A 57,671-nucleotide genomic window follows, 5' to 3' on the forward strand; every position below is an offset into this window, starting at 1 on the left:
CCCCGCCGATCCGGCGCCGGCCGATGCGCCGGCCACCGACGCGCCACCTGCCGATGCGGCGCCCCCTGCCGCCGACGCAAAACCCGCCGACGCCAAGCCCAAGACCCCCGAGGAGATCGAGCGGATCAAGGCCGAGAACAAGCGCAAGCAGGACGAGTACGACGCCAAGGTGAAGAAGGGACAGGAGAAGGTCAAGGAACTCAACGACCGCTTCGCCGACTGGTATTACGTCATCTCCGACGACATCTACAAGAAGGTGCATCTAACGCGCGCCGACATCATGAAAAAGGTCGATCCGGCCAATGTCCCCGATGGCGCCGGCGCCCTCGACGCGCTGAAACAAGGCATCGACGCCGTGCCGGCGGCCCCCGCCGTTCCAGCGCAGCCATAATCGAGCGTTTGTACAAAAAGTTTGCTTGTTCCGTTTCTGTGCCCGACCTATCTTGAGGTTGGTTCAGCGCAGGACGGAGCCCCATGTCGTACGTCGTTCGTCACTCAGTTTGTTGCGCGCTGTGGTGGTTCGCCGCGGCGGCCGTTTTGGCGCAGGACGCGCCGCCAACAGGCGCCGGCACGTCCAATGCGAGCGACCCTTTCGATCCGTCGCCGTTCGAGCGCGCGGTGGCGCGAGCCAGTTCGCCCGCCTACGCCTACCAGCGCTGGCGGCCGGCGCGGCGCCTGGCCATCGCCGATCAACAGGCCCTGTTGCCGCAACTGGCCTGGCGCAGCGGCCTTGTCGCGCCAGGGGCGCCCTTTTCGCGACTTGGCTCCGTTCCGCTCGGTCCGCGCTGGTGGCCCGGCTCGCAAAACCTTTACTCCGCCTACTACTTGGGACCGTTCGAGCCAACTCCGTTCTGGCCCGGCCATATCCTGGGCTACCCCTATCTCAATGCCATCGAGCAGCCGATCGGGCATCGCATCACGCCCAAGGATGGCGACATCGCCGGTGGCTACGTCTACGAACCGGTGTACGCCCAGACGCAGCCCATCCCAAGCGCTGTCGGCGTCGCTCCCACATTCGAGCTGGTGGAGCCGCGACCGCTCGCCAATCCGCCGGGCGGCGGCGCAGGTCTGGCGCCGGCACGCGCCGCGCTAGCGCGCGCCGACTACGCGGCCGCGCTCGCCGAAATCGAGCGTCTTCCCCAGCCCGAACAAGACGCCGGCGACGCCTGGCTCTTCCGCTCGCTTGCGCACACGGCGCTGGGCGACTATCGCGCCGCCTCGCACGCCTTGCACCGGGCGCTGGTCCGCGTGCCAGAGCGCCATTGGGCGGCGGCGATCGACGATGCCGCCGTCGTTTTGCCAGCCGGCGAATACGAGCGGCTCATCGCGGCACTGGCGCAATCGTCCCAGCTTCGGCCACGCGACCCGGAGCCGTGGTTTCTCTTGGGTTTTCACGAAGGTTTTCAAGGCAATATCAATCAGGCGATAATCGACCTTCGCGAAGCGCTCGATCTCGGCGTGCGTTTCCGCGACGACGAGCCCGGCCAAGACCCGCTCGCCGTCCGCCTGTTGAATCGGTTCCTCGCCGAGCAATCGCCCACTGCCACCACCGGACCGAGGGAGTTTTGACAATCGAATTTAATCCCTATCGTGCCCCGGATACTTTACTACCCGAGTCGCCGACAAGTGCGGCAGACGTCCATTCGGTGGAGTTCGACCGTCTGCCGGAGCATATCGTTGATCTCAACTACTACTTTTTCAGAAACTCCCCAACTTGGCGTGGGCAGATCAGCTACGCGAGAAACACGCTGCTGCTGACGGCGGCGCTTATCATTGGATTGGGCGTCTACTTTCGAGTGAATTGGGCGATTGCGATCGGCGTGTTCGTTGGTTTTTGCGCGTTTCTCGTGCCGCTGCTTACACGGCGCAATATGCGTCGACAGATCAAAGGGCTGCTGAACGAGTCCAAGGGCGCGGGGCGCGCGAATCATCGGCGCGTCACCGTCGCGCTGGATGGAGTCGTGGAGCAGACGCAATTGGCGGAACTAAAAGTGCGTTGGCCCGGCGTGGATCGAATCGACGCGGACCCGAACTACGTGTATTTCGTCTATACATCGGTCAGCGCGACGATCATCCCGAGGCACGCATTCCACGATACGGCCCATGTGTCGGCGTTCTTGGATGCCGCTCGTCGCTGGCACGCCGCGGCGCTGGGCGGTTCCCCCTTCGCGCCGGCGAGCTAAGCTCCAAATGGCCAGCCAACACGACGCGCGTTGGCCCTTGAAGTCCTACGAAGACATGGCGCCCCGCGCCAACGATACAAAACAGGTAGAAAATCGCGCGACCGGACGAGTTTGGTTACTTTTCTGTTAGCTTGAACCTTGGCCGCTCGGCGGTGACCGGCGGGCGGCATTGCGAGTCGCATCGTTTTGTGTTGAGATTGATTGTATGAATCTGCTCGTCGTCGAAGACGACCCAGCGATCGGCAAAGCGCTGCACATTGGCTTCTGCGAAGCCGGACACGAATGCGCCTGGATCAAAGACGGGGCGCGTGGGCTGGCGCAGGCGCGCACGCGCCAGTTCGACGCCGTGGTGCTCGATGTCATGCTGCCCGGCTGCGATGGCATGGAGGTGCTCCGGGCGCTGCGCGAAGACGGCATCCAAACACCCGTGATCTTGCTGACGGCGCTGGGCGCGGTCGGCGAACGGGTCGATGGCCTGCAAGCCGGCGCCGACGACTATGTGGTCAAGCCGTTCGAATTCGCCGAGCTCATGGCCCGCGTCGAAGCAGTATGTCGCCGCGCGGCGTCGCGCCCGGCGCCCACGCTGACGGTCGGCGATGTGACCCTTGATCTCACCACTCGCCGCGTGCGACGGAACGATCGCGAAATCGACCTCACGCCCACCGAGTTCAGCCTCCTGGAAATGCTGATGCGTTACGCCGGCCAGGTCGTTACGCGCAAGATGCTCTGCCAGCATCTGTGGGACGCCGATTGGGAAGGCGAGACCAACGTCATCGAGGTGCATATCAATCGCCTGCGAGGCAAGGTCGACCGAGGCGACGACGCGCCGCTGATTCAAACGGTGCGAGGCCGTGGCTATGCGTTTCGCGCTGCCTAGCTTCTTTTGGCGCCGCTCGATCCGGTTTCGGCTGTTGGCCTGGAATTCCGGCGTGGTGCTGCTGCTGGCCGCCTCGGCCCTGGTGGCCGTGCGCGAAGGCTCGCGCTACACCCTCATCGCCGAGCTCGACGAACGTCTCCACGAAGACGCGCTCGAAGTGCGACTGGCGGTGCAGCAGTTCTATCCGCGCATCGAAGCGATTCGCGCCGAACTCGATCGCAAGGCGATCGGCCACGCGCATTACTCCATGTTCATCGAGATCTTCGATGCGCGTGGACAGCTCTTGGCTTCCAGCGTGCAAACGCCCAACGGCACGCCGGCGTTGCCCGGCCGGCCGCAAGAGTTTTCTAATTGGGGCGCCTACCGCCTGGCGACCGAGCGTTTTGAGGCCGCGTCATTGCCCCCATTGGCCATTCGCGTGGGCGCGTCGCGCGCGCCGATTCAAACCGAGGTCGCCAAGCTCAGCCGTCTGATCTTGCTGGTTGGCCTGGCCCTCTTGCCGCTGGCGATCGGCGGCGGGTATCTCCTGACCAATCGGGCGCTGGCGCCGATTGCGCGCATCATCTACACCGCCAATCGGCTGCGCCCCACGCAAATGGAAGAACGCCTGCCGCTCCGCGGCACGCGCGACGAGTTGGACAAGCTATCGCTCACGATCAATCGCCTGCTCGACCGCATCGCCGAATATCTGCTTAAGCATCGCGAGTTTGTGGCCAACGCCGCGCACGAACTGCGCACGCCGTTGGCCGCGATTCAAGCGACCGTCGAGGTGGGGCTGGGAGTCGATCGCGACGCCGAGGAATACCGCGAACTGCTCTACTCCACCGTCGACCAGTGCCGGCAGCTTGGCATACTGGTCAATCAATTGCTGCTGCTCGCCGAGAGCGACTCGGGCCGCCCCATCACGCGTCACGAACAGGCCCGCTTGGATCAAATCGCCGAGAAGGCGGTCGACATGTTCCGCGCGGCCGCCGAGGAGCGCGAGGTGCGCTTGGAGTTCGCATCGCCGGGCGAGCTGACGGTTCCCGGCGATACGCTGCGACTGCGGCAGGTGGTGAACAACTTGCTGGACAACGCCCTCAAATTCACGCCCGCCGGAGGCGAGGTTCGTGTCGAACTAGGGCGCGACGTGGCCCGCCGCGCCGTTGTGCTGCGCGTGTCCGACACCGGCATCGGCATTCCCGGCGCCGATTTGCCGCACATCTTCGACCGGTTCTATCAGGTCGACAAGTCGCGGCAACGAGAGCGCGAAATTCATGGCAATGGCCTGGGACTGAGCATCTGCCACGCGATCGCCGCCGCTCACCATGGGACCATCGAGATCAGCAGCCAACTCGGCCAGGGAACGACCGTCACGGTCACATTGCCAATGCGGCGAGGCGACGAATCCGCGGCCCACAGCGTGGCAGCCGCCGCGAATGGCTGAACGCTTCGCCGATCGCTACACGGTCTCGGGCACGATCCACGGCGAGCGATACTCGCGCTTCAATAAGGCGTTGGCCTTGTCGCTTCCTTTGCAGGTCTCCGTGGCCGGGTCGAAGTACAACTTCTCTCCCCCTAGCCGATAGCTGATGTTCGCCAGTTGGCACAACAGCGTGCTCTTGTGTCCTTCTTCGATGTCGGCGCTTGGCAAATCGCGGCTGCGAATCGCCTGGCAGAAGTTTTCCTTGTGCTCAGGATCGGGGAACGGCCCATTGTCTTGCTCCGCGACTACCGGTTGGCGCGATTTCGGACGATCGAACACCTGCCAGCCGCCGCCATGCCGCCCCACGTACATCAATCCTTCGCTGCCGTAGATTTCGATCCGAGCGGCATTCTGCGGCCAATAAGGGTACATCTCCTGATTGTTGCGCAGCTCCATGTCGGTCTTGAGCATATACGGCGTGTAGAGCGTCAACTCGAATGTCATCACCAGGTTGTCGAACTCATAAACCGCGATCTGCGTGTCGGGCGTCTCGAACACTCCTTCCTCGTTGAAGCGACCGCCGACGGAATAAACCGTCTTGGGGTAGTCTTGACCAATCAGCCAACGAGCCAGGTCGATCTGGTGGACTCCGTCGTTGATGATGTCTCCGCCCGAGTAGTTCCAAAAATGATTCCAGCCGCGATGATGATTGACGTTGTACTTGCCGAGCGCGGCCGGTCCGCTCCACATGTCAAAATCGAGCCCGGCCGGCGTCTCGGCGTCAGGGACCGCCTTGGCGTTGGGCCAACCCTTCTGGTTGTAGACTCGCACCATGTGGATGCGGCCCAGTTTCCCGTCGGCAATGTATTTCTTGGCGCTTTGGTTGTACGGCGCGCTGCGATTTTGCGTGCCGACCTGCACGATGCGATTGTAGCGCCGCGCCGCCTCCACCATCTTTCGCCCTTCCCACGGCGAGTGGCTGATCGGCTTTTCCACATACACGTCTTTGCCCGCCTGACACCCCCAGATGGTGGCCAGCGCGTGCCAATGATCGGGCGTGGCGACCACGATGGCGTCGACCGCCTTGTCGTCGAGCGCTCGGCGAAAGTCTTGCACATTCTTCGGCGCGCGTCCCTGCGCCGCCTCGATCGGCTTGGCGCGATCGCCAAAGAGGCTCTCGTCCACATCGCAGAGATATGCGATTTCGCAATCGGGCCGCTTGGCGAAGTCAGCCGCCAACATCGCGCCGCGGCCGTGAATCCCCACCACCGCCAACGCGATCTTGTCGTTGGGCCCTGCCGCGCGCGCGACTCGTTGATTGACTAGCGCTGCCCCGGCGCCCAGCGCCGCGCCGGCCTGAGCGGTGCGAGCCAAAAACTGCCGGCGATCGATTGCGCTCATGGTGTGATCTCCCGATGGAACTATTGCGCCGCGGACTATGTGGCTCACTATCGAACGCCGGCGCGCACGAGTCAAGCGCGGCGATTGAACACGGCCGATTGGGCTTAACCGGCCAACGGCACCAGAAAGTCCCGCAGCGCCCCCTCGGGATAAAGGCAAAACGCGTACTCGCGCGACGACAGCACGCTCTCGCCGCGCAGCGCCTCGACCAGCCGCGACTGCTGTTCTTCCAGAATCAATCGCTCGCCGGCCACGCGCGACTGCAACGCCTCGTTCACCTGTCGAATGGCGCGGCAGCGCTCGCGAGCGTTGGCGCGAGTCTGTGGTGTGGTGATCCATTGACGCTTGCGCGAAATCAGTTCCCGCGCTTCGTCGTCCTGTTCGGTCTTGGTCGTCAAGAACGACTCCGGATGGTACGTCAAATCGCGCAATCGCTGGGTGACGGCCCGCAGGTCGTCGTCGGTCACGCGCTGGTGGCGGATCGGCAATAGCAGCGTGCCCGAGAGCATCATGTAGCGCGGCGGCGTCACGCCGAAAAAGCGCTCTATGATCCAATCGGTCAACTCGTCGTACTTGGCGCCGCCGATGCCGTGGATGAACACGTCTCCCAAAGCTAGCCGGGCGAACATCGTGGTCACTAGCGCTCGCGAGCGAATCTTGATCTCGTGCGACAACTCGCCCAGCGAATGAGCCGTGGCTTCCAATTCGCCGCGATACGGCAACAACTGCCGCCATGCGCGGCGATTGGTGAGCTCCAACCCCTCGCCGGTCCGGCGCGCGTAAAGCCGGCGTCGCCGCGGATCGGCCGCCGACCAGACCCATAGCGGCGTTTCGAGCCAATCGGCTTCGCGTCCCAGGTCGGGCACCGGATGATTGTCGCTGCGCACATGATTCGCCCGGCGATATTCGGCCAGGCCGGCGTTGTATGCGTCGTGAAACCGTGGCAACTCCGCCAGCAAGTGAGCGACAAACCAATGAAACGACGGCAAGCCGCAAACCTGGCTCTGCGGCAACTCCAGAGTGTCGAGGCCCCACTCCCCTTCCAGTTGATGCCGCGACTGAGAAAGCGCGGCGCCAACCAGGCCCGTGGCGCGTGCGCGTTCAACCACTCGCGGCCAAAAGCCTTCGACCATAGAACTGGCCACCAGTGTTCCCATCTGCTCGCAAGCCCGCCCGCCAAAGCTGGCGAATAGCTCCGCATCGGCGATCCGCCGTTCTTCGAACGGAATTTCAGCGCCGGGCTGGTCGTATGCGACTTCAGCCATTTGCGGCCGGCCGATCGTCCCCCCCGGCACGCGCAGGCTGGTCCGCTTCATGCTATCGCTATCGATGACCAGATTCACGGCGACCGCGCCGTACCGTTTGGCCAGCCCCGATAACGCAAAGTTCTTGCACCATACGCCCGGGTGAAATAACTCGGGCTGGTGCCCGGCCAGCAAAATGCGTTCACTCGCCCGACGGCTCACGTCGCGATAGCCGGTGGTGTAATCCAGCGCCGCGGCCAGTAACTCGCGGCGTGCAGCTTCACCGAGCGCGCGCAGTGAGCGGCCATGCAAATCGCAGGCATCCGCGCCGCGCAATTGCTCGTTGTCGGCCAACATGCCGGCGAAATCCGCCAGCGGCGGATCGGCCAAAAGCGTGCGATCCTCGCGTGGCGCCCGCACTCGGCGATATTCGAGCGCGTGGCCTGTCACCTTCACGTAGCCGCCCCCGTACACAAGGTTCCGGTCCAGATGCCGCCGGTCGGTACGCCGATCCGCGCAAGGCTGCGGTCGAGAACCAAGTGGTAATAAAACAGCCGCGTGGCGCCATCGTCGAGCGCGCCGCCAAACGATCGCTTTTCATCTAGATAAATCAGCGGCACGGGCAATTCGATGATCGACAAGCCGGCCCGCGCTGCCTGCACCCACACCTCCAGCGGCATGGCGTAACCTGGTTCGTCGATCTGGAGTTGAGCCAGCGCCTCGACGCGATATGCCTTGAACCCGCAAAAGGCGTCGGTCAATTGCAAACAAAGGCGGCGGTTCAACTCGGCGGTGATCTGCTCATTGATACGGCGTCGCTCGGCCGGTGGCTCGGTGTCGCCGGGAAACATTTGCAGATAGCGGCTGCCAGAAACCAGGTCCGCATGCTGCTTACGGCACGCCTCGACGAATTCCGGAATGCGCTGCGGCTCGTGCTGGCCGTCGCAATCGATCGTCACCAGGATGTCGTAGTTGTGCTGCCGCGCATAGCGAAAGGCGCTAATCAGCGCGGCCCCGTAACCTTGGTTCTCCGCATGCGTCAGCACCTGCACGTCCGCGCGCTGAGCCAACAATTCCGCAGTGCCGTCGGTTGAGCCATCGTCCACCACCAGCACGTGCTCGCTGTAGCGCCGCACCTCGTCGAGCACTGCCGAGACATGCGCGCGCTCATTGAAAACGGGCAAGGCGGTGAGAAATTTCGCTGTCATTGGGCCTCCCTCCGTCGCGGAACATCGGTTGTCGCGCTCGCTGGATGCTTCGTGCTGGCGGGAGGCGACAAGACATACCATTCTAGACGCACGATTGGCCGGATCAACGAACCCAACAGTGCGTACACGCCAGAACGGCGTGAGTTGCTTGCAATGCCTATCTCATGCTCTAAGATGCCTCTCTCTTGGGGCTAGAAAATCGCAAATTCAGCGCCATTTGGCCGCTCGCTCCATCCCCTTTTGGATCATCGACATGGGTCATCATCAAACGGCTGTTCATCGACCCGGCAAGCAATCGCACCACCAGATCGGTTTGGTCCGTGGGCAGTTTGGCAATGTGCCGGAAGACCAGTGGCTCGACTTTATCGCTCAAACCGGATTCGACGGCTGGGAAGAGGCTACCTGGGAGCTTGATCTGGCGCGCTGCGACAACGACGACGGCGCCAAAAAGTACGCCGAAGAGCGCGTGAAGAAAGCCCGCAAGCGCGGTTTAGAAATCTTTTCGCTCGCAGCGCACTTGCAGGGGCAGGCGTTAGGAGATGAGCCGAGCGCCAAGACGTTGCAGTTTTTAGGCGGCGAAGCAGTGGAGGCCTATAGCCGTTGGCGCGCCGCGGGCAATAAGCCCCCCAGAACCGATCCCTACTTTGTGCCAGACGATGTGGCTGAGATCGCGCGTCGGCAGGCCGCCGAAGCCTTGGTGCGCATTGTGCGACTCGCGCACCACATCGGCCAACTGGAGGACCGGGTGATTCCGGTGTCGGGCTTTGTCGGCTCGCCGGCGCACTGTTGGAGTCATTGGTTTCTGTTCCCGCCGTTGCCGCGCTCGCTCGGCGGACACGATATCCCCGATGTTTATCAAGTCAGCCTCGATTTATTGGTCGAGCGCTTTGCGCCGGTCTTCAACGCCTGCCTGAAATACGGCACAACCTTCGATCTGGAATGTCACCCCAGCGAGCGCGCCATGGGCGATATCGCCAGTGCCGGTCAATACCTGGCCGCGGTCGATAAGGCGGGCTTTGCCAAGGCGACCGGCTTCAATTTCGACTGCTCGCACATGGAGTGGCAAGGCGTGTCGGGCGTCGATTTCATCCGCGAGTTTGGCGATCGCATCCACTGTGCCCACATTAAAGGAGTTCAGGTGATTGGCCATTACACTCGCAATGGCCGCTTGGGCGGCCACCAGCCAATGGGTGACAAGCACAACGGCTGGAACTTCGTCACCGCCGGCACGGCGCGCGACTCGGCGCCGCTCGAAGAGCTATTCGTCGAACTCAATCGGGCCGGCTACTCGGGCGCGGTTTCCATCGAATGGGAAGACAACGACGTGGAGCAGCACGCCGGCGCGCGAGCCGCCTTGGCTAATGTGCATCGCGCCGACCAACCCCCAAGCGGCATGCGCCATGACGAGCAACTTAAGGCGTAGCCGCTGCATCAGCCGCCAGCGGCTTACCATACGTCGGCCGCGGCCACGCGCCGCGCCGCCACGACTTCGTCGCCTAGCGGGCGGCATTCCAGCCCGACGAAATCGGTATATCCCAAATCAATCGCTTCCTTGAGCACGCGATTGAAATAGACCTCGCCGGTGCCCGGTTCGTTGCGTCCCGGATTGTCGGCCACTTGCAGGTAGCCCACTTGGTCAAAACTTTCCTTCAGGCGTCGGCACAGATCGCCTTCGCTGATCTGCATGTGGTAGAGATCCCAGTTGATCTTCACCATCGGCGAGTTCACTTCGCGGCAAATTCGCACAGGCGCCGGGCTGCCGTAAAGGCAGTGTCCTTTGTGATCCACACGAATGTTCATTGGCTCTAGAATCAGCATGATCTGATTCGCCTCGGCGATTGGCGCGGCTTTCTTGAGTCCGTCGATGATGTTCTGGTGCATCTGCTCCTGCGTCATGCCGCGTTGATCGTTGCCGCCGACCACGGTCATTTTGCGGCAGCGGAGCTTTTTGGCCACCTCGCAACCCGCCTCCACCTCGCGCAAAAACTTGTCGTGGTTCTTCGGATCGTTCAGTCCCGGCGTAAAGCCCCAGACGGTGAATTGCGCGATCTCGACTCCTAGTTTTTCCGACAAGTCGGCGAGCTGGTCGATATCCTTGCCGCGCCACGGCCAAAACTCGACCGCCGGAAAGCCCAACTCCGCCGTCTTCTTGAATCGTTCCAGAAATGGCAGCTTGGTCCACCACATCTCGATGTTGACCGCGAACTTGGTGTGCGGCGTCTTGCCAATTTGGCTGATGTCCACCGCTTCCTCTGCGCCGCGTGCGTCAGGCGCCGCCAGGGCTGCGCCCGCCAATACCGATGAAGAGGCTAAAAACGCGCGGCGATCAATTGGCGACATGACGTGATTCTCGTGGGTACCGTACGGGTCAATGCGTGATGGCGATCATTATAGTTGCCGGCATACCGAGAACTCAATTTCTCGACATCCGGGCCTCAGCCCCCTCGTTCGGCCGCACAGCGCACTAATCGCTCGGCAAAGTCTTCATAGGCAATGCCCCCCACGCGCAGCGCGCGGGCAAATCCAGCCTCGGGATCCAGATCGGGATTGGCGTTCACCTCCAACACGAATACCTCATCGCCACGAACGCGCAAATCGATGCGGGCGTAATCGCGGCAGCCAGTCACCGCGAACGCGGCCAGCGCGACAGCGCGGATGCGTTCGGCCAGGCTCGCTTCCACCTCGGCAGGACAGTTCACCGGCGTCGAACGCCACCCACCCGAGCCGGGAGTCCATTTGGCATCGTACGTGACAATCCGATGCGCGCAGTTCGGGTCGTGCCCAAAGTTCACCTCGGCCAACGGCAGCAACCGCGGATCAGGTAGCGCCACGACCCCCACATTGAACTCGCGTCCATCGATATACTCTTCGACCAGCACGTCGCCGTAGCGATTTCGCAGTTCGTCGATCTTGGCCAGTGCCGGCGCCAACTGAGTAACGACGTTTTCGCCAGAAATACCGAGGCTGGCATCCTCACTTGCTGGCTTAACGAATTGCGGGCCGCGCGCCAAAGCGCGCTCCAGTCTATCGCGCGGCGCTGGTTCGCTTCGGCGCACCAGGAAGAACTCCGCGGTCGGCACGCCCGCCCCGCGCAGTTGCCACTTGGTGCGGGCCTTGTCGCGCGCCAGAGCCAGTGTCTCGGGCGTGTTGCCCGTATAAGGAATGCCAGTCAACTCCAAGAGCGCGGCAAAGTGCGCCTCGGCGGCAGAACTACCGGCGAAGCTCTCGCAAAGATTGACAATCACCTCGGGGCGCGTCGGCCGCGCGGCAAGCTCGACGAGCGGCGTGTAGTCGCGCCCAATGCCAATCCGTTCTACCACATGGCCATGACCTTCGAGCGCTTCCGCAACGGCTTCAAGCGACGCGAATACGCCCGCTTCTGAGGCGTAATCGGGATGTGCTGGATCAAGCGTAGGCAGGTTGTAAACGACGGCCACCCGCATGGAATCAATGCCGATGTGCGGCTGGCTGCTCGCGCCCTGCCGCCAAGGGGCCGTCGAATCGGCCAAAAATCATGCGTCCCGCGCTGGTCTGCAGCACGCTAGTCACTGCGATTTTGACGGTCCGCCCAATTTGGTCGCGGCCCGCTTCAACCACCACCATGGTGCCATCGTCGAGGTAACCCACTCCTTGGCCCGCTTCTTCACCCGGCTTGACGATCCGCACTTCCATCGATTCGCCGGGCAAGAAGATCGGCTTCAACGCATTGGCCAGATCGTTGAGGTTAATGACCCCTACGCCGTGCAATTGCGCCACCTTGTTCAGGTTGTAATCGTTGGTAATCACTTTGCCTTCGAGGTGCTTGGCCAGCAGCACCAGCTTCATATCCACGGGCTGACCCACGAACTCGGGCAGTTCGCGGTCGTACATCTGAAAGTCAACGTCCTTGTTGGCGGAGAGACGATTGAGAATGTCCAGTCCGCGCCGTCCCCGTCCGCGCTTTAAGCGATCTGAACTGTCGGCGACTGCCTGCAATTCGGCCAGTACAAAGCGCGGCATGATGAGCTGACTGTCGAAGATCTTCGTGTCGACGATGTCGGCAATACGTCCATCGATGATTACGCTGGTGTCCAAGATGAACGGCTTAAAGCCTTTGACTTCCTTGGAGAATTCCACGTACGGAATGATGAAACGAAAGTCGTTGCGCGTTTGCAGCAACAGACTGATGCAGGCGTAACAGAGCACCATGCCGATGACTAGCGACAGCGCGTTCCGCACGTCGTCTTGCAGCGGCAGCGGCGTCAGCGCCAGAAACGCCACATAGGTGAGCAACAAGCCGACGATCAGCCCGAAGTAGACCGCCGACACTGTGTCGAGCCGTTTACGGCGCACAAACACGTCGGCGGCGATCACGAATCCGGCGATCAGCAGCACCCCCGTCAAAACGGCGTAGGGATGCTCCTGCAGATCGAAACGAAAGGGCTCGTTCCCGCCGTTGACTAGCCAAACGCCCAGTCCGGCGGCCACAGCCACGAATACGATCCGCAATATAAGGAGTGGCATGGGGCCTTGCCCGGTAGGTAGCACGCCCGGGCGCGCGAAAGCGCGCCATCGGCATATGTTATTTTACCCGCGCGGGGGGTGTCAGCTAGCCCCGTGCCACAACCCGCAGGTGCTCCGACTCGGCGAAACGATCGGTCATGCCGGCCAAGTAGTCTCCTACGGTTTGCAACACTCCCGCCGTCTCTGCCCGCGCCTGAAAATGAGGTGGTAGTTCATCGGGCCGCCGAGCAAAATGCTCGAACAATTCCGCCAAAATTGCCTCCACGGTCTGCCGCATCGCCAACACACGGGGATGGCGATAAACGCGCTCGTAAAGAAACCGCTGCAATTCTCGCTTCTGTTCGCCGATGTCCTGACCAGCGCGCACCAGGCGACCCAACGAGCGGGTGTCGTCGCTCGCGCGGACGTCGTGTTCTTCCAGTAGTCGCTGGGTGTGTTCGACCAGGTCGGCCAATTGCAGGTCGATCAGTTCTTGCAACACTGCGCCGCGCAGTTCCGCCGCGTCCAAACCAGCGCAGTGCCGCTCGACTCGCTTCCGCGCATCTCGCCAGAGCGCGAGTTGGTCCAGATCGCTCGGGTCGAGCAACCCGAGCTTCAGCGCGTCATCCACGTCGTGCGTGTTGTAGGCCATGCTGTCCGCTGCATCGACAGCTTGCACCTCAAGCAGCACCAAATCGCTCTTCTGCGCCCGCGACCGCTGGCCTTCCAATGTCTCCAGCGTCAGATTCAAGCCTGGGAACTGCGGCGAGCAGTGTTCCAATTCCTCGACAATCCGCAGCGCGTGACGATTGTGGCAAAAGCCGCCCACGCCCTTTAGGCATTGATTCAACACCGCCTCGCCGGCATGCCCGAACGGTGGATGTCCCAGGTCGTGCGCCAGCGCCAAGACCTCGATCAGATCTTCGTTCAGCCGCAGCGATCGGCCGATCGAACGAGCGACCAGCGCCACTTCCAGTGTGTGCGTGAGCCGAGTGCGATGATAGTCGCCCATCATCCCGGTGAAGACCTGCATCTTGTGGCTCAGGCGTCGAAAGGCCGCGCTGCGAATGACGCGCTGGCGGTCGATCTCCCAAGGCCCCCACTCGGGTGAATCGTGTTCCGGGTAGCGCCGGCCGCGCGATTGCGCCGCCGACAGGGCGTAGGGGGCCAACAGCGCGTTGTCGCGATCCGCCACCTGAGCGCCCTGCTCGAAAGGAAAAGAGCGATCCATACTCTGTTTATTGTTTTCGGCGCGGTTCGTCTTGTGTGAGCAATTCCCACAGCGCATCGAGCGATTGGGGGATCACTTTCGCGCCCGCCAACACCGGCATGAAGTTTGTGTCGCCGCTCCATCGCGGCACAATGTGCCAATGCAAATGTCCCGGCAGCCCGGCGCCAGCGACGCGCCCCAGATTGAGCCCCACGTTGAACCCATCGGGCCGCATCAACCGCTGCAAGCGTTCGTTCTGCCGCGCGATCACCTGCATCAAGTCGAGCTGTTCTTCTGGTGTGAGTTGAGCAAGCTCCCCTTGATGGCGGCGCGGCGCGATCAAGAGATGGCCGTTATTATAAGGAAATCGGTTAAGAATCACGATCGACAGTTCGGTGCGATCGACCACCAGGTTCTCGCGATCGGCGTCGTCGACGACCGCGCGACAAACAAAGCACTCGGCGTCGGCGCCAGGTAGCAGGACGTGCGACTTCGGTTCTGGCGCGGTGACCGCTTCGGCCTGGATGTAGGCCAGCCGCCACGGCGCCCAAAGTGGATCCATACTGTCTTGTCCCCCGTTGAATGGCGCTGAAATGTAGAATCGCCGGCGATTGCCGACAAGATCAAGGCGCGCCGCTGGCGAGCGGCATGCTAGCTGGGGCCGCGCCGTTGGGGCTCTCGCCGTTTTAGCAAACGCACCTCATTTCCGGTCGCGCTGAAGCTGACTTCGTCCATAAAGGTGCGCATCAGCATCAGCCCACGCCCACCCTCGCGCTCCACCTTGACCAGATCGGTGGGCTCGTCGGGCAAGTCGGGCTCAAAACCTGGTCCCTGGTCGCGAATGACATACTCGATCTCGTCGGCGTTGAATCGCACCTGCACAAAAATTTTGCGTTCGCGATAGGGCGACATGCCACGGCGCTGCGTCACCAGATCGTCGCCATCGGCCTCAAGCAGGCTGCCTCCTGACTCGCGCAATTGTTCGTTCGTCAGTTCCAGATTCCCATGCACTAGCGCGTTGTTGAGCGCCTCCTCGAGCGCGATGCCGACGCGAACGCGACCCGTCTCGTCGCAAAGCTCAAGCCAAACGACATACTCTTGCAAATAATCCACTAGCGCCGGAATCAACTGGGGGTCGCTGGGCAACTCAAAAACTGTTTCGCTCGACACCAGACAATCGCGTAATTGTTCACTACGCCGATCGGCCCTGGCCACGGCCAGCACGTTCTCGACGGTGTCAAGCAAATCGCGCGACAAGCTGGACTTCGGCACATAACTCGCTGCTCCGCGCTTCAGCGCCTGAACGGCGATCTCCTCGCTGCCGTGGGCCGTCATCAAGATGACCGGCACCAGCGACCACCGATTGCGAATCTCCTCGACCAGTTCCAAGCCATCCATTTCCGGCATTTGCAAGTCGCACACCACGACATCCGGTAGCCGGCGCGACATTTGAATGAGCGCGGCCTGACCGTGCTCCGCGTACTCGACCCGCAAGCCAGGGTTCTTTTCGAGCAGTCCACCGGCCAAGCGCCGATCGATGGCCGCATCGTCCACAACCAAGACTACCGCTCTCGTTTCAGTTGCGGACATGGCGAGTTGTGGTTCGAAAGGTTGAGATGCGGCAGGCCGTACAGTGTACCACCAGCCGCGACGCTGATCGCCAGGGGGTGAATTTTTATTCAGCGGCTCGAAGAATGATTCGCCAGGCGGCGCATCGCAGGAAGTGACGCTCAAAATCGCGACAACTGCCGTTATTTTGCGATCCGCAATCGCGTTGTCAGGATCGCGGTGAGCGGCACGAAGTCTACCGTGATTTTTTCCGCGGGCAGGTAGTCGTGTTTTCCGTCCCGCAAGCGTTTATACTGCCAGCGACTCATCTAGGGGCGTTCGCTTGGCAATGACTCCACTCATCTAAATCCGGGAGCGTTGTGGCATGACTTACAGCGTGGCCGCTGCGGAAGTTGTCGCTCGCCCTTCGCCTGGCTTTGAGAATCCCGCAATGGTCGGGCGCTGGCGGTTCCTGCTGGTGGCCATGTGGCTCGCCTGGGCGGTGGTGTTGGCAGCCGCGCTGTGGCTGGGTAGCCGCAACGAGGAGCCCGCCGAGAGCCTTGCGCTCTGGGGACGCATGGGTTCGTCGGCCCTGTTGGTGCTGGCTGCCTTGGTATGGACTCTGGTCAGTCGCAATCAGCCCGCTTCACGCTACGCGACGCTCGTCGCGATGGGCATGACGTTGGGGCTGGTCGGCGATTTGTTCAACGCAAACCTATTGAAGATGGGGCTTAAAGAGCCCGTGCTGGGAGGTATTATCGCCTTTGGCTTGGGACACTTGTGTTACATCGGCGCCTGCTTCGAGGCGGCGCGCCGCGCCCAGTTGCGGTCCAAGCAAGCATTTTGGGGATCGCTTGCCGCTTGGTGGGCCATTGGCGTCGTGAGCTGGTACTTCGTCGCCTATCGTGGAACCGAGGCCGTCGATCTGCGCTGGCCAGGATTGGCATATACCTTGTTGCTGGCGGGCACAGCCGCAGTGGCCACTGCGCTGGCGATTCAAGACAAACGGTTTGTTTTGCTCGCGCTGGGTGCTACCCTGTTTTTGGTCAGCGATCTGGTGCTGGCGATCCGTATGTTTCATGGTCCGTTCAACAACGCCAGCGAGCTCGTCTGGTTGCTGTACGGTCCAGCGCAGATGTTGATCGTATACGCATTGGCGACATCGCTGGGCGCAATGCAAGCGACGCCTGCGTTGACTGTTTCCGACTGACTTTTCGCTCCTATCTGTTCGTGCCGCATTCGCGGGGAATCCATGCAACCGAAGCGCATTGCGTCGCTCTTGGCGAGCGGCACTGAGATCTTATACGCACTGGGACTCGGCGATCGAATTGTGGCCGTCAGTCACGAGTGCGATTGGCCTGGTGAGGTCGCCGACAAGCCACGCGTCACCTTCACTCGTGTCAGCCACGACACGGCTAGCCGCATCATCGATGAACAAGTTCGCGGTATGCTGGCGGGTGGCGCGTCGCTATACGCCGTCGATATGGAGCAGTTAGAGACGCTCAGGCCCGATCTGATCGTCACCCAAGCGCAGTGCGATGTCTGCGCGGTGCGGTACGACGACGTCGTGGAAGCGGTTGAACGATCGAAGCGACTGCACGGCACACGGGTGGTGGCGCTGAATCCCACTCGGCTGGAAGAGGTTTTCCGCGATATGCTCCTGGTCGGCGATGCCGCGGCGGTGTTCGACCAGGCCAAGCAGGCCGTGACTGGCTTGCGCGCCCGGGTCGAACGGATTCGTCATGCCGCATCGAAAATTGCGCACTCCGCTCGCCCGCGCGTCGTCTGCGTCGAATGGGTCGATCCGCTGATGATCGCCGCCAATTGGACTCCCGAACTGGTCGAACTGACGGGAGGGCGCCATGAATTGACCAAGACCGGCATGCATAGCCAATACGCTCGCTGGGAGGACGTGCTCGCGTATCAGCCCGAGGTGATCGTGGTGGCGCCGTGTGGCTTCGATTTGGCGCGCAGCCAGCGAGAATTGCCGTTGCTTGCCGACCGTCCCGGCTGGAACGCATTGCCCGCGGTGCGCGCCGGGCGAGTGTACATCTGCGATGGCAACGCGTACTTCAATCGCTCCGGTCCCAGGCTGGTCGACACTCTGGAATTGCTGGCCCACCTGATTCATCCAACGCGCTTCGCCGAGCCAGAGTGGTCGCGACAGCGCGAACCGGTATGGCGCATGGCTGGTGAGCGGGCTGAAGCCTTGGCTGCAAAGCCGTAGTCTCTCTCCCCGCGCTAGACCTTCGCCGTTTGTCGGCGATAGCCGTTGGTCGAACCGACTGCGGGACGTGTGTTTGCCTTCGGCGGCGCGGCGAGCAAGCGGAAGTTGCCGGGGCCGAGCAAGCTCTCCACGCGAGACCGCATCTCGGGACTGAGCTCCAGCCGCAGCGTGTCGCATTCGCAAGTCACTCGGCTGCCGTCGCTTAAATAGAACATAAGTTGCAAGGCGTACGCGCCGGGATAACCCCGCAGGATTTCGTAAAGCTGTTCCACATGTCGCTCGCTGTGCTGCGGCTCGGCGAGACGAATGATGACGCCGCGCGTAAAGCGTTCGTCCAACTCGCCAATCGGAATCAGCTCATTGACGATAAAGTTGGCCTCCTCGCTGCCGGGGCGCTTGTCGATCACTCCCCGCGCGCAAAGGATGGCATCGGCTTCGACCAAGTGGCCAAAACGGGCAAAGTCCTCGGGCCAAACGATCGTGCGCATGATGCCGGCGGCGTCTTCCAGGTCAAACATCGCGTATTTGGTGTTGGTGCTGCCCGGACGAGGATTCTTGGTGTGCGAAAACTTGATCGAGGCGATCATGCCGCCGAGCATCACCTCGGCGCGGTTGGGGAGCGCCGCGGCCTCGACCGTTGTATGCGAGCAATACGTGCGTAGCTTCTCCTCGTATTCGGCCAGTGGGTGGCTGGAGAGGTAAAACCCGAGCACTTCCTTTTCGCCCGCTAGTTGCTCGCGCGGGTCTTGCTCGGGCACGTCGGGCATGGCTGCGGCTGCCGCTTGTGGCTCGTCGTCGCCATCGTCGAACAGCCCCTTTTGACCGCTGGCGCGATCCGAGTGCTTGGCCGCTCCGGCCTGCAATGCTCGCTCGAGCACCGCGGCGCACTGGGCGCGGCGAAAGCCAAACGAATCGAAGGCGCCCGCCTTAATGAGCGATTCAATGGCGGCGCGGTTCACCTGGCTGGGATCAATGCGCTCGCAGAAGTCGAAGAGGTCGCGGTACGGGCCGTTTTGTTGGCGTTCGCTAAAGATCGCCGTGGCGGCGTCGCGCCCGCACCCCTTGATGGCGGCCAGGCCAAAGTGGATTTGCTCGTCGGCCACGCTGAACTCGGGCTGCGAACGGTTGACATCAGGCGGGTTAACGACGATCTCCATGCGGCGGCAGTCTTCGAGATGCTCGACGAGCGAGTCTTTCTTCTTGAAGTTGCGGCCATCCATGTCGCCGCAGAGCAAGGCCGCCATGAACTCGACGGAATAATGCGCCTTGAGGTAGGCGGTCATGTAGGCAATGAGCGCGTAGGCGGTAGAGTGACTCTTGTTGAAGCCGTAACCGGCGAACTTTTCGATCAGCTCAAAGACCTCGACCGCTTCCTTTTTGGAGAGTCCCTTGGCGGTGGCGCCGCTGACAAAGTCCTCGCGGAACTTGGCGATGAGCGGCAGCTTTTTCTTGCTGATCGCCTTGATGCAGGTGTAGGAACTGGAAAGCTCAATGTCCCCCAGGCGACTGAGTATCCGCATCACCTGCTCTTGATACACCATCACGCCGTGCGTCTCTTCGAGCACTTCGCGCATCACCGGATGCTTGTACTCCGGCTGTTGCCGGCCGTGCTTGACCTGGATGTAGTCGTCGACCATCCCCCCTTCTAGCGGGCCGGGGCGATACAGCGCGTTGGTGGCGATGATGTCGCGAAAATGGTCGGGTTTCATCCGCTGCAACAGATCACGGATGCCGCCGCTTTCGAGCTGAAAGATGCCCTTGGTTTCGCCGCGGCAAAGCACGCCAAAGCTTTTGGCGTCGTCGAGCGGAAAGCGATACGGGTCGACGCGCTCGCCGGTGGTTTGCTCGATCAAGTCGACCGCCTTGGCCAGGATGGTGAGGTTGCGCAGGCCGAGAAAGTCCATCTTCAACAGGCCGGCGCGCTCCACATCGCCCATGGCCCATTGGGTGATGATTTCGTCCTTGCCTGTCACTTGCTGTAGCGGCACGTATTCGACCAGCGGTTGATCGGCGATGACGACCGCCGCCGCGTGCGTGCCGACGTTGCGGGCGAGCCCCTCGATCGATTTTGCCAGATCGAGCAGTTCGCGGATCTCGCCGTCGCTGTCGTAGGCCTTCTTCAAGTCGTCGCTCTTTTGCAGCGCTTGTTTGAGCGTGATGCCGAGTTGGTCGGGCACCATGGCCACCACGGTGTCGACACGCGGAATCGGCAGCCCCAGGGCGCGGCCCACATCGCGAATCGCCGCGCGCGCCGCAAGTGTGCCAAAGGTGCCGATCTGCGCCACGTTGGCGGCGCCGTACTTTTCCTTGACGTAGTCGATGACCTCGCCGCGCCGATCCTTGCAGAAGTCGATGTCGATATCGGGCGCCTCTTTGCGGTTCTCGTCGAGGAATCGCTCAAACAGCAAATCGTAGCGCAGCGGACAGACGTGGCTCAGGTGCAGGCCATACGACACGAGCGAGCCAACCCCCGATCCGCGCGCCGTGCACGGGATGCCGCGCTCACGGGCGAAGCGGACAAAGTCCCAAACAATGAGAAAATAGTTGGCAAAGCCGAGCGTATTGATCACATATAACTCGCGCTCGAGCCGAGCGAGCACCTCTTGCTGCAACTCCCCCTCGGGTGTGAGGCGTTCGGCGTCTCCCTGATAGCTTTCCTTCAAACCGGTCACGACCAATTCGCGTAGAAAATCGGCGGCGGATGTTTCCGGCGGCAGTGTATAGGTGGGAAAGTGTCGCTTGCCAAGCTCCAAGTCGATGTCGACCGAATCGGCGATCTCCTGACTGCGGGCTACGGCGTCCGCGAGACCAGGAAATGCGCCGTACATCTCGTCCGGCGCGCGAAGATAAAATTGGTCGTTCTCCATCCGCATGCGGTTGGTGTCGGTGCGAAAGCGACCGGTGTTGATGCACAGCAGCACGTCTTGCGCCTCGGCGTCTTTTTGATAGACGTAGTGCGCGTCGCTGGTGGCCACCAGCGGAATGCCGAGTCGGCGGGCGACATCGACCGAGCCCTCCATCGCCAATCGCTGGATTTCCAGCCCGTTGTTTTGGATTTCGATAAAGTAGCGATCGCCAAAGACGCCGTGGAACCACTCGGCGATTTTGGCGGCTTCGTCGAGATTGAGATCGGGATTGCCGCCGCGTAGAAATGCCCGGCTGAACTCGCCCGAGACGCATCCGCTGAGGCAGATCAATCCGTCGCTGTGGTCGGCCAATAGCTCGCGATCAATGCGCGGCTTGCGATAGAATCCTTCGAGATAGCCGCGGCTGGCGAGCTTGACCAGGTTTTTGAAGCCGGCGCGGTTCTTCGCCAACAGTGTGAGGTGATAGCTCGCCTCGCCGTTGGTGTCGACGCTCTTGTTGAAGCGGCTACCGGGGGCGATGTAGGCCTCGTACCCAAGCACCGGATTGATGCCAGCGTCCTTGGCCTTGGTGTAAAACTCCAGCGCCCCGTGCAGGTTGCCGTGATCGGTCAGGGCCAAGGCGTTCATGCCCAACTCTTTGGCGCGATCGATCAACGTGCCGATGCGCGCGGCCCCGTCGAGCAGGCTGAAATGACTATGACAATGCAGATGGACAAAATTGCTCATACAATCCTTCGAGCGGTAAGACTCCGTATGGCCCTGCCGGCTGCCCGCGAGATCAACAGGCATTGTCGCGCTGGACGCGATGGCTAGCAAGCAGTGGCGCCGGCGATTGCCGGCCGCGTGATCCGGTCGTTCTTCAATCGCGCGGTTCGCCTGGTCCAGCGGCTTGCATTGTGCTGCTTAGTGGGTGTTTGTCTGTATCCGCGCTTGTCAGCACGTACCGCTTTGGCTCCTTCGGTTCGTAAAGGCTCAGCTTGCATTTGCTACACTGCCACATATAGTCGTCGCGCACTTGCCAGCGAATGAAGTGGCCCCAAAAGAACCGTCGTGAGCAGCGCGGACAACGAAGAAACTGCGCGCGAATTGCCGCCGCAAGCATCGTCGCCATACCGATTGCGAACAGCGCGAACCCCAGCAGTCCAAACACGGCCAGCGCCCAATCGGCGGCCATTCCGCTGCTTTCCAAGGCGGACAGCAAGATACCGATCAAAGCGCCACACAACAAAAAGCCGATTCCGCGCGTCAGTCGACGTCCATGGCGCCGAAACTTCGCCCAGTCGGCGTCGTAGGCGTCGGGCTGTTCGTATTCGATGCGCAGGCCCATGGCGTTTGTCGTTCCCCATTGTTGCCCCCAAACCGCTACCTTGTCAGTCAACTTCCGAATCTTATACTGAGGGGGCGCTTAGACTTGGGCGATCATCGCGGGCCGTTTTTAGCGCGAGACGCCTGCCGACGTGCCCTCAATAATTCAATGTTTCGCCAGTCGGCCTCGCTTCGTGCCGGCTGGCATCGTACACAGAAAGGCATCGAGTGGAGACCCTTCAGACGGGCGCCCTCTTCGGTCGCAACGACTTTCTGCTGCGGCGTTTGCATTCGCTCACCGGCTTGGTGCCGGTCGGCGCCTATATGGTGGTCCATCTGGCCACCAACGCCACCGTCATCGACGGCCCGCGCAGCTTCCAAAGCCGCGTCGACATGATCCACAGCCTCGGCTGGTTTCTACCGTTTGTCGAGTGGACCTTCATTTTTTTGCCACTGTTGTTCCACGCGTTTTTCGGCGTGATTCTGATTCGCTCGGGTCAGCAAAACGTCAGCAATTATCCGTACCAAGGCAATGTCCGCTACTTTTTGCAGCGACTTACCGCCTGGATCGCGCTGGCCTTTATTTTCTGGCATGTGTTTGAGATGCACGGCTGGATCAAGCCGGCGGCGGAACAGTTTGGCGGCGCCAGATTTCGCCATCTTTACGCAACTAGCTCAGCGGCCGGCGTGATTCAATCCAGTCCGGTGCTCGAAATCTTCTACCTTGTCGGCGTGCTCGCCTGTGTCTACCACCTGGCCAATGGAACCTGGACGGCCGGCATTACCTGGGGATTGTGGTCCACGGCTGCGGCCCAGCGCCGCGCCAATTGGGTTTGTCTGGCAATTGGTGTGCTGGTAGCTGGACTTGGGCTCTCGGCGCTAGTCGGCATCAAGCGGGTCAACGTCGAGCAGGCGTTCCAGGTCGAACAGCAGATCAACGCGCAGAAAGTCGCCAGCGGCGAGATCACGCAGCACGAAGCGGATGAAATCCCCGATCTGCCGCAGCTTAAATCGCAAAACGGCGCTGAGTCGCAGGCCGAGCAAGCGGCCAGCGCAACCCAAAGCGACGAGTCGTAACCGCACAAGCACGATTGCTCGCTGCGCAAGGGCCGCGAGCCTGACATAAGGATCGAGATCGCGATGGCAAAGCAGCGCGTGATGGTTGTGGGAGGGGGGCTGGCCGGGTTGGCCGCCGCCATGAAATTGGCCGAACTCGGCGTCGACGTCGATATCATGAGCCTCACCCCGGTGAAGCGCTCGCACAGCGTTTGTGCCCAAGGAGGCATCAACAGCGTCAACAGCTTGACTCGCCAGCAAGGCGACAACGAATGGCTGCATTTCGACGACACTGTCTACGGCGGCGACTTTCTCCAGCATCAGCCGCCGGTTAAGGAGATGTGCTATTCCGGTCCCAAGATCATCGATCTCATGGATCGGTTGGGTGTCCCCTTCAATCGCACGCCAGAAGGTTTTCGCGACCAGCGCCGCTTTGGCGGAACGCTTTACAAGCGCACCGCCTTCTCTGGCGCTACCACCGGACAGCAACTGCTCTACGCGCTCGATGAGCAGGTTCGCCGCTGGGAGACTGCTGGCGCCATTCGCAAGTTCGAGTTTTGGGACTTTCTGGGCCCCATCATCGACGATGCCGGCGTGTGCCGCGGTTGCGTCGGACAAGACTTGGTCACCATGGAGATCCGCGCGTTTCCGGCCGATGCCGTGATCGTCGGATCGGGCGGGGCGGGCTTGATCTTTGGTCGTTCCACCATGTCGATGGCGTGTAACGGTAGCGCGGCCAGTCGCTGTTTTCAGGCGGGCGCCAAGTACGGCAACCCCGAGTTCGTGCAGGTCCATCCCACCGCCATCCCCGGCGCCGACAAACTGCGACTTATGAGCGAGAGCGCTCGCGGCGAAGGGGGCCGTGTTTGGGTGCCGCGCAAGCCGCAGGACAACCGCAATCCCCGGCAAATTCCCGAGGCGGAGCGATACTACTTTCTCGAAGAGCGCTATCCGACCTACGGCAATCTCGTCCCACGCGACATCGCCACGCGCGAAATCTTCAACGTCTGCACCAAGGAAGGCCTGTCGGTCGAAAATGACCGCCTCTGCGTTTATCTCGATCTCACCCACCTGCCGCGCAAAACACTCGATCAAAAGCTCGGCGGCATCCTCGAAATCTACGAGAAGTTCCAAGGCGTCGACCCGCGCGACGCGCCGATGAAAATCTTCCCCGCCGTCCACTACTTCATGGGCGGATTATGGGTGGACTACGAGCGCGCCGCCGAGGGAGGCATCAAGTACGGCTCTCCCAAGAATCAGCGCACCAGCATCCCTGGTCTCTACGCCATTGGCGAATGCGACTATCAGTACCACGGCGCCAATCGGCTCGGCGCCAACAGTCTGCTGAGTTGCATCTTCACCGGCCTGATGATTGCCCCCACCGCCCAAGCGTGGCTCAAGTCGCAGGCCAAGGCGGCGAGCGAACTGCAGCCCGCCCTCTTCGACGGCGCGGTCGCTCAGCAACGCGAGCGCCACGAAGCGCTGCTTAAACGCACCGGCAAAGGCGAAAACCCTTATCTCTTGCACCAAGAGTTGGGCGATGTGATGACCCGCTCGGCCACGGTAGTTCGCTACAACGATGTGCTCCGCGACGCCTACGGCAAGCTGTGCGAATTGACCGATCGAGCCAAGCACTGCTCCGTCTCCGATACGGGCCAGTGGACCAATCAAAACGTCGTGTTCACCAAAGCGCTGGTCGATATGTTTCCCTTGGCCAAGGCGATCGTGAAAGGCGCCTTGGCTCGCGATGAGTGCCGCGGCGCCCACTACAAGCCCGACTTCGAAATGCCCGGCATCGACGCCACGGAACCGGCGGAACGTCGCCGCGAGGCGGAATCCTGGTGCGACCGCTTCGACGAGAACCTCCGCAAATGGCTCAAATCGACCATCGCCACCGTCGGCGCCGATGGCGAGCCGACGCTCTCCTACGAAGAGGTCGACACTTCGCTCCTCCCGCCGCGCCCTCGTCTCTATGGTCTGGTCGGCGCCGAAGTAATTGAAGACGTTTGGAAAGAGCGTCAGGCACGCCGGGCCCCCGCGGGCGCCGACGGCAATGGCGCCAAAAAGCAAGGCGCGACGGCTGCCACGCACTAACCAGCGAATCGAGATCGAAACCAGCAGAATCAGGAAGACGATGAGTCATTCGCATAACGGAAACGCTCACGACAGTCATGGTCACGGCGGCGCGGCGCGCGACTTCGAAGTGCGCGTGCTACGGCAAGACAGCCCGGGCGAGCCCAGCTATTGGGAACGGCATCGTGTGACCCGCGAGCTCGATATGAACGTCATTAGCGTGCTGCAGCGGATCGCGGCCCAAAGCGAAACGCTCGATGGTCGCGCGGTTACCCCCGTTGCCTGGGATTGCAATTGCCTGGAAGAAGTCTGCGGCGCCTGTACCATGGTCATCAATGGCCGCGTCCGTCAGGCATGCACCGCTTTGGTCGATCGGCTCCTCGAAGACGAGCCTGGGCAGATCGAACTGCGCCCCATGACCAAATTCCCGGTCGTCCGCGACCTAGTCGTCAACCGTCGTCGTCTGTTCCGGGCACTGGAGCGCGTCCGCGCTTGGAATCCGGTCGACGGCTACTACGACCTGGGGCCTGGACCACGACAATCTCCAGACGAGCAACAACTGGCCTATTCGTTCAGTCAGTGCATGAGTTGTGGTTGTTGCCTCGACGCCTGCCCGCAGTACGGCAAGATCGACGTCGAAAAGCGTGAGGGCGAAACCGACGATGAGCATCGCGCGCGCGAGAACGAAGCCTACGACACCGGCTTCATTGGCGCCCATGCCATGAACCAGGCCGTGCTCTTCAATTCAAATCCCACGGGGCGAATGAATTCCGCGGAGCGGCTTGAGGCGCTCGCCAGCCCGGGTGGAGTCCAGGTCTGCGGCAACGCTCAAAATTGCGTCGTGGTCTGCCCCAAGCTGATTCCTAACAGCACAGCAATCGGCATCGCCGGCCGCACCACAACCGTATACAAAATCAAGCAGTGGTTTGGGCGTTAACGAAGCGATTGATCCGCTGCGTCACCCGCCCGCGACCGACCAGCCCGGCTGTGGCTTGTCGAACACAATCGGTTTGGCGCTGCCTTGCAGTTTGCGTATCCGCTCTTCGGCCTGCGCCACCGCCTCGGCATCGCCATGGGCGACGATCTCCATTTGGTAGGTTCGCTCCTCATGTGGCGCGAGTTTGGTTACCCGACCGTGCTTGCCTTCATAGACGCGATCGTTTGGCAGATTGATTGCCGGTTCGAGTCCGGTCACGTAGCCATCTTCGGTCGCCTGCGTGCTCTTCCAAAGAGTGAAGTACGGCAACTGTTTGCGGGTGAATCGCAGGCTCACGCCGTGGTTGCCGTGCGCGTTGCGCAATAGCGCCTCGGTCTGGTCGTTGGCGTCGGCCAATAACTCCAAAAAGTAAACCTGCTCGGTGAAGCCCGGTGTTTCCCCGGCATAGCTGTCCCAAGTCTTGTAACCTTCCGCAGCGCGTGGCGTTTGTGGCACAACCGTCTTGGCCGGGGCCACCACCCTGGCGCCTTCATCCAAGAGCGGCTGACCAAAATTGGTGTGATACAAAAGTTGCAACTCGGCCGGCTCAGCCGACAGATTGATCACGCGGTCGACAATCGTCAAACTCGGCGAGTCGATCCGCGTTCGCACCTGCGAAATCAGCCGCAGCTTCGGATGATAAATCCGCGCCTCGTCGACAATCCCCTCCACGACGATCTCTCCCGCCTCGCGATCCACAGAAACGCTGACAGTATGCGCCGGCGTATTCGCGATCTTTCCATGCAGCGGGTATTTCAATTGGCCATCGTCGCCATGCACCGGGCCGCCGTTCGATTCCAAGCCGCAGCGGCACATGAGCTCGTCGAAGCCGGCCAGCCAACCCAAGCCGCTCGGCTCCCACAGCGGCACATATGCCGGGTTTACGGGCCCCTTGGCGGGGGAGTTCCAACCCAACTTCAGGCTGCCTAGCTCGGCCCGCCACAATCCCATGCCGCGAGTAGGCAACACGCCAAAGCTCAAGCGGCCGTTGTTCACTTCCACCACGTCGACCCCGGCGCTGGCGCCGCCGCGCAGAGTGCGCTTGTGAATCGCGCAGCCCGGCCCCAGTTCCGGCGGGCCGAGTTTTAGTTCATCCGGATAAACTCCGTGGTCGGCGTCAAAAATCTTCCAGCTATTGGCGGCCATCGGCAGTGCCTTCCTTACTTGCGATTCAAATTTTCTTTTGGTTGCCGAGAATCTAGCCGACTGGAGCCCTTCTGGCCACTATTCTCGCCGCAGTTCCACTGCTTGCGACCGCTCGCGCGCAGCACTAAAACAGGGACTTTGACTGCTTGTGCCTGCGGCGCTTTAGCCCCGGGCATGCCGCGTATATTTCCTTGCCAGTCGACCGGTTGGGGTCTCTGGCCAACCCGTGTGGAGCCTATTCCCTCGATGAGCACTTCGACGGTCGTCGCCAAAGACAACGTGGGCAGTATCCTGAATCGCGCCTTGGACGCTGGCCAAGGCATCTTGCGGCTGGCGCCCAACTGGGTGCCGCGTAGCTTTTTACACCCCGGCAAGCGCATCAAACTGCATCCTCACGATTGGTATGCCTATGGTGCCCATCGCGGCGGAATCGACGAACGCTGGTTCGCCAGCACCACCGAGGCGGCCAACGAAGGCCGTGTGCCCGACGAAGGTCTGAGCTACGTCACCTTCGAAGGCAAACGCTTTCAGCTTTTGCATGCCGTGGCCGAGGCCGGCGCTAAGCTGATTGGCAAAACCATGTTCGACAAGTACCACCGCTGGCCGGTGTACTCCAAGTTCTTTGACAACATGGGGCCCATCCCGCACCACATGCACCAGAGCTTCGAGCACGCCAAGCTCACAGGACAGGAAGGCAAGCCCGAAAGCTACTATTTTCCGCCGCAGCTCAACAATGTGGACAACAACTTCGCCTACACCTTCATGGGCTTGGAACCGGGCACCACGAAGGATGATGTGCGCCGCTGCCTGGAGAACTGGGCGCGTGGCGACAATGGCATTCTTGATCTGTCGCGCGCTCATCGACTGAAGCGCGGCACCGGCTGGTTGATACCGCCGGGCGTGCTGCATGCCCCAGGCTCGCTTTGCACTTACGAGCCGCAGTGGGGTTCCGATGTCTTTGGCATGTTCCAGTCGCTGGTCGAAGGGCGCGAAGTGCCGTGGTCCCTGCTTGTGAAGGACGTGCCCAAAGAGAAGCATCACGACCTCGACTTCATTATCTCCCAACTCGATTGGGAAAAGAACGTCGACACGCACTTCAAGGAGCACAATTACCTGGAGCCAATCGTCGACAAGTCGCAAAGCGACGCCGGCCACACCGATCGCTGGATCGTCTACGGCAAGATCGACGGCGAGCAACTCTTCAGCGCCAAGGAACTGACGGTCGACCCCGGCGCAAAGTGCAAGATCACCGATGCCGGCGCCAGCGGTTGGATCACCGTGCAGGGTCGCGGCCGAATTGGCAAGCTTGAATTGCAAACGCCGGCAATGATCCGCTTTGGCGCCGAAACGACTGACGAGGTGTTCATCACCCACGACGCGGCCAACGCCGGCTATGAAGTGGAAAACACCGGCTCCGAACCTTTGGTGTCGCTCCGCTATTTTGGCCCTAACACACACAAGAGCCTGCCCAACGTCGGCGATTACCGTAAGCAGTAGGTCGCCAGGCGCGGCGCTCAACCGACCAGAAAAATCACCGCAAACGATCGGATGACTCCATGGCAAAACGCATTTCGATTGGCACCTGGGCCTACTCCATCGGGCCTTATGCCGATAAGCCGGTTCCGTTTACCGAGGTGGTGAGCAAGCTGCACGATCTGAAGTTCAATGGGCTCGAACTCGGCGGCTTCGGCGTCCATCCCAATCCCGACCTGCAGAAGACTAAAGAAGAGCGGGCCCAAGTTCGCGAGTTATGGGAGTCGCGCGGGATGGGCTGCAGCGGGTTGGCCGCCGACCTCTGGAGCGAAAAGCTGATCACCGCCAAGGACGATAGTTCGTACATGGCCACGTTTCAAAAGAACGTGGAGTTCTGCAACGATCTGGGCATCGAAGTAATTCGCGTCGACACCACCGAAGACCCCGGCGTGCTAGGACAGATCGAGGGAGAGCCCGCCAAGCCCGAGCGCATCGATTACAGCGCGGCTCTCAAGCGAGTCGCCGACACCTGGCGCAAGTGCGCCCAGCACGCCGCCGACCATGGCGTGCGGGTGGTGTGGGAGTTCGAGCCCGGCTTCGCCTTCAACAAGCCGAGCGACGTGTTCCGCGTGCTCGACGCGGTGAACCACGACAACTTCATGGTCATGTACGACACCTGCCACGCCAACATGGTGGCAGGGCACGGTTCGCGGCAGCCTGGCGCGCGCGAAACGCTCAAGGGAGGCGCCCGTGAGTTAGCGGAAAAGCTCAAAGGCAAGATCGGCCGCGTGCATCTGATCGACTCCGACGGCTCCCTGCATGACAATCACACCAGCACGCACCCGCCGTTCGGCGAGGGCAATTTGGACTTCGACGATCTGATGCCGGCGATTGTCGCCGCTGGCAGCCCCGACGACTGGTGGACGATCGACCTTTGCTTTTGGCCCGACGCCTGGAAGGCGACCGCCAAGTGCAAAGCCGCAATCGACGAGTTGAATAAAAAATATGGTTAATCAGCGTTCGTAGGGGCGCGATTGCGGCCCGCAGCGGAAACTGAGAATCGAACTCCAGGATTGATCTTTCATGGCCAAACCACTTCGCATCGGAATGATCGGCTACGGCTTCATGGGTCGCGCGCATTCCAACGCCTATCGACAGGTGAGCAAGTTTTTCCAGCTAGAACGTCAGCCTGTGCTGGCCGCCTGCTGCGCCCGCAACGAACAGAAGATCAAGGACTTCGCCGCGAACTGGGGTTATGAGTCATACGAGACTGATTGGCGCAAGCTCGTCGCGCGCAAAGACATCGACCTGATCGACATCGGCTCGCCAAACAACACGCACCTGGAGATCGCGCTGGCCGCCGCGGCGGCGGGCAAGATGATCCTCTGCGAGAAGCCCCTCGCCATGAATGTGGCCGAGGCCGAGCAAATGGTCGCCGCCATCGAAAAGGCGGGCCTGCCGAACATGGTGTGGTTCAACTATCGCCGCGTCCCAGCCATCTCGCTGGCCCGGCAACTGGTCGACGAGGACCGCATTGGCCGTCCGTTCCACTATCGCGCGACTTACTTGCAAGACTGGACCATCGCAGAAGATGTGCCGCAAGGGGGGGCCGCGCTGTGGCGACTCGATGCCGCCGTCGCCGGTTCTGGCGTGACGGGCGACCTGCTCGCGCATTCGATCGACACCGCCGAATGGCTCAACGGCCCCATTGCGCGGGTCACCGCCGCCACCGAGACTTTCGTCAAAGAGCGGATGCACGTCGAGACGGGCAAGAAGCAACCAGTGGCCATCGACGACGCCTGCATGTTCCTGGCGGTCTTCAAGAACGGCTCGATGGGCACGTTCGAAAGCACCCGCTACGCTCGTGGCCGCAAGAACTACAACACCTTTGAACTAAATGGCGAAAAGGGAAGTGTGTTCTTCGACCTCGAAGATCCGCAGTACTTGCAATACTTCAAATACGCCGATCCCAAGAGTGGGCAAAAAGTCGAAGGACATCTCACCGGCTGGCAGAAGGTGCATGTCACCAACTCCGAGCACCCCTACATGGATCGCTGGTGGGTGCCCGGCTGCACCATTGGCTACGAACACACCTTTACCAACGCGCTGGCCGACTTCCTCAAGGGATTGGAAACCGGCCAGCCAGCCCAGCCCGATTTCCGCTCCGCGCTGCACACGCAGAAAGTTTGCGACGCAGTGCTGGAGAGCGCCAAGAGTGGCCGCTGGGTGGAAGTTGGCGCGTAGCGTTCTTGCCGTATCTACTGCGGTAACTTCGGCGTGAGGGCCTCTTGCCTCAGCTTGCGCCGGATCCACCACAAGGGATCGTACAGTTCATCACAGATTGGGTGCGGCTGGCCAAGGCCAGGCAGGTTGTCGAACTCTCCGCGCTCGATCGCCGCGCGAATCTTGTCCTCGGCCACGATCTGCAGCGCCCGCTCGGTCCACATTTCGGCCGCCATGTCGCATCGCTCCTGATTCAGGGCTGAAATGGTCGCGCAGGCATTCTACTCCCGACCATAGCGAGTACGGCAAGTGCGGCGCGACCCCTGTTTCCTCGCCAGGAATCGCGCCGCGAAACGGACCGCTCCCTCTCAGAAGCCATAGGTGCGAAAACCAAGCCCCTGCGCGTTCCAAACCGGGATCATGCCGTAGCCATAACGGTAGATGTAGGGCGCGACCGGCGAACCGACAATAATCACCGGCGCCACCGCCATGCGCCGCGCGACGCGCACACGAGGAGCGCGATATTGAGGCACGTGATAATACTGCCCCGCTTCACTCGTGCCGGGCGCCAGCACAAACGCCGCCGCCACGACTGCCAGGATCAACAATACTCGTTTCATCGGTGAGGACTCCTTACGAAGAAAATTCTCTGTTCACGAAAAACCATGCCCTTGGTCGCGTACACTGTGTCGGCGGTCACGGGCCCAAATACTTTGCCTTCACCCCAAACAGCTCTGATACGATGACGCCCATCGAAACTGACAATACTTTGCATGTCGCCGGCTCTGGCCCGCGCCGCCGGATTCCGCTGCATACCAAGATCTTGCTGGGACTAGTGATCGGGGCCCTCGTGGGGCTGGCCGCCAATTGGGTGTACTCGCGTCCGAACGTGCCGGTGCTCTCCACCAGCGGAGTCAATCTCCAGGAGCGCCAGGACACCGATGCCAACCATGTGGACGACCGACTTGATTGGTTCGCCTCGCGCGTGGCCGATCCGCTCGGCCGCGTGTTCTTGCGCTTGGTGCTCATGGTCGTGTTGCCGCTGGTGTTCTCCGCGCTATCGCTGGGCGTGCTCGAACTGGGAGATGTCCGCCGATTGGGGCGAGTGGGGCTCAAAACGCTGGGGTACACCGCGATTCTCTCCCTTTCAGCGGTTACGATCGGCCTGATCCTGGTTAACTGGATCGAGCCCGGTAAACAGCTCAGCGCGGAAAAGCGCGCGGCGTTACAGGCCCCCTACAAGAAAACCGCGGAAACGGTCGAGGCCCGCGCCTCGCAGGCCAAATCGCTGGGCGACATCCTGCTCGACATGATCCCCGAGAACCCACTGCAGGAGATGTCCGGCGCGATCGATGGCACGTCCAAGGGCAATGGCATGCTCAGCGTGATGTTCTTCGCGCTGGTGTTTGGAGTGGCGCTATCGGTGTCGCCCGAGCGCACGCAAACACTGGTTCGTGTGCTAGAAGGGTTGTTCGACGTGAGCATGACGGTGATTGGCTTTGCCATGCGCATTGCCCCGGTGGCGGTCGGCTGCCTGGTGTTTGCGGTGACGGCCCGCTTGGGCCTCGATATCCTGCAAACGCTCTTCTGGTACGTGGCGACGGTGCTATTGGGGCTGGGGTTGCAACTTTTGGTCGTCTATCCGGCGGTTCTCGCCTTGCTCGCGCGCCGCAGCCCGCTCACGTTTTTTCGCGATATCAGCGAAGCGGTGTATACCGCCTTCGGCACCTCATCGTCCAACGCCACGCTCCCCACGTCGCTGCGCGTGGCGCGCGAGAAGCTGGGAATTCCGCGCGAGGTCGGGCAATTCGTGCTTACCGTGGGCGCGACCGGCAACCAGAACGGCACCGCGCTGTACGAAGGCGTGACGGTGCTCTTTCTCGCGCAAGTCTACAGTGTCGATCTGTCGCTATTGGATCAGATCAAGGTCGTGCTGATGTCGGTGCTGGCCGGCATCGGCACCGCGGGAGTGCCCGGTGGCTCGCTGCCGCTGGTGGTGATCGTGCTGCGCACGGTCAAAGTGCCGGCCGAGGGGATTGGCATCATCCTCGGCGTCGATCGCTTGCTCGATATGTGCCGCACCGTGCTCAACGTAGTCGGCGACCTGGCGATTGCCGCCTGCGTCAGCCGAGGCGAACCAGCCAGCGAGCCTGAGTCATCAAGAGTATCATGATGCTCGCAATGCCGCCGTCGCGCCTGTGGCGCATCTGCGTGCGGCGCTAGCGCACGCGAGTCGGCAGAATCGTCATCGGGATGCCATCCCATTGCAACCGATGTTGCAGCGAATATGCAGTCTGATTGTGGAACAACCGTTGATACCACGAGTCGCGGCGGAACATCAGTCGGCCGGCGAAGAACATCGCCTGCGGGAAGTCCTTCTTGACCGCCAGGCACACCTTTTCCAGTTCGTCCACCGGATCGGTGCCGATCGACATATAGCTGGTTGCGGGCAAACCCAGCTTTTGCGCCAGCGTGATGTACTCTTTGAGCGTCTCCTCGGTGAAATCGCGCAACCCATCCACAGCGTCGGCCCCCTTGAAATTGCCGGTGTCGACCACTCCGACGGAGATGAAGATCACGCTCTTGAAGTATCCGGGCGCAAAACGCACCGCGTTGAGCAATGTATGCACTCCCAGGCCGCTATAGCCGCCAACCAGGATGGCCGCCGCAGGCTGGCCTGGGTCGGGCGGATCGGTGTTGGGTGGCCGATTGGGCGGCGCGATCTTGCCCAGCGAGTCGTCGAGCTTTTTGAGTCGGCGGTTGACACTGTTGTAGTACGCGCGCGTGCAGTAGAACGCCGCCACTAAGGCGCCGGTGACGAACAGTGTGCGCCAGCCGCCTTCGAAGAACTTTTCATACACCGTCACGCACAAGATCGACAGGCAGAACAACGCGCCAACCCCAAATAGCGCCAAGCGTCGGGTCGCGACTGGGCTGCGATTGCGACGGCGCCACCAATACAGAAGCATTCCGATCATTGACAGCGAAAACGTCAAAAAGACGTTGATCGAATACATGATGACCAGCGTCGTCACGTTGCCACCGGTGTACCACAGCGCGGCCAGCGCGGCGCCGCCCATGATGATGATGCCGTTGTGCGTGGCCAGGCGTTCCGAAAGGCTGCCAAACCAGTGCGGCGCCCAATTGTCCTGCGCCAAGTTCGCCAAGATCCGCGGGCCGTCGATGAAGCCGGCCTGCGCGGCCACGAACAAAAGCAGCGCCTCGGAAAAGATGGTGATCCAAAGCAGCGGCGTGCCCACGACGCCAAAGCCAAACGTTTCTTTGATGAACTGCTCGGTAAGCAAGAAGTTCATCGTCTTGCCACCGTCGCTATGCCGGATGCCAAGCAACAGATAGGCCACCATCAAACCGCCGGCGGTGATTGCCAACGAGAACGCCATATACAACATGGTGCGTTTGGCGGTCGCCACGCGAGGCTCGCGCATCACGGGCATGCTATTCGAGACCGCCTCGATTCCCGTATAGGTGCCCGCGCCCAACGAATATGCCCGCAGGAGCAGTCCCATCATCACCCAGAAGCCGATCTTGGGATCGGCCAGGTTCTCTTGCACATCGACGCCGATGCGCTGAAATGTCGCCACCGCTTCCGGCAGATGTTTGCCGATGCTGCCGCCAATCAAAATCACATGCGTGACCAGAAATGTGATGAAGATCGGCAATAGAAACGTGATGGTTTCTTTCAGCCCTCGCAGGTTCAGGCCGATCAACAAGAGAATCGCCCCAAACTCCGTGGGCAATTTGAGAGACTCGAAATCGGGCGGGACAAATCCCCACAGCGCATCTCCCGCGGCGGCAATCGATACCGTGATGGTCAGCACATAGTCGACGATTAGAGCGCTGCCAGAGATTACCCCCACGGGCGGACCCAATAACTTGGAGGCCACTAGATAGCCGCCGCCGCCGGCCGGAAAGACTTCGATGATGTGGCTGTAGCAGGCTGAGATCACCAGCACCGTGACCACTGTCGCCAGCGCCAGAAAGATCGCCAGATAGGTGTGGTCGCCGTGCTGGACGCTCACCAAATGCGCAAAGGCTTCGGGCGGTCCGTAACAACTCGACGAGAGGCCATCGGCGCCAAGTCCCACCCAGGCCAAGAATGCGGCGAGCGAGATATGCGAGTAGACGGCCCGATCGGCCAGATCGCGCGGCTTGCCTATGAATAGATTCTTTATCCGATCCGAAAGTTGCGGTTCTGGTTCATCCGGCACCTCTTGTTCCACACCTAGCTCAGCGGCCTCGGGCACATGCACTTCGGTCGCCGGTTCGGAACTGCTCTGCGCTGCCGCGCCGCCAGCGTTCGAAGTGTGCTTCGCCGGACTAGGCAGTGGTTCTTCCTTGGCGCCGCCGCCATCGTCCGATGGTTCTTGAGGGGCGCTCTGAGAATTGTTCATCGGCGGATCAAGCTCCGAATCGCGTCTATGGTAAGCATCGCTTGCGCGGGCGTGCGCCGAATTCGACGCGCTGAATCAGCAATCGTTGGCGCAGATTTTGGATCGTCCATCCCTACGCGGGAGACGTGCGAGTCGCAAACGGGCCGAATAGGGCGCCCTTTGGGAAAAGGTTTGGCGGCGTGCTCCACGCCGCGTGCGACTCGCGGAAAGCACTGGTGCTAAATGGCTCGCCAATCGCGGCCACACAAGAATAGTTCAACATGGTTTGGAATTATAACGCGTCTCAGCCGGCATGCGTAGTTGTGCTGCAACCTGCCTATGCATAAGCACTTGCGGATCGCAGTACTTGTGTTTCGCTACTACTCCGGCAGTGGCTTGCCACGTGTCTCGGGAGCGAACGGCAGCGCCAAAAGTCCAATTAAGAACACGCTGCACATGGTGACGCCGGCATAACGCATTGGCTCGGGTTGGTCGACAAACACTCGGCTGGTCAATAGGCCAAGAATCGGCGGTCCGATCGCCGCCACAAAACGGCCGACGTTGTAACAGAAAGAGGTGCCAGTGCTGCGCAGGCGCGTGGGAAAAAGCTCTGGAAAGTAGATCGCGTAGCCGCCAAACAACGACAATTGGCAAAATCCCATGATCGGGACCATCCAAAAGATGTCCCAGAAATCGTTCATGAACCAAAACACCCCCGCTGTGCTGAGCATTGCCGCCACAAACGAAATTGCGAACGCGGGTTTGCGCCCAATGCGCTGCGAGACGCGGCTGAAGGCATAAATGCCAAAGAAACCGCCAATATTCTGCAACACCAGGCTAAACCCGGTCCACGTGCCCAACTTGCCGCGAATGACATCCTCGGGCAGGCCCTGCGCTTCGAACGTCTTGCGGAAAATAGAACGCTGCAAGTCGGGCGAGAAGAACCCGATACCCCACAATCCCACAACGCCCGAGAATGCCAGCGCCACGCCGACCAATGCGTGATGCCGCCATACCGGGTCGCCAAACAATTCGCCAAACGAGCCGAGGCGTTTATTCTGAGCGCTACCGCTCTCCGCCACCGCTTTCCATCGATCCGGCTCTTTCAGTCGCGCGCGAATCACCACCGCCAGGAGCGCCGGCAGCGTGCCGATGACGAACAGATATCGCCAAGAACTGCCCACGGCCCCTGACTGTTCTAGTTGGCTAAAGGTGATGCCGAGCACCGCCGCCGTGACGTTGCCCACGGCCGACAATGCTTGCACCAAACCGAGAGCAAACGGACGCGCGCGGTCAGGCATCACTTCCGCCACCAGCGCCACTCCCACGGCAAATTCGCCGCCGACTCCCAATCCGGTCAAAAATCGATAGAAGGCGAAGTCCCAAAAACCGCGCGACAGCGCGCTGAGCCCGGTAAACATGGAGTAAACCAAGATCGTCAGCATCATCGTCCGGGCTCTGCCAATGCGATCGCCCAAGATGCCGAACGCAATGCCGCCAGAGGCCCAGCCAATCAAGAAGATCGCGGTGGCAAAGCTGCCATATTCATCGACTTTGGGATCGGAGGGGGCCAGCTTCATGAGTTCTGTGATCGCCGGCTTGCGCGCGAACACGAACAATTGCTGGTCCATCGTGTCGAAGAGCCATCCCAAGGCGGCCACTGCCAGCACGAACCAGTGATATCGAGTCAGCTCGCGAGTCCAATGGCCGCCAGCGCCACGGATGGTATTCGACGAGGGTGGAAGGGATGCTGGTGGCATGGCGAGCTCAATAAATTGATTGACGATTGCGGAACCGACAAAGGCCCTATGGTGACCGCGCGGAACTGACGATGCAACCCGCATCGTGCGGCGCTTCAAAGTTGTGAGACACTTGCTACAACACTCAAAAGGCAACCACTGGAGAACATCAATGGCCGCTCGCGACTTGTCACAAGTGCATGCGCCAATCAGCAATCTGTTCGCGCGCGCTGAATGTGCTGAGCAAACTGCTCGATATCGGCTCACGGAGGAGCAAGTCGCGCATTTTGAGGAGTTTGGCTACGTGGCCCCAGTTCGCGTGTTGGACGACCAACAAGTCGATGCACTTCGCTGCGAACTCGCGGAATTGGCCAATCCTCGTCATCCGGGCAACGAGCTTTTCTACGAATTTCACACCAATGAGTCGACCGATCCCAACCGAGTGCTATTCCACGCGCTAGGCGCGTGGCGGATCGCGCCCGGTTTTCACGACCTGTTGTGGAACCCTGCGTTCACCGTGCCTGCATCGCAACTTCTGGGCGGGGCGGTGCGATTTTGGCATGATCAATTGTTCTGTAAGCCCGCCAGACACGGCGGCGTGGTCGCCTGGCATCAAGACTACTCCTATTGGACGCGCACGAAGCCTATGGCGCATTTGACCTGTTGGATTGGCCTGGACGACGCCACTCGCGAAAATGGGTGCCTGCAATACGTGTCGGGTAGTCATCGCTGGCCGCTATTGCCGATGCCCGCGCTTGCCGGCGACATGGAATCGCTCCGCGAAGTGTTGACCGCGGAACAACTAGACCAGTTTCGGCCGGTTCATATCGAGCTGAAAAAAGGTGAAGCCGCGTTCCATCACCCGCTCTTAGTGCATGGCTCTCAGGCCAACAGTGTTGATCGCCCCCGCCGCGCGGCGGTGATCAATGTGGTCCGCGACGGCGTGTGCTCCGATTCAGCCGAGCAATTGCTGGCCGGCGTGCCGCCCATTGCCAGCGGCCAGCCACTGAATGGCCAATTCTTTCCGCTGCTTTACTCGCCAGCGTCATGACTCATGGCAGCGCGTTGAGCGTGTAGTAGGCGTCGTCGTTCGCCAGAGAGTCGCCGTTTGCATTGCGCATTCCCGTCATGCGGATGTGGTAGACCCGTCCGGTTTCAAGCTGCTCCACGGTTAGCCGCACGCGAGTCGGATCGCCATCGACAGGTTCGGCTTGGAACGGATGTTGTTTGCGACCGATCTCCGGCGACCCATACGTGTCCCAGTGATGGTAGTGGTACGACTCGACCAGGTAGTTCTTCTCATCCATTGCCCGGCTTGCGTCAATCGCTTCAGTGAATCGCGCAATCCAGCCATCAGCGGTGGCTTGCATGGAATGAATTTCGAACGGCATTTGCCCCGTGAACACTACGCGTTCGACACCTTGTGTCTGGCCGCCAAGCGACCCCCAACCTCGGTTGGTCTCCCCAACGAATAGGCTGCCGTCGGGCGCAAAGGCCAGACGGTTCACTCCGCAGGCAAATCCGCGGCGAAACGGAAAGCATGCGCCCTGCATTCTTCCGTGCACTTCTTCCAGAGCGACACGCGTGATTGCTGAGTTGGTGAGTTCCCCTACAAAACATTGCCCAGCGAACGGGCCAAAGCGCCCCGCGGTGGTATCCCAGACTGGCTCGCTGGCCGAGCGACTCAGTCCAAATGGAAACCAGACCGCGGGCGGAATCACCGGAGGTGTTTGCCCATCTACGGAAGCGGGCCAGTAACGTAGGCCACCCGGATGTCCGTAGTACTCGTTTCGTCGAACCTCCTGCAGCTTGCAGGTGGGAATCCATTCTCCTTGGTTGTCGGTGACAAACAGCCGTCCATCAGGACTTAGGTTGATTCCATTTGGACTGCGCAAACCAACGGCCCACGGCGTAATCGAGCCGTCGGGGCTGATTCGCAATACCTGACCGCGATAGGCCGACTTAGAGCCGGCGCCGCTACCAAGGCTGAGATTGAGCGTGAGGAAAAAATTGCCCGCCGCATCACAAACTGGGCCGTAAGCGTATTCGTGATAGTCGCCGGAGATCCCGAATCGATCACTCACGGCTCGGATCACGTCGGCGTCGCCGTCATTGTCGGTATCGGTCAATGCCGTCAGTTCAGGGCGCTGCACACAATAGAGCACATCCCCTACAACGCTAAGGCCCAGCACCTCGTGTAGCCCGCGCGCAAACAGTTTGTACTGAATCTGATCGACATCTTCCGCAGTTGGATTTTGAACCAACCAGATGTCGCCACGTCGCGAAGCGATAAAAAGATCGCCATTCGCACGGAATGCTAGGGCCCCGACTTCAAGAACTTCGCCATCCGGTAGCGGCAACGCCTCAATGCGGTAAAAACGAGCTTCACCAGTGGGCGGAAAATCGCGATCAAGCTGGCGATCGAGCTTAACCAACAATCGCTGCTCCAGCGTTGGCTCAAAATAGAAGGCCCAGCCTCCCTTGCCCGGTCGCGGCAACTTGATGAGCAAATCGTTAGCCCCTGGCCGCAGATGCAAAGTGACAAAATCCTGGTTCGCCAGCGCCGCGATCCGACTCTCCGACACTGACAACAACTGCTCGCCATTAAGCCACAGCGTCATGCCCTCGCTGCTGCCGAGCGACACTCGCACGGTCGCTGCCTCGGGCATCTCCACTTGGCGGTACAGATAACACAGCGCATCATCGTTGCGTTTGAATCGCCGGACGCTGTTTACGCGCCCGTCGGGCAAGCGAACTTCTTGCCACCGAATCTTGCCGCCCGCGCCGTCATATTCGGCGTTGAGGTCAGTCGCCAGTTCCGGCGGCAGTGCTCGCTTGAAATTCTGATTGCCGGCATTGTCAAACGGTCCCAGGAGCCACCATTTTTGCGCGGGTGCCAGCGGGCGGGATGCCGAAAGTGAGGCGTTCCGCGTGGCCCGACGCGAATCTTTCTTGACATACACAAGATCAGCCGCGCCGCATTGCGCCGCTGCCAGCGCCAGCGCGATAAATCCCAGAACACCACAAACGGATGAGCGCATTGGCACGAACTTCACAATTTGGTCGCTATAAAAACAAAAACGACGGTCGACGCCATTAAGACGCCGACCGTCGCTGGACAATCCGAGGACGAATCGGAAAGGACTAACGCTTGCGGAACCGACGCAGCATCAGCGGCGCCGCGCTGGCCAGGCCCAAGAACAGCAGCACAATGCTGCCGGGCTCGGGCGCCACCACGCCAGCCACCGAGTCTTGCAACTGGTAGCCAAGGTTCGAGGCCTGCAAGGTGGCAACGATGCCGAAGGTCACCGTACCAGTGACATTCGCCGTGATCGTCACCCCCACACCGGCCAAGGTTGTGGTGATCGTCGTTACTGTCGTTAGAGCGGCAGTCCCCGAAGTCGACAGCGGGAAGTCGATGTTCAAGATGCCCGATCCACCTGGTAACAGTCCAAAGGTGGCCTGCAGGTCATCGTAGTTCACGACATCGTAGCTGGTGGGCTGCAAATCCGCGAGCGTTGCCAAGCCTGGCAGCGGAGTCGATTCGCTAATGTTGAACGTTTGCGGAAGATTGATGTTAAAGCTGCCAACATTTAGGCCAAGGATGTCGACATCCAGGTTACCGCCAATATTGGCGTTCAGTCCGCCGTTCAGAGTCCCCCAATTACCGAAGTTCATGCCGTACGACGAAGTCTGATTGAGCGGCGTTCCAGGCGAACCTGGTCCCGAAAGCCCATCGCCGCTGGTCTGAGTGTACCCAAGCGAATTGATGCCAGCCGTCGCGCTACCGTTAAGCTGCGCGTCGACCGGAATCGAACCCAGGTCCAATCCGAACAAGCTGATCGGAATGCCACCTGACCCGTTGATAGTCAGAGTGTTGCTGGTCGCTGTGGGACCACCTGGCTGAACCAGTGTGACGTTCAAGTTCGTGAGGTCGGCGCCCGTCAATACCGATGGCGGGAACGTGGCAGGACTCGGGTTGCTCCCGTCGCCACCTGGATCAAATCCGCCGGTCTGTTGATCCCAAAGCGTCAACTCCGCGCTGCCGGTAACCGGATTGTTGATCTTCAATCCGCCGCCCAAGAGACTAATCGACTGCGTTTGACTCGGTACATTCAGATCGCCATCGATGGTCAACGAGCCCAGTGCAACCGAAGTGCGAAAGCTGAAATCGATATCAGCGGCTACGGTGATCTGAGAACCAGGGGCAAGATTGAAATCCCCCGTGAAGACGCTCACGTCCGTAGGAGCCGGAGCATGAAATGGCGGAGCAGTATTAGTCTGCGTGCCATTAAAAGTGAGCGGTATGGCGAGTGCCGTACCAGGTAACACGACAATTGCGGCGACTGCCATCAAAGGCAGGCACACGCGACGGATTGTCCAACTCATTAGCGACTCCTTTGAACGATTCGTCCGATCGAATCAGTGCGAAAAACTCGAAGACAAGTTGCGAAACGATGTCCAACCAAACGCGATGTCGCCGTTTCTCGGCGGCAAACCGTTTGAACTACCCCTTGTGAGGGTCATACGGGGCTTAGTCTCTCGTGCCGTCTCTCCGAAGTCAAGAAAAAAGTCTGGAAAAAAACATTTCACTAGGTAGGTTGCTGAAACTCTCGTTCCACAGGGGGACCGCACGTTGCACCCCTTTGTGCCGCCAACATTGCCGTTCATTTCCCTCAAAACCCATAGGCCAATGTCGCAATCCCTTATCCAGCGTCTGTTTACAGAAATCAACGACCTGAGCTTGGTTGATCCCCATACCCATATCAACCCACTGGCGCCAGCATCCGCAACGCTCGCCGACATTCTGGGCTACCACTACTACACCGAGCTTGCCCATTCCGCTGGAACGCCGCGCCAGTTCATTGAGGAAGCCGGAATCGAACCCGCGGAGAAAGTGCGACGGATCGTGGCCGGTTTGGCGCCCATCGAAAACACCGTGCAGTACAGTTGGCTCATCGAGATGTGTCAGCGTTTCTTTGGGTTCACAGGCGACCGCTTGACCCTGCAGAACTGGGAGTCGCTCTACGCCGCTTCGTTGGACAAGATGCGTTCGGCCGATTGGGCCAACCAGGTCCTGCGACAAAGCCGTCTGTCGGCCGTCTTCCTCACCAACGACTTCGACGATCCCCTCTCGGGCTTCGACACCAGCGTTTACATCCCGTGCCTGCGGACGGACGATCTGGTGTTCCACATTTCCAAAGTCGCGGTGCGCGAGAGACTGCAGCGCGCCGCCGGCGGCGCGGTTGTCGATTCCGCCACGCTGCGTTCCGCCATCGGCAAACTGTTTGATCACTTCGTATCACACGGCGCTCGCGCATGCGCTATCTCGTTACCCCCCGATTTTGCTCCGCGGCGTGTCACGGGAGCCGTGGTCGAATCGGCGCTATCGCAAGTGCTGCGTAGCGGCGACGACGCGACTCCCGAGCAACGACTGCTCCTCGCGAACCACGTCTTCTGGACGCTCGCCGAATTCTGCGCCGAGCACCAATTGCCATTCGACTTGATGATCGGTGTCAATCGCGCGGTCTACTCGGCCGGCGTGCATCAAGGCCAAGACCTGTTCGACAGCCGAGTATCACTGATCCAGTATCGCGATCTTTTCAACGCGTTCCCGCAGGTGACCTTCCCTATTTCCGTGTTGGCCAGCGTTACAAACCAAGAGTTGGTCGCGTACAGTTGGATCTTTCCGAACGTCGTCGCCAACGGGCACTGGTGGTACTCGAACACCCCCGAATTCATCGAACGCGATTGCGCCGCTCGGCTCGAGGCCGTGCCGCAAACCAAGCAGATCGGGTACTACAGCGACATGTATAAATTGGAGTTTGGACTGCCCAAATTCGCCATGTACAAGCGCATATTGGCTAAGGTACTGGCCGAACGCTTCGTAATCGATCGCGAGTGGAGCGAAGAGCGAGCGCTTCAATTGGCCCGCACAATGCTTTGCGACAACGTGCAGCGGATTTTTCCCGATCGAACGGCTCGCTAGCCGCTCAAGGCGCTTGGAAACGCCTGCTTGAGTGACTCGATACCGCGCTTCATGCACTGCACGTCGCCGCCAATAATGAGAAACTTCGCGCCCATTCGCAATGCGCGGGCGGTCGTCTCATCGTCCGATGGCAAGATCCCCCAATACTTGCCGTGCTGCCGGCACGCTGCGGCGACGCGTTCCGCCGCTTCCCAGATTTTTGGATGTGTTACCTCGCCCAAATGACCTAGAGCCTGTGACAAATCGCTTGGGCCGATAAACAGCAGATCCACGCCGTCAATCGCCGCGATCTGCTCTACCTCTTCCAGGGCGCCCAGCATTTCGATCTGGATGCTTACGAGATGATCGCGATTGGCCTCTTCGGCAAATTGCTTCTGCGACTTGTGTGTGAACAGCGCGTCGCGACCCCCCGTGTTCATGCCGCGATTGCCGCGCGGCGCGAACTTGGTCCATCGCACAAACTCCTCGGCCTGCGCCGCGGATTCGACGCGCGCCGCCATCACGCCCCCCGCCCCCGCCTCAAAGGCCTGCGTCACATGGGCATAGCTAATGGGCGCCAGGCGCACGAAGCAGTCCATGTCGTTTGCCCGAGCGCATACGGCGCCAACGCACACTTGCTCATAGGTCAGCCCCCCGTGTTCTTGATCCAGCCAAAATCCGTCGAAGCCGCCCCCGACCGCAAACAGATCAATCACTACAGGGTGAACAAATCGGGCCATTGAGAAAACCTTGACGACCCGTCCCTCGGCCAAGAGTTGTTTGAATCGCTTGTGCACCAGTGGATCCTCCGATTTCCGATTCATACGGCCATTTCGCGGTTGACTGTATCGCCAGTAGGGATGCTGTCAATCGATCGGTCTGCTGCTGCAACCGACCGTCAATCCGAGCGAATACCCTCCAAGTCGAGCATTGCCAACCGCGTCAAACGCGATGCGCAAGGCCCTGATTGGCACAAACTATGCGGCTAGTGGAATCAAGCCAAATGTTGCATTAGGCTGTAGTTAACTGTCATTTCTCCTGGTACTTGTTGGGATCGATCAAGGATGCGTTGCGCAATTCCAATAGCGGCGTTGGCAATAATCGCCTGTGCGGGCGAGACGCGAGCCCAGTTTTGGGGAAACTATGGCGGTTGGCACGCCAGTACGGCCGCCGAGGGCTATGCCCGCGGCATGGCGGATCTGACGCGCTCGGCCGGCATGGCCAACGTGATGAATGCACAGGCGGCAGTGATTGGCCAGGAGGCCGTAAGCGCCAACTTGGACAATCAGATCAAGGCCACCGAGACATTCTTCAACAAGCGAGCCATCAATCGCGCCTATCAAGAATCGGTTCGCCGGCCGCCGCTGAGCAGCGAGCAGCTTGCCTCGATTGCCCGCGATCGCGCCCCCAATCCATTGCGCACGTCCGACTACGATCCCGTCACTGGCGCAATCTCCTGGCCAGCGGTGCTCCGCGACGATCGCTTTGGAGAATATCGCGATCCCTTGGATGTGCTGTTTCGCGATCGGGCAGCGGCTGGCGGCGATCTGACCGTGCAGCAGTTCAACCAAGTGCGCGATCTGACAGGGGGCATGCTATCGGCGCTGAAAGCCGATATCCGCAACTACAGCGCCAATGACTATCTCCGCGCTCGGAACTTCATCACTAGCTTGGCGCACGAAGCGCAAATCAACTAACGATTCGTGGCGACATCACTGCGCGACTTTGTGAATTGAGCCACTCCTGCAAGGAATCCTTCATGTCGGTACGCCGTTGTCTCACTGCCGCGATGATGGTCCTCTTGTTGGCCGCGCCGCTTTCCACGGCGATCGCCGGCCCTGTGGAAGACCTGGCCAGCAAAGAACCGGCCACCAGAGCGGCCGCTGCGCGCGCCTTATGGCAGAAAGAAAAACTCACCGATCAAGAGGCGCATGCGCTCATCACGGCGCTTGACGACGAAGATCCACTAGTCAGCGCCTACGCAGCACATGCCTTGGAAGACGCGCCGCGCGTGTCGGAAAAATTAGTCGCCGAATTAGTCGAGAATCTGTCCGATTCCGATGGCCGCGTACGCACTGCCGCGGCGACAACTCTGCGCGCATTGGCGCCCGATCCCTCCGAGGCAATGGCCGCGTCGATGGGCGCGACCAGCGCGGTCGATCCCGACGCAATGGCGCCGCTGATCGAATTATTCGTGCGTGGAGGCAAGCGCTCCGTTCCATTGATGGTGGAAAAGCTCGCTGATCGTGATGTCCGCTATTGGGCGGCGATAGTGCTCGGCGAGCTCGGACCCGAAGCCAAGGACGCGGCGCCGGCGCTAGCTAAAGCGCTCGCCGATGAACGTCCTGAGGTCCGATTGCAAGTGCTGATCGCGCTCGGCCAAATTGGAGCCTCCGCCGAGTCCGCAGTGCCGGCCATCCTCAAGCAACTCCAAGCCAAAGAGATCGGAGTTCAATATGCCGCCGCTTTCGCGCTAGGCAACATCGCCTCTCCCAAGGCCACCGATGCGCTGCGCAAGTTGCAAAAGACGCCCGATGAGTTTCTTAAGATGCTGGCCTACTGGGGCTTGGCTCGAATTTACCCCAAAGACCCGGCCACGGTACATCAGGCCGTCGAGACGCTGGTTCAGTCGCTCGGCTCTAAGGATGAGCGTTTGCGACAAGGCGCCGCCCGAGGATTGGCCGAATTGAAGGCCGATCCTCAAATAGTCCTGCCCGCGCTGATCAAGCTGCTCAAAGATCCCAATCCTGCCGTACGCGGAAACGTCATCGATGCCATTGTTTCGCTTGGCCCACAAGTAACGCCCAAATTAGTCGACGCGCTCCAGCAATCCGAGTTGCGTCCGGTGGCGCTAGCAACGCTGATTCGCCTGGGGCCGGGCGCCAAGTCCGCGGCCCCAGCTTTGGTTGCCTTGATCCGCGGCGAAATCAAAAAGGGAGACAAGGCCGACCATGAACTGTTGACCGAAGCGCTCATCGCGCTGGCGGGCAGTGGCGGCCTCGACAAAACTTTCGAAGTCGAGGCCCAGCAGTTGCTCACGATGGACGACCCCACGTTGCAACGCGCAGCCATCTTCGCGCTCGGCAAGATTGGCCCCACAGCCAAGGCGGCAATCCCGCGCTTGCGTGAACTGTTGAGCTCCACCGACCCTCGGGCTCGTTTGATCTCATTGTGGGCGCTGTTGCAAATCACCCCTGACGACGCCGAAATCATCCAGGCGGCGGTTCCCGCGCTGACCGAGGCGCTCACCGACTCGCGCGAAGTCGTCCGTCGCGAGGCGGCGGCGGCACTGGGGCGGATTGGTCCCAAAGCAGCAGCCAGCCTTCCCGCGCTCGAGCAGTTGCTGCACGATCGCGATTCGGCTGTTCGGCAAGCCGCCGAGCAAGCTATCGCAGCGATCGGTCAAGGCGCGTAGCAAATCGACCTGGGACTTGAACCGGCGCCTCGGGCAGCCAAGTCTCCGCAGGCGTGACCGTCGAATACTTATCGACTAGCGGTCGCGAATCACTCTTCGCATTTGCTGCGAGCCGCAAAGTGGCTCGCTATTCGCGACCATTTGACGATCGCTGCTCGCTGCCGATATTGCGAACGACCGTCCCCCCAAGTCAACCCCGACGCCATCGAATATACGCTGCGGTAGGCACTGCAATAGGCTACAGGCGATTGCCTGATTCAGATCGGTGTTTCGAGTTTGCCTAGCGCAAAAACCGGAAAAATCTAAGCAAAGAAGAGTCAGCTCGATTCGCCGCTGCGCGTTCCCTTTCGATCCACCGCAAGCCGTTTGCCGCTGCCCTGCTTCAGCGGCGCAGATCGTGTTCATGTGCGATACAAGCGATTCGGTCGCCAGGCGCGTTCGATCAGCCAGCGCCCATAGCCATCGTTTCAAGTCGTCATCAATTCCGTGCGCTCGCGCCAATAGTTCGAGCGCGCGATAGCGAACCTCCTCATGCGCGACAAGCACACTGCCCGCGATCGGCGCCGCCTCCGATGTGCCGCGCTTTCGATCACAGGCAGCGGCGAGCGCCATGGCCACTTGAGTCACTATGCCACTGACCAGCATCTCGGTCACGATATGTCGCGACGAAAACCAGCAAGCGCCTGATTCTTGCGTGAGCGCTTTCAAATCCCAACGCCAACGCTCCAATCGCGACTGTGAACTGGTCCAATATTGTGCTAATGCTTGGGTCGGCAACGCGTCAGCGCATTCCGCTATCGCCTGGCAATGCCACGACAAGAGCGAGGCCAATTGAACTTGTTGCGGCAACTGCATGCCACTCGACCCATAGTTGAACTGATTGCCGCACCAGCAAGTGCGTGCCCACGGAGTTCAAGGCGGGGCCTCGATAAACCAGAAACTCCGCGCTGAACAACGCTCGCAACAGGGCGTGAACAATGCCCAGGGGAAGCAACAACGGCGCCAAATTCCGCCGATGGCGGAACACCGCGAAACGCCGCTGCCCCGAAGTGATTTTGGGGCTGCCACACTGACCTGCGTGGCGAAAATGCGACACGCCCAGGCGAGACGCGACGCGGTGCGGCAACGCTATGCCGCGCGACGCGATGCCCGGATTGGCCGAATTATCAGCCCGCCATCGGCGCCGACGCGCCTTCGCCAATTGGCGAAAACCACTGCTAGCGGCGCGGCGGCGTACGCATAGGTCAGCATCTCCGCCGGCAGCCGAAATCGCGGCGCGGTAATGGTCAGCGTATGGAAAATGAACACCGCGACAAAGACGCACATCAAGGGGCGCAATCGCTTGCGGTCCGACCCCAGGCAGATCCAGCCAACAATCGCCAGTGTCAACCAACCCACGGTAACCCCGCGATAGATCAGGTTGGCGGCCTTGGGGTTGGTCTCGTCAAACAGCAGAAAATATCGCGCCCGACGCCAACACAGCGCGGCGTAACGACTCGGGCTTAATGTCGACCATGCTCGCGCAGCCAGTCGACGAGATCGCTCGGGCTCGCTGAGCGCGGCCAACGTTTGATAGTCGGCTTGCGTCAGTAGCGAGTCATCGATGTAGATAGCTTCATGGCGGGCGTTCCAAAGCGCTTGATACCAAGATTTCAAAGTGCCCTCATGAGAACGACGTATCGCTTCGATGCCCTGCTTGGGCAGTTTGTCAGTTCCCCAACTGCGCGGATTATTGCCCTGCCAAAATGCGTACCCAAACGTGGATTTGACGAAAACCAACTCGCCATGCTCGTGATAATTGCGCCACAGCCATGGCGCAATCACAATCAAGGTTGTTGCGCCCAAGCACACCGCCCAGCGCAGCGTCCGCCACCACGTGTTGTTGCTTGACGCAGTATGCACATTAGGCGACACGGCGAGCCAGCCGACGATCGGCAGCGCGATCACATAGATCGGCTCAATCAATAGAAGCGCGCCAGTCGCTGCCCCCGCGCCGAGCGCCCGTTGGCCTGCAGAGCGATGACTCGCGGCAATGCGCAGCGCGGCGACCAACAGCAGCGTCGCCCAAACGGCGACCTGTATATGTGTGACCGCGTAGATCTGTGCGGGATGCAGTGCCGCGATTCCGCCGGCGCAGACGGCAAGCGTTGTCCGCCCCGGCAAGAGCGCAAGAGTCAATTGCGCAAGCAGCACCGCGGTCGCGGCGCCTGCGAAACATTGCAATAGCTGAATGGCGAGCAGCGACAAAGTCGATTCAACGCCGAACAGCCAATAGCTGGCCGCTACCAGAACCGGATAGAGCGGCGCCTGCTGCGAAGTGGGACCGTCGGCGCCCAGAAACCGCACTGAGAAGCCCCGACCGGCGAGCAAGTTCTTGGCGATCTCGCCGTGCTCGTAGGCGAACGGCGCATGTTCAGCATCGTAAATCGCCGCCACCGCCGCCACGCGCACCATAAGCGCGATTGCAAATAACAGGATCCAACCTTTGGCGAGCCAACTCATCGCGCCGAAGATTGTAGGCGGAGTCGGTCCGATCGGCCTAGACCGAATATCGCCCCCTAGTTGCCGGCTTGCTCAAAATCGACCAGCGAAAAGCTGCCCGGAGCGATTACGGAATCATCCGGCGAGTGCCCCGGCGCCACCAATCCATCCGAATTCTCGAAGATGTCGTCCGGATGCGCCGCAGGCAGACAGCGGCAAGTCTTCAAGAACTCCACGTGTCCGTCTTCGAACAGCACGTTCTGTCCGCTGCCGCCGTGGTTGCCGCTTTGATGATCGTCCCGACCGATGCTGGGGGCGTCGGAGACGAGCGCGAAATAGGGTCGCGAGGCATGTCGCACCGGATGGTATTGATTTTGGTCATCCAAGTATCCGAGCGCGCCGCGGTAATCACCGCCCATGGCGTTATGGAAACGTTGTAGCTGCTTGCCCACGGCGCGCTCGATCTGCGCTAGCGTCGGCACATCCAATGGCTTGCCAGAATTGTGGGGCGACTCCGGGCAGCGTAGCACTCGGGTGTCGGGCATCAAGCCCGCTGCCACCATTTGAGGAGCAAACGCCGCGGAGCTGGCTAGATTGCCGGTGGGCGACGGAGAGGGCGCATAGCCGTTGTGGTACAAACTGTATTGCTGCAGCCCCCAGCCGATCTGCCGCAGGTTGTTTCCGCACTGCGCGATCCGCGCCACCATGCGGCTATGGCTCACTGCGGGAAAGAACAGAAACGACGCGGCAATCAGGATGCTGGCGGCGACGGCAAAGTCCTGAAGTGACCAGCGAGTTGTGCGACCACCAAATTCGCGAATCGGAATCGCCACCTTGCGTCGTGAGACATAGTCGACTGTTCTGGCGGCCAATCCTTCTGGCGGAGCGAAATGTTGTTGATCCCAAGACAATGGCTCCGCCGCCACTCGAAGTTCGTCGAGTGCTCGCTTCAGATCGGATGAGCCACGCAATTCCGCTTCCACCGCGTCGTGTTCATCAGGATCTAGCGCCCCAACAAGAAAGCCGAGCAGCTGCTCACGCATGGCTCACTCCGCTCCAGACAAATTGGCACGGTTCCAGGCCTCGTTGAGCTTCATCACCGCGGTATGCAGCCGACTCTTGACCGTGCCAACGGGCACGTTCAGTATGTCGGCCGCCTCGCGGTATTTCAGGCCTTGGTAGTAGATCAAATTCACCGCCGATCGCAGTTGTTCCGGCAACGACTCGACCGTCTTCCGTACCCAGCGACCGCGTTCGTTGGCTTCCAGTTCGTCCTGCGGTCCATCCTCGCGCGACTGCAGCAGATCCGCTAATGCGCCCGCGCTCTGCTCGTTGTCGCTCGTGCCACGACGATCCAGGCTCACAAGCTTGTGACGCCGCGTGCGGCGTTGCGCGTCGATGGCCTGGTGCGTGGCAATGGTATATAGCCATGGTCGGAACTTTCGATCGGGCTCGAAGTGATCCGATTTCAAATGCACTTGCAGAAACGTCGCTTGAAACGCGTCTTCCGCCATCCCCTCGTCGCCAAGGTAGCGGCGCAAGTAGCTGTATAGCTCGCGCTCATAGCGATGCACCAACTCTTCGAACGCTCCGCGCTCCTCAGTTTGCCGGTAGTGAACCAGCAACTCCTCATCCGTCCACTGCGAGTAGACGCGAGCTGTCGAGTCGGTCGTCTTATTGCGAGTTGTTGTCTTGATCATTCTTAGTACGTAACGCACCCCGGATTTGGTTCGCGCGAATCGGCCGGAACCAATTGGTCCGGCAGTTCCGAATCCCTGCTTTAGACAGCCAATCTCATACTGAGATGGTTACAACGTTCCGCCTGCGCACAAAACCTAGCGGATTATCTGCCGATTTGACAGTCAATTACCGCTCCCTTTAGACTTTCGCACTTGATGTCGCAATTCCCATGCCCCTACTTTGGTGGCAGTTGTTGAAGTCATCTTCCTGGGTCACCGCTGGCGATGTTAACGCCTTTTTTGGCTTGGCGTTAGATAATATCGCCAATCTTGTCCTAATCGTCGGGCTGCTGACCAGCGCTTTCGGTTTCCCTGCAAACTTTGCCGTCGAATACATGCTTCCCGGTACCGCATTGGGAGTGTTGGTTGGCGATGCATGGTTTACCTGGATGGCGCTTCGACTCGCCCGGCGAACGGGACGCCCAGTGACCGCTATGCCGCTGGGGCTCGATACCCCCAGCACCATCGGCATGGTGTTCTTCGTACTCGGTCCCGCGTTCTTGGCCGCACGCGGCCAAGGCCTTGGCGAGCACGAATCCGCCCAATTTGCCTGGCGCATCGGCATGGCGGCCATTGTGGTGAGCGGATTGTTCAAACTGGTTTGCTCGTTGGCGTCCGGCTGGGCGCGCCGGATCATTCCCCGGGCCGGGCTTTTGGGGTCGCTTACGGCAATCGCGCTGGTGCTCATCAGCTTCCTGCCTCTTCTGGATGTGATGCAATCTCCGATCGTGGGAATCCTTTCGCTGGCCATCATCCTTGGTTCGCTCACCGCTCGCTTGCCGCTGCCATTCGGAGTCCCCGGCGCCGTCGTCGCCGTGACCGTTTCGGTGATCGTGTTCTATGCCATGATTGGCCTGAACCTGATCGAACGTCCGCCATCCGAAATTACCGGTCAGTTGGCGCTCAACTGGCCTAGGCCAAATCTTGAGTGGCTGGCGGGGCTCCGCGCGTCACTTCCGTATCTGCCAATCGTGCTGCCGTTCGCTTTGGCCACGGTGGTCGGCGGCATTGACTGCGCCGAAAGCGCCTCCGCCGCGGGCGACGAGTACGACACTCGCGAGGTGATCGCTGCCGAGGCCGTGGCCACGCTCGTCGCTGGAGTCTGCGGCGGCGTAATTCAAACCACCCCCTACATCGGCCACCCCGCTTACAAGGCCATGGGCGGCCGCGCCGCGTACACCCTTGCCACCGCGATTTTCATCGGTGGCGCCGGCATGTTGGGCTATTTTTCATTCATCTACGAGTACATTCCACGAGCCGCGATCTTCCCCGTCCTGATCTTTGTCGGACTGGAAATCACCGCGCAAAGTTTTCACGCCACGCCGGTGCGCCACTACCCCGCTGTCGCGCTGTCGTGTGTCCCCGCGCTCGCTTATCTCGTCACGATCTTCTTAGGCAGCGTGCTGCCGCACGCTAATTTGGCGAGGCTATCCCCTTCCACATTGGAGCAGTTGGCGACGCTGCGCGTGCTGGGAAGCGGATTTATCCTCACTAGCCTGATTTGGGCCTCAATGCTCGCCGCGCTCATCGATCGAAAATTACGTTTCGCCGCGATTGGCTGCGCGATGGCCGGCGTGTGCAGTCTATTCGGCGTCATCCATTCGCCGCTCGATGGCGGTCGAATGTTCTTGCCCTGGGCAATGCCCACCGACGCCCGCGGCTCGACTCACTGGATGCCGGTGCAATTGGCCGTCGCCTATTTGCTGGCGGGAATAGTGTTTCTGCTCTGGAGCGCATATTTCCCTGCGCATCCGTCAGAAATAATAGCCGCCAACCCGAACTGCGAGCATCCGTGAGGCTCCACTCCTTGCTTGACGTGGCGGCGCCGGAACTGGCTGCCGCTCATCGAGTTGAAAAAAAATGACCCCGACGGGATTCGAACCCGTGTTGCAGGCGTGAAAGGCCTGTGTCCTAGACCAGGCTAGACGACGGGGCCGGAAGAAACGAGCAGCGCTGTATACCCGATCTAGCGCTGGTTCGGCAAGGGTTCTGCGGGGAGATTAGGCGCAAAACAGTTGCTGCGAACACAATTGCTGCGAAATCAGTCGCATGCGCTAAGAGAGAAGCAAGGCCCTACAGAGCACGCGCTCGCGAAGGTCCGCACTAGCCAGCGGATTCCGTTTCGCCATTGGGACGAGCCGATTCGCCGCCGTTGCGCTTGATGGCCTCGTAGACCTCTTGCCGATGCACCGGAACTTCCTTGGGCGCCTCGACCCCGAGTCGAACTTTGTCGCCCCGGATCTCGACGACGACGATCGTAATGTCATTGTTGATGACAATACTTTCGTTCTTCTTACGAGACAGGACCAGCATGGGCCATTCCTTCGCGGTCGATCTCGAGCTTCCCTCGTGGAGCACTCGGGGAGCGACGGGTCGCTTTCGTTGCTAGCGTCGCCGCAGAGCACCATCAGCCACGGGCTGGTGGTTGACAAAAGTCTCTGCAAGCATTGATATTCCTCACCATTCACTGTACGCCCCGCTAGGGGCCAGTCAAGCGAAGGCAAGTGGATTGGTCAGATTTTCATGCTTTCTTGGCACGGATTACGCATAGTCGCCGACCGTCAATCCAATCTGTTCGGAAGTCACCGCAATCGTTTGTCTACCTTAAACTTGCGCTATATCCGGCATCCCATTGCAGAGGCCACGCCCAGGCATATAATCCAACAAGGCACGTAGCCTCTCGTCTGACTCGGCCGGTGATCGTATGGTTTCCGGCTGATTGTCGCTGTCGCTCATTGCCAGCCAGAAAGCTGTTATGCTGCAATGGTTTAAGGATATTCGAGACGCGGTGATGACGGTCGCCCACGGCCTTTGGGTGACCGCTCGCTACTGGTTTGTGACTTACGATACCGATCGCAAGACTTTTACCGATCAGTTCGCATACCCGGAGTTGCCGGCCCCCGTATCCCCCCGGTATCGCGGTTTCCACCGCTATGATCTCACGACCTGCATAGCTTGCGACCAGTGCGCAAAGGCATGCCCCGTCGATTGCATCTACATTGGTAAAGAGCGCGTCACACAGGGAAAAGGCTTCCGTGTGACGGGTTTCACCATCGACTACACCAAGTGCATGTTCTGTGCTTTGTGTGTCGACCCCTGTCCTGTGGACTGCATCTTCATGGGGGCAACATTCGACTTGAGCTGCTACAGCCGCGATGGTTGTGTGGTCGATTTTTCACGTCTGCCTGTGGAGGTAGCGTGGGGTCGCGCTACGCTCAACCCCACGGTCGTCGCCGAATCCAAGTTGGTCGCCGAACCGGTGCATGGTGGACCCAATCAATAGACTAGACGCCTGCTCACCTGGAGCGCGAAGGTGAACGATGCCTCGTCAAACCCCTGAATTTCAGCGATTGTTCACGCTCGACGAAGCAAATGCGATGCTGCCGTTGGTGCGCGCGATTGTCACCGATTTGCAGCAATTAACCCGCGATATTGTCGACCGCCGTGAGCGTTTGGCCATGTTGCGGGGCGACCGCGATCCGCAGCGAAACGATCTCTACAGTGAGGAATTGTCGCAAGTCGAAGACGAGCTGGAAAAAGACGCGCGCCAAATTCGGGCCTATGTCGAGGAACTGCTAGAACTGGGTGTCGAACCCAAGGATGGACTTGAGGGACTGGTTGATTTTCCTTGCCAGATGGACGGCAGGGTGGTCTACCTCTGCTGGAAGCTGGGCGAGTCGGAAGTGCAGTACTGGCACGATCTCGACGCTGGCTTCGCGGGACGGCAATCGCTCACAGTGACGTCGGGTGATAAAGCCTGATTGCATTGCTCGACGGCGATGCGTCATTTCCGTCACAATCGGCATTTCTGCCCCGTTGTCAGTGCGCGCCGTAACGCTACCCAGCGCGATCTATGCTCTTAGAGGTGCATTGATCGCCCTCTTGCCGTACGCTCTTTCGCAGTTCGGCCGCAATGCCTCGAATTAGCGCTCTGTTGGAGGCCCGTGCTCTGATCGAGATTCGCGACAAGACGACCGGCGACGTGCTGCACGAGGTCGAGGCGACAAAGCTCGCCGGCGCCGACCTTTCGGGCTGCGCGCTGCGACACGCGGCGCTGAATCGCACCGTCCTGATCAAGACCAATTTACATAGCAGCGACTTGAGCGAGGCCGACCTGTCGTTCAGCACCTTGTCGCACGCAAATTTGCGCGATGCGGTGTTGTCACGGGCGCAATTGATGGGCGCATCGCTCATCGGCGCCAACCTGACGAACGCCCATCTGGAGGGGGCTAACCTGCACAACGCCTGCCTTTTCCAATGCGAGTTGGCAAAGGCTTCGCTGGCTGGCTCTCGATTGACCGGCGCCGACTTGGCCGGCGCACGGCTCGATGGCGCCAATCTATCGGGCGCTCGCTACGACCGGTTCACGCGCTGGCCGGAGGGATTCGATCCCAAGCAACACGGCGCCAATGAGATCGCTCGCTAGCGCCTCGTCGTTCCTGCCGACACCCCCTTTGCGGCCCGAATTTGCATCTCCTTGCAAGCCGGGGTCGGTTTCTTAGAATAGCGAGATTCCGGATCATGCCACGTTGGCGAAAGCGCGCTCGCTATGACTTCTGTGTCGATTGTCGCCTATCTGGCCCTATTCACCACGGTGGGCCTGCTGTTCCTGTTTGTAAACCTGGTGGTCGGTTGGTTCTTACGTCCTAATGCCCCCAATGTGGAAAAGCTGGAGGTGTACGAATGTGGCGAGCCGACCATTGGCTCCAGCTTCGTGCAGTTCGACCTTCGCTTCTACGTGGTCGCGCTTCTGTTCATCATCTTCGATGTGGAAGTTGCGTTCTTTTTTCCGTGGGCAACGGTGTACGGAAAGGCAGTTCAACTCACCAACCCCCATCTTGATCGCGTGACGCAATCCGCCGCCGGCCCCGCGCTTACCCCCGCCGCCTCAGGATTGCTCGCCGAGTTGGGAGTCCGTGATCCAGGCGCCAATGCGCCAGCCGATTCGCAAGCGTTGGTCGGCGCGGGAAAGAGCCTCACTCGCACTGCGTTTTCCGACATCGCCGTGTTCTTTGCCGTATTGATCGTCGGCTTTGCTTATGTTTGGAAGCGCGGCGATCTCGATTGGGTGCGGGCGATGACGCAAGGCCGAGGGGAAGAGCGCCCGACGATACTTTCCGATCCGAGCGCGCCGCGCGAGAGACCGGTAACGTTGGTCGCCTGATTTTCAAGCGGTCGCCGCCCCCCTCGCGATCAAGATGGATTGTCGATAAGGATTCAAAGCAAAGATGAGCGGACAGGCGTTTCTCGACCGGCTGAAGCAGCAGTTTGGCGATGAGATTACCGGCGCCAATCTGGAGGCGATTGATCCCTGGATCGAGGTGTCTCCCTCCGGCCTGGTCGAGGTTTGCCTCTATTTGCGAGATCAGGCCGATCTCAAGTTTGAGATGCTCAATTGCATTTCTGCTGTCGACTACTTCGAGCCAGATCCAAAGAAAGCCGCCAAGGCGACCTTCGCTCCGCATCTCGAGGTCGTGTATCACCTCTGGAGTTTCAAAGGCAAGGTCAGCCTTGTTCTCAAGGTGATGCTCCCGCGCTGGCAAGACGACGTGCCCGGCCAAATTCCAGAAGTGCCCAGTGTCAGTCAGATCTGGCCGACCGCCGACTGGCATGAGCGCGAGGTTTATGACTTGTCGGGCGTGCGGTTTGTGGGGCATCCTGGCCTGCGTCGCATCTTGTGTCCTGAGGATTGGGTGGGCCATCCTTTGCGCAAGGACTACGACATGCCGCTGGAATACCACGGGATTCGCGGTCGGTAACTTACATAGAATTCGAGACCTTATCGCCCCTCGCACAGCGCTCCTTCGCAGCGACGAGGGCAACTTGCGTGGAACGCGGAAGACCCCCAATGGCAGTCTCTCATCTGGAAGATCAGCGAATCGTCGAGTTTGATGTCCGCACCGACGAGATGCTCGTCAACATGGGGCCGCAGCATCCCAGCACGCACGGCGTGCTGAGACTGGTGCTGCGAACCGACGGCGAAATCGTCTCCGAGGTGACGCCTCATATCGGCTACCTGCATCGCTGCGCGGAGAAGATCGGCGAGAATCTCACTCCCAGGCAGTGGATTCCCTATACCGATCGCATGGATTACCTGGCCGCGATGAACATGAATCTCGGCTGGGCCCTGACGGTCGAAAAGCTCATGAAGCTCGAGCTGCCCGACAAGGCGCGGCATTTGCGCGTGATCATCACGGAATTGAACCGCATCGCCAGCCACTTGGTGGGCATGGGCGCCTACGGGCTCGACCTGGGAACGTTCAGCCCATTTTTGTACGCTTTTCGCGAGCGCGAGCGCATCCTCGATTTGTTTGAAGAGGTCTGCGGCGCGCGGTTGACTTACAGCTATCTCACCGTGGGCGGCGCCACCCACGACTTGCCAACCGGATGGCTGCGAAAGTGCGACGAATTTCTTACCCAACTACTTCCGGTAATTGACGAGTGTCACGCGCTGTTGACCACCAACGCGATCTTCGTTCGCCGCACGGCGAACATCGGCGTGCTGTCTCCCGAAATGGCGATCGCCTACGGCTGCACAGGCCCGGTGATCCGCGGCAGTGGCGTCGATCATGACCTGCGCCGTGATGGCGAAGAGCGCTACACCGAGATGTACGATGGCTACGCCTTTGAAGTCATTGTCCAAAAAGGTGGGCACTATCCCAAAGACCACGACTATCCGGCGGTGCCTAGCGAGGCCGTGCTCGGCGATTGCTGGCATCGGTTTTATGTGCGCATGCTCGAAGTGATTCAATCGGTCGATTTGGTGCGGCAAGCGATGGATCGCTATAGCACCGCCACAGGCGCCTTTGGCGTGCCGGTGAAATTGACCGAGAAACTCCCCAAGGGAGAGGCATATCTTGAGACCGAGGCGCCACGCGGTCAGATGGGCTTCTATATCGTTAGCGACGGAACCTCGATTCCGTGGCGCGTGCGCGCTCGCAGTAGTTCGTTCTGCAACCTCTCGGTAACTCACGAACTATGCCGTGGTTGCCTGATCGCCGATGTGCCCGCCATTGTCGGCTCGCTCGATGTGG

General features: G+C 60.5%; 49 protein-coding genes and 1 tRNA gene (1 of these 50 running past the window's edge). 26 read left to right on the top strand and 24 right to left on the bottom strand.

Annotated features, from left to right (window positions below):
- The 5 genes from K1X71_05080 to K1X71_05100 all read left to right on the top strand — a co-directional run.
- A partial coding sequence (locus K1X71_05080; GenBank protein MBX7072499.1) for a hypothetical protein occupies window positions 1-391 on the top strand: 391 nt, incomplete at its 5' end.
- 83 nt (window positions 392-474) lie between these two features.
- A complete protein-coding gene (locus tag K1X71_05085; GenBank protein ID MBX7072500.1) occupies window positions 475-1,569 on the top strand; it encodes a tetratricopeptide repeat protein in 1,095 nt (364 codons plus the stop codon).
- Window positions 1,566-2,183 carry a YcxB family protein gene (locus tag K1X71_05090; protein ID MBX7072501.1) on the top strand — a complete coding sequence of 206 codons (618 nt, stop codon included), beginning with the start codon at window positions 1,566-1,568 and terminating at the stop codon, window positions 2,181-2,183. Before K1X71_05085 ends, K1X71_05090 begins: the two co-directional genes overlap by 4 nt.
- A 205-nt stretch (window positions 2,184-2,388) precedes the next feature.
- Window positions 2,389-3,060, top strand: a complete 672-nt coding sequence (locus K1X71_05095; protein ID MBX7072502.1) for a response regulator transcription factor — start codon at window positions 2,389-2,391, stop codon at window positions 3,058-3,060.
- Window positions 3,041-4,486: a HAMP domain-containing protein gene (locus K1X71_05100; protein MBX7072503.1), complete on the top strand. Its 1,446-nt coding sequence runs from the start codon at window positions 3,041-3,043 to the stop codon at window positions 4,484-4,486. The genes K1X71_05095 and K1X71_05100 overlap by 20 nt, the downstream gene beginning before the upstream one ends.
- A gap of 15 nt (window positions 4,487-4,501) precedes the next feature.
- Here K1X71_05100 and K1X71_05105 read toward each other — a convergent pair whose 3' ends face one another.
- The 3 genes from K1X71_05105 to K1X71_05115 all read right to left on the bottom strand — a co-directional run bounded on the left by K1X71_05105 (window position 4,502) and on the right by K1X71_05115 (window position 8,318).
- Window positions 4,502-5,866 carry a Gfo/Idh/MocA family oxidoreductase gene (locus K1X71_05105; GenBank protein MBX7072504.1) on the bottom strand — a complete coding sequence of 455 codons (1,365 nt, stop codon included), beginning with the start codon at window positions 5,864-5,866 and terminating at the stop codon, window positions 4,502-4,504.
- A gap of 104 nt (window positions 5,867-5,970) precedes the next feature.
- Window positions 5,971-7,566: a hypothetical protein gene (locus K1X71_05110; GenBank protein ID MBX7072505.1), complete on the bottom strand. Its 1,596-nt coding sequence runs from the start codon at window positions 7,564-7,566 to the stop codon at window positions 5,971-5,973.
- Window positions 7,563-8,318: a glycosyltransferase family 2 protein gene (locus K1X71_05115; GenBank protein MBX7072506.1), complete on the bottom strand. Its 756-nt coding sequence runs from the start codon at window positions 8,316-8,318 to the stop codon at window positions 7,563-7,565. The genes K1X71_05110 and K1X71_05115 overlap by 4 nt, the downstream gene beginning before the upstream one ends.
- 253 nt (window positions 8,319-8,571) lie before the next feature.
- Here K1X71_05115 and K1X71_05120 point away from each other — a divergent pair, with 253 nt between their 5' ends.
- Window positions 8,572-9,741, top strand: a complete 1,170-nt coding sequence (locus K1X71_05120) for a sugar phosphate isomerase/epimerase (protein MBX7072507.1) — start codon at window positions 8,572-8,574, stop codon at window positions 9,739-9,741.
- A 23-nt stretch (window positions 9,742-9,764) separates the two neighbouring features.
- Here K1X71_05120 and K1X71_05125 read toward each other — a convergent pair whose 3' ends face one another.
- The 6 genes from K1X71_05125 to K1X71_05150 form a co-directional block, all read right to left on the bottom strand.
- Window positions 9,765-10,658 (bottom strand): TIM barrel protein, encoded by an 894-nt coding sequence (locus tag K1X71_05125; GenBank protein MBX7072508.1) that lies wholly within the window; start codon window positions 10,656-10,658, stop codon window positions 9,765-9,767.
- Between the two features lie 95 nt (window positions 10,659-10,753).
- Window positions 10,754-11,761: a hypothetical protein gene (locus K1X71_05130; GenBank protein ID MBX7072509.1), complete on the bottom strand. Its 1,008-nt coding sequence runs from the start codon at window positions 11,759-11,761 to the stop codon at window positions 10,754-10,756.
- A 4-nt stretch (window positions 11,762-11,765) separates the two neighbouring features.
- Window positions 11,766-12,821, bottom strand: a complete 1,056-nt coding sequence (locus K1X71_05135) for a TRAM domain-containing protein (GenBank protein MBX7072510.1) — start codon at window positions 12,819-12,821, stop codon at window positions 11,766-11,768.
- Window positions 12,822-12,906: 85 nt separating this feature from the next.
- Window positions 12,907-14,031 carry a dNTP triphosphohydrolase gene (dgt, locus tag K1X71_05140; GenBank protein ID MBX7072511.1) on the bottom strand — a complete coding sequence of 375 codons (1,125 nt, stop codon included), beginning with the start codon at window positions 14,029-14,031 and terminating at the stop codon, window positions 12,907-12,909.
- 7 nt (window positions 14,032-14,038) lie between these two features.
- The gene (locus tag K1X71_05145; protein ID MBX7072512.1) at window positions 14,039-14,572 is read right to left on the bottom strand and encodes an HIT domain-containing protein; all 534 of its coding nucleotides are present in this window, start codon (window positions 14,570-14,572) and stop codon (window positions 14,039-14,041) included.
- Between the two features lie 89 nt (window positions 14,573-14,661).
- Window positions 14,662-15,600: a response regulator gene (locus K1X71_05150; GenBank protein ID MBX7072513.1), complete on the bottom strand. Its 939-nt coding sequence runs from the start codon at window positions 15,598-15,600 to the stop codon at window positions 14,662-14,664.
- Between the two features lie 343 nt (window positions 15,601-15,943).
- On the opposite strand from K1X71_05150, the gene K1X71_05155 reads away from it, so the two are divergent.
- Together K1X71_05155 and K1X71_05160 are read left to right on the top strand one after the other, a co-directional pair.
- Entirely contained in the window at window positions 15,944-16,768 is an 825-nt protein-coding gene (locus K1X71_05155; protein MBX7072514.1) for a lysoplasmalogenase, read from the top strand.
- Window positions 16,769-16,810: 42 nt separating this feature from the next.
- The gene (locus tag K1X71_05160; protein ID MBX7072515.1) at window positions 16,811-17,785 is read left to right on the top strand and encodes a cobalamin-binding protein; all 975 of its coding nucleotides are present in this window, start codon (window positions 16,811-16,813) and stop codon (window positions 17,783-17,785) included.
- 14 nt (window positions 17,786-17,799) lie between these two features.
- On the opposite strand, the gene dnaE is transcribed toward K1X71_05160, so the two are convergent.
- Together dnaE and K1X71_05170 are read right to left on the bottom strand one after the other, a co-directional pair.
- A complete protein-coding gene (dnaE, locus tag K1X71_05165; GenBank protein MBX7072516.1) occupies window positions 17,800-21,378 on the bottom strand; it encodes a DNA polymerase III subunit alpha in 3,579 nt (1,192 codons plus the stop codon).
- A gap of 133 nt (window positions 21,379-21,511) precedes the next feature.
- Window positions 21,512-22,030 (bottom strand): hypothetical protein, encoded by a 519-nt coding sequence (locus K1X71_05170; GenBank protein MBX7072517.1) that lies wholly within the window; start codon window positions 22,028-22,030, stop codon window positions 21,512-21,514.
- 155 nt (window positions 22,031-22,185) lie between these two features.
- Between K1X71_05170 and K1X71_05175 the strand changes: the two genes are divergently transcribed.
- The 3 genes from K1X71_05175 (at window position 22,186) to sdhB (ending at window position 26,023) form a co-directional block, all read left to right on the top strand.
- On the top strand, window positions 22,186-23,034 hold the full coding sequence (locus K1X71_05175) for a succinate dehydrogenase cytochrome b558 subunit (GenBank protein MBX7072518.1): 849 nt from the start codon (window positions 22,186-22,188) through the stop codon (window positions 23,032-23,034).
- 63 nt (window positions 23,035-23,097) lie between these two features.
- The gene (gene sdhA / locus K1X71_05180) at window positions 23,098-25,107 is read left to right on the top strand and encodes a succinate dehydrogenase flavoprotein subunit (GenBank protein ID MBX7072519.1); all 2,010 of its coding nucleotides are present in this window, start codon (window positions 23,098-23,100) and stop codon (window positions 25,105-25,107) included.
- A 40-nt stretch (window positions 25,108-25,147) separates the two neighbouring features.
- Window positions 25,148-26,023 carry a succinate dehydrogenase iron-sulfur subunit gene (gene sdhB, locus K1X71_05185; protein MBX7072520.1) on the top strand — a complete coding sequence of 292 codons (876 nt, stop codon included), beginning with the start codon at window positions 25,148-25,150 and terminating at the stop codon, window positions 26,021-26,023.
- A 21-nt stretch (window positions 26,024-26,044) separates the two neighbouring features.
- On the opposite strand, the gene K1X71_05190 is transcribed toward sdhB, so the two are convergent.
- A complete protein-coding gene (locus tag K1X71_05190) occupies window positions 26,045-27,208 on the bottom strand; it encodes an aldose 1-epimerase family protein (protein ID MBX7072521.1) in 1,164 nt (387 codons plus the stop codon).
- A gap of 246 nt (window positions 27,209-27,454) precedes the next feature.
- Here K1X71_05190 and K1X71_05195 point away from each other — a divergent pair, with 246 nt between their 5' ends.
- The 3 genes from K1X71_05195 (at window position 27,455) to K1X71_05205 (ending at window position 30,925) form a co-directional block, all read left to right on the top strand.
- The gene (locus tag K1X71_05195; GenBank protein ID MBX7072522.1) at window positions 27,455-28,705 is read left to right on the top strand and encodes a hypothetical protein; all 1,251 of its coding nucleotides are present in this window, start codon (window positions 27,455-27,457) and stop codon (window positions 28,703-28,705) included.
- Window positions 28,706-28,764: 59 nt separating this feature from the next.
- Window positions 28,765-29,694 (top strand): sugar phosphate isomerase/epimerase, encoded by a 930-nt coding sequence (locus tag K1X71_05200; protein MBX7072523.1) that lies wholly within the window; start codon window positions 28,765-28,767, stop codon window positions 29,692-29,694.
- Window positions 29,695-29,764: 70 nt separating this feature from the next.
- The gene (locus tag K1X71_05205) at window positions 29,765-30,925 is read left to right on the top strand and encodes a Gfo/Idh/MocA family oxidoreductase (GenBank protein ID MBX7072524.1); all 1,161 of its coding nucleotides are present in this window, start codon (window positions 29,765-29,767) and stop codon (window positions 30,923-30,925) included.
- Between the two features lie 14 nt (window positions 30,926-30,939).
- On the opposite strand, the gene K1X71_05210 is transcribed toward K1X71_05205, so the two are convergent.
- Together K1X71_05210 and K1X71_05215 are read right to left on the bottom strand one after the other, a co-directional pair.
- Window positions 30,940-31,140, bottom strand: a complete 201-nt coding sequence (locus tag K1X71_05210) for a DUF1992 domain-containing protein (protein ID MBX7072525.1) — start codon at window positions 31,138-31,140, stop codon at window positions 30,940-30,942.
- Window positions 31,141-31,272: 132 nt separating this feature from the next.
- Complete coding sequence (locus K1X71_05215; GenBank protein MBX7072526.1) at window positions 31,273-31,524, bottom strand: hypothetical protein; 252 nt, start codon at window positions 31,522-31,524, stop codon at window positions 31,273-31,275.
- Between the two features lie 122 nt (window positions 31,525-31,646).
- Between K1X71_05215 and K1X71_05220 the strand changes: the two genes are divergently transcribed.
- Window positions 31,647-33,077, top strand: a complete 1,431-nt coding sequence (locus K1X71_05220) for a dicarboxylate/amino acid:cation symporter (protein ID MBX7072527.1) — start codon at window positions 31,647-31,649, stop codon at window positions 33,075-33,077.
- Between the two features lie 46 nt (window positions 33,078-33,123).
- Here the strand turns inward: K1X71_05220 and K1X71_05225 are convergent, their stop codons facing one another.
- Window positions 33,124-35,316: an APC family permease gene (locus K1X71_05225; protein MBX7072528.1), complete on the bottom strand. Its 2,193-nt coding sequence runs from the start codon at window positions 35,314-35,316 to the stop codon at window positions 33,124-33,126.
- A gap of 359 nt (window positions 35,317-35,675) precedes the next feature.
- Window positions 35,676-37,055 carry an MFS transporter gene (locus K1X71_05230; protein ID MBX7072529.1) on the bottom strand — a complete coding sequence of 460 codons (1,380 nt, stop codon included), beginning with the start codon at window positions 37,053-37,055 and terminating at the stop codon, window positions 35,676-35,678.
- Window positions 37,056-37,206: 151 nt separating this feature from the next.
- Here K1X71_05230 and K1X71_05235 point away from each other — a divergent pair, with 151 nt between their 5' ends.
- Window positions 37,207-38,085, top strand: coding sequence for a phytanoyl-CoA dioxygenase family protein (locus K1X71_05235; GenBank protein MBX7072530.1), 879 nt, complete (start codon window positions 37,207-37,209; stop codon window positions 38,083-38,085).
- A 1-nt stretch (window position 38,086) separates the two neighbouring features.
- Here the strand turns inward: K1X71_05235 and K1X71_05240 are convergent, their stop codons facing one another.
- Both K1X71_05240 and K1X71_05245 read right to left on the bottom strand, forming a co-directional pair.
- Window positions 38,087-39,469: a PQQ-dependent sugar dehydrogenase gene (locus tag K1X71_05240; GenBank protein ID MBX7072531.1), complete on the bottom strand. Its 1,383-nt coding sequence runs from the start codon at window positions 39,467-39,469 to the stop codon at window positions 38,087-38,089.
- Between the two features lie 709 nt (window positions 39,470-40,178).
- Window positions 40,179-41,273 (bottom strand): PEP-CTERM sorting domain-containing protein, encoded by a 1,095-nt coding sequence (locus K1X71_05245; GenBank protein MBX7072532.1) that lies wholly within the window; start codon window positions 41,271-41,273, stop codon window positions 40,179-40,181.
- A 454-nt stretch (window positions 41,274-41,727) separates the two neighbouring features.
- Here K1X71_05245 and K1X71_05250 point away from each other — a divergent pair, with 454 nt between their 5' ends.
- Complete coding sequence (locus K1X71_05250; GenBank protein ID MBX7072533.1) at window positions 41,728-43,023, top strand: glucuronate isomerase; 1,296 nt, start codon at window positions 41,728-41,730, stop codon at window positions 43,021-43,023.
- Here the strand turns inward: K1X71_05250 and K1X71_05255 are convergent.
- Window positions 43,020-43,799, bottom strand: coding sequence for a hypothetical protein (locus tag K1X71_05255; protein MBX7072534.1), 780 nt, complete (start codon window positions 43,797-43,799; stop codon window positions 43,020-43,022). The two genes, K1X71_05250 and K1X71_05255, sit on opposite strands and share 4 nt — an antisense overlap.
- A 267-nt stretch (window positions 43,800-44,066) precedes the next feature.
- Between K1X71_05255 and K1X71_05260 the strand changes: the two genes are divergently transcribed.
- Both K1X71_05260 and K1X71_05265 read left to right on the top strand, forming a co-directional pair.
- Complete coding sequence (locus tag K1X71_05260) at window positions 44,067-44,699, top strand: hypothetical protein (GenBank protein MBX7072535.1); 633 nt, start codon at window positions 44,067-44,069, stop codon at window positions 44,697-44,699.
- Between the two features lie 62 nt (window positions 44,700-44,761).
- Window positions 44,762-46,417 (top strand): HEAT repeat domain-containing protein, encoded by a 1,656-nt coding sequence (locus K1X71_05265; protein MBX7072536.1) that lies wholly within the window; start codon window positions 44,762-44,764, stop codon window positions 46,415-46,417.
- A 1,128-nt stretch (window positions 46,418-47,545) separates the two neighbouring features.
- On the opposite strand, the gene K1X71_05270 is transcribed toward K1X71_05265, so the two are convergent.
- Genes K1X71_05270 through K1X71_05280 form a run of 3 tightly spaced genes read right to left on the bottom strand, consistent with a single transcriptional unit; the run spans window position 47,546 to window position 50,598 of the window.
- Complete coding sequence (locus K1X71_05270) at window positions 47,546-48,919, bottom strand: hypothetical protein (protein ID MBX7072537.1); 1,374 nt, start codon at window positions 48,917-48,919, stop codon at window positions 47,546-47,548.
- A 56-nt stretch (window positions 48,920-48,975) separates the two neighbouring features.
- The gene (locus K1X71_05275; protein ID MBX7072538.1) at window positions 48,976-49,941 is read right to left on the bottom strand and encodes a DUF1559 domain-containing protein; all 966 of its coding nucleotides are present in this window, start codon (window positions 49,939-49,941) and stop codon (window positions 48,976-48,978) included.
- A gap of 3 nt (window positions 49,942-49,944) precedes the next feature.
- A complete protein-coding gene (locus K1X71_05280) occupies window positions 49,945-50,598 on the bottom strand; it encodes a sigma-70 family RNA polymerase sigma factor (GenBank protein ID MBX7072539.1) in 654 nt (217 codons plus the stop codon).
- Window positions 50,599-51,062: 464 nt separating this feature from the next.
- Here K1X71_05280 and K1X71_05285 point away from each other — a divergent pair, with 464 nt between their 5' ends.
- Entirely contained in the window at window positions 51,063-52,433 is a 1,371-nt protein-coding gene (locus K1X71_05285) for a permease (GenBank protein MBX7072540.1), read from the top strand.
- A 65-nt stretch (window positions 52,434-52,498) separates the two neighbouring features.
- Here the strand turns inward: K1X71_05285 and K1X71_05290 are convergent.
- Window positions 52,499-52,573: transfer RNA gene (locus K1X71_05290), tRNA-Glu, on the bottom strand.
- Between the two features lie 167 nt (window positions 52,574-52,740).
- Window positions 52,741-52,950 carry a carbon storage regulator CsrA gene (csrA, locus tag K1X71_05295; GenBank protein ID MBX7072541.1) on the bottom strand — a complete coding sequence of 70 codons (210 nt, stop codon included), beginning with the start codon at window positions 52,948-52,950 and terminating at the stop codon, window positions 52,741-52,743.
- A 442-nt stretch (window positions 52,951-53,392) separates the two neighbouring features.
- Here csrA and K1X71_05300 point away from each other — a divergent pair, with 442 nt between their 5' ends.
- From K1X71_05300 to K1X71_05325, 6 genes are all read left to right on the top strand, one after another.
- The gene (locus tag K1X71_05300; GenBank protein ID MBX7072542.1) at window positions 53,393-53,920 is read left to right on the top strand and encodes an NADH-quinone oxidoreductase subunit I; all 528 of its coding nucleotides are present in this window, start codon (window positions 53,393-53,395) and stop codon (window positions 53,918-53,920) included.
- Between the two features lie 37 nt (window positions 53,921-53,957).
- Window positions 53,958-54,398 (top strand): DUF2203 domain-containing protein, encoded by a 441-nt coding sequence (locus K1X71_05305; protein MBX7072543.1) that lies wholly within the window; start codon window positions 53,958-53,960, stop codon window positions 54,396-54,398.
- Between the two features lie 152 nt (window positions 54,399-54,550).
- Complete coding sequence (locus tag K1X71_05310; protein MBX7072544.1) at window positions 54,551-55,063, top strand: pentapeptide repeat-containing protein; 513 nt, start codon at window positions 54,551-54,553, stop codon at window positions 55,061-55,063.
- A 123-nt stretch (window positions 55,064-55,186) separates the two neighbouring features.
- A complete protein-coding gene (locus K1X71_05315; GenBank protein ID MBX7072545.1) occupies window positions 55,187-55,801 on the top strand; it encodes an NADH-quinone oxidoreductase subunit A in 615 nt (204 codons plus the stop codon).
- A 64-nt stretch (window positions 55,802-55,865) separates the two neighbouring features.
- On the top strand, window positions 55,866-56,396 hold the full coding sequence (locus tag K1X71_05320) for an NADH-quinone oxidoreductase subunit C (protein MBX7072546.1): 531 nt from the start codon (window positions 55,866-55,868) through the stop codon (window positions 56,394-56,396).
- A gap of 89 nt (window positions 56,397-56,485) precedes the next feature.
- Window positions 56,486-57,671, top strand: partial view of an NADH-quinone oxidoreductase subunit D gene (locus K1X71_05325; protein MBX7072547.1) — the 5' portion only. It continues 23 nt past the right edge of the window; only the first 1,186 of its 1,209 coding nucleotides appear in the window; its start codon is at window positions 56,486-56,488; the stop codon falls past the right edge of the window.

It is taken from the genome of Pirellulales bacterium (assembly GCA_019694455.1).
In the GTDB taxonomy this organism is placed as follows: domain Bacteria; phylum Planctomycetota; class Planctomycetia; order Pirellulales; family JAEUIK01; genus JAIBBY01.

Excerpts from the sequence above, each read along its gene's own strand:
- K1X71_05085 (MBX7072500.1), top strand. The coding sequence starts at position 475 with ATGTCGTACGTCGTTCGTCACTCAGTTTGTTGCGCGCTGTGGTGGTTC.
- K1X71_05095 (MBX7072502.1), top strand. The coding sequence starts at position 2,389 with ATGAATCTGCTCGTCGTCGAAGACGACCCAGCGATCGGCAAAGCGCTG.
- K1X71_05100 (MBX7072503.1), top strand. The coding sequence starts at position 3,041 with ATGCGTTTCGCGCTGCCTAGCTTCTTTTGGCGCCGCTCGATCCGGTTT.
- K1X71_05105 (MBX7072504.1), bottom strand. The coding sequence starts at position 5,866 with ATGAGCGCAATCGATCGCCGGCAGTTTTTGGCTCGCACCGCTCAGGCC.
- K1X71_05115 (MBX7072506.1), bottom strand. The coding sequence starts at position 8,318 with ATGACAGCGAAATTTCTCACCGCCTTGCCCGTTTTCAATGAGCGCGCG.
- K1X71_05120 (MBX7072507.1), top strand. The coding sequence starts at position 8,572 with ATGGGTCATCATCAAACGGCTGTTCATCGACCCGGCAAGCAATCGCAC.
- K1X71_05125 (MBX7072508.1), bottom strand. The coding sequence starts at position 10,658 with ATGTCGCCAATTGATCGCCGCGCGTTTTTAGCCTCTTCATCGGTATTG.
- K1X71_05130 (MBX7072509.1), bottom strand. The coding sequence starts at position 11,761 with ATGCGGGTGGCCGTCGTTTACAACCTGCCTACGCTTGATCCAGCACAT.
- K1X71_05135 (MBX7072510.1), bottom strand. The coding sequence starts at position 12,821 with ATGCCACTCCTTATATTGCGGATCGTATTCGTGGCTGTGGCCGCCGGA.
- dgt (MBX7072511.1), bottom strand. The coding sequence starts at position 14,031 with ATGGATCGCTCTTTTCCTTTCGAGCAGGGCGCTCAGGTGGCGGATCGC.
- K1X71_05145 (MBX7072512.1), bottom strand. The coding sequence starts at position 14,572 with ATGGATCCACTTTGGGCGCCGTGGCGGCTGGCCTACATCCAGGCCGAA.
- K1X71_05150 (MBX7072513.1), bottom strand. The coding sequence starts at position 15,600 with ATGTCCGCAACTGAAACGAGAGCGGTAGTCTTGGTTGTGGACGATGCG.
- K1X71_05155 (MBX7072514.1), top strand. The coding sequence starts at position 15,944 with ATGACTTACAGCGTGGCCGCTGCGGAAGTTGTCGCTCGCCCTTCGCCT.
- K1X71_05160 (MBX7072515.1), top strand. The coding sequence starts at position 16,811 with ATGCAACCGAAGCGCATTGCGTCGCTCTTGGCGAGCGGCACTGAGATC.
- dnaE (MBX7072516.1), bottom strand. The coding sequence starts at position 21,378 with ATGAGCAATTTTGTCCATCTGCATTGTCATAGTCATTTCAGCCTGCTC.
- sdhA (MBX7072519.1), top strand. The coding sequence starts at position 23,098 with ATGGCAAAGCAGCGCGTGATGGTTGTGGGAGGGGGGCTGGCCGGGTTG.
- sdhB (MBX7072520.1), top strand. The coding sequence starts at position 25,148 with ATGAGTCATTCGCATAACGGAAACGCTCACGACAGTCATGGTCACGGC.
- K1X71_05190 (MBX7072521.1), bottom strand. The coding sequence starts at position 27,208 with ATGGCCGCCAATAGCTGGAAGATTTTTGACGCCGACCACGGAGTTTAT.
- K1X71_05195 (MBX7072522.1), top strand. The coding sequence starts at position 27,455 with ATGAGCACTTCGACGGTCGTCGCCAAAGACAACGTGGGCAGTATCCTG.
- K1X71_05200 (MBX7072523.1), top strand. The coding sequence starts at position 28,765 with ATGGCAAAACGCATTTCGATTGGCACCTGGGCCTACTCCATCGGGCCT.
- K1X71_05205 (MBX7072524.1), top strand. The coding sequence starts at position 29,765 with ATGGCCAAACCACTTCGCATCGGAATGATCGGCTACGGCTTCATGGGT.
- K1X71_05210 (MBX7072525.1), bottom strand. The coding sequence starts at position 31,140 with ATGGCGGCCGAAATGTGGACCGAGCGGGCGCTGCAGATCGTGGCCGAG.
- K1X71_05215 (MBX7072526.1), bottom strand. The coding sequence starts at position 31,524 with ATGAAACGAGTATTGTTGATCCTGGCAGTCGTGGCGGCGGCGTTTGTG.
- K1X71_05220 (MBX7072527.1), top strand. The coding sequence starts at position 31,647 with ATGACGCCCATCGAAACTGACAATACTTTGCATGTCGCCGGCTCTGGC.
- K1X71_05225 (MBX7072528.1), bottom strand. The coding sequence starts at position 35,316 with ATGAACAATTCTCAGAGCGCCCCTCAAGAACCATCGGACGATGGCGGC.
- K1X71_05230 (MBX7072529.1), bottom strand. The coding sequence starts at position 37,055 with ATGCCACCAGCATCCCTTCCACCCTCGTCGAATACCATCCGTGGCGCT.
- K1X71_05235 (MBX7072530.1), top strand. The coding sequence starts at position 37,207 with ATGGCCGCTCGCGACTTGTCACAAGTGCATGCGCCAATCAGCAATCTG.
- K1X71_05250 (MBX7072533.1), top strand. The coding sequence starts at position 41,728 with ATGTCGCAATCCCTTATCCAGCGTCTGTTTACAGAAATCAACGACCTG.
- K1X71_05260 (MBX7072535.1), top strand. The coding sequence starts at position 44,067 with ATGCGTTGCGCAATTCCAATAGCGGCGTTGGCAATAATCGCCTGTGCG.
- K1X71_05265 (MBX7072536.1), top strand. The coding sequence starts at position 44,762 with ATGTCGGTACGCCGTTGTCTCACTGCCGCGATGATGGTCCTCTTGTTG.
- K1X71_05270 (MBX7072537.1), bottom strand. The coding sequence starts at position 48,919 with ATGAGTTGGCTCGCCAAAGGTTGGATCCTGTTATTTGCAATCGCGCTT.
- K1X71_05275 (MBX7072538.1), bottom strand. The coding sequence starts at position 49,941 with ATGCGTGAGCAGCTGCTCGGCTTTCTTGTTGGGGCGCTAGATCCTGAT.
- K1X71_05280 (MBX7072539.1), bottom strand. The coding sequence starts at position 50,598 with ATGATCAAGACAACAACTCGCAATAAGACGACCGACTCGACAGCTCGC.
- csrA (MBX7072541.1), bottom strand. The coding sequence starts at position 52,950 with ATGCTGGTCCTGTCTCGTAAGAAGAACGAAAGTATTGTCATCAACAAT.
- K1X71_05300 (MBX7072542.1), top strand. The coding sequence starts at position 53,393 with ATGCTGCAATGGTTTAAGGATATTCGAGACGCGGTGATGACGGTCGCC.
- K1X71_05305 (MBX7072543.1), top strand. The coding sequence starts at position 53,958 with ATGCCTCGTCAAACCCCTGAATTTCAGCGATTGTTCACGCTCGACGAA.
- K1X71_05310 (MBX7072544.1), top strand. The coding sequence starts at position 54,551 with ATGCCTCGAATTAGCGCTCTGTTGGAGGCCCGTGCTCTGATCGAGATT.
- K1X71_05315 (MBX7072545.1), top strand. The coding sequence starts at position 55,187 with ATGACTTCTGTGTCGATTGTCGCCTATCTGGCCCTATTCACCACGGTG.
- K1X71_05320 (MBX7072546.1), top strand. The coding sequence starts at position 55,866 with ATGAGCGGACAGGCGTTTCTCGACCGGCTGAAGCAGCAGTTTGGCGAT.